Below are 57671 nucleotides of genomic sequence, written 5' to 3'. Positions count from 1 at the left end.
ATGGTGTATTCGTTACCGTTTCTCTTGATTTTGATGTGTTTATTGGTGGATTTAATGTCCTGTCCTACTTTTTTTGTATCTTTCTTTACAGCTTTCCACGTGCCATCTGCCTGTTGCTGCATTTTAATCGTATGACGACTCCCTATCTTATCGCTGTATTTTGCTGTCCAACTGGGAACATTCACATATTTCTTCATCTGCGTCAGCATCCAGTTGTAAATCTTTTCTGCTGGACGTCCTTTTACCGTGTCACGAAACCAGTTCGCGTCCATAGCATATTTTCCCGTTCTACTCTTTAGCCCACTGTCAACGGATGTCCGAAGTCCCTGCTGAAATTCCCAGATGATATTTTGGGTTGCCCAGTACCAATCATCCAAATTGCATCCTTCTACTGGCACATCCTTTTGAGTATGCCCCGGCTGTTTTCCAAACAGCAGCGCAAGACGCATACCTTGCAGTGTACTTTCACTATATGGTCTCATCCATCTTAGTTTTTCTAGCTCCTGCTGTTTTTCTGCACTGTACCCAGTGCCACCTGCATTCAGCCATGCACCATGCTCCAGACAATATCCGGCATAAGTGCTTTTCCCACTATCTACTACAATAGTTTTCTTAGCGGAAGTCGCTCTTGCAAGGCGGTAAACAAATCCGTCCCCTTTTGCATTGGAAAATTTCGCATAGTAGTAACCACCGCCTTTGTTATTCGGATAGTATGGCTTTCCATCAGATCCCTTTAGCGTTCTGCCATCATAAACAGAGGCTTTCGTTGCTGCATAAGTAGTCTGAAATGCCTGCTGTGGCATATATGCTGCCAGCATAATTACTGTCATAAGAAGTACAAACGCTTTTCGCAGAATCGGATGTTTCTTGTTTTCTAACATCTTGCTCCTCCTTTATATAATCTTGAATTTATATATATAAAAACAGCGCATCATGCGATACGCTGTTGGTTTTTCATATATGAAAAGAGCAGCCTTTCAGCTGCCCTTTTACAAACGATATTCAGTTAATACATGAGATAGAAGTGATAACCTCTTCTATTTTCTAGCCCACCATCAGCTTTTCGATAATACAGAAAAAACCAATCTGTTCCAGTCCAACCAGCTTCCGAGTATTCGTCCGCAGGTTCCCAGATAAGGTAGTTGGCTTTCATCTCAGATTCAATTTCCGCTTTAATGCAGCCTTTCAATTGCTTCATCACTGTTGCTTTAGACCAGTAAGGACTGATGTATTTCGGAAAGATTGCAGACCAGGAGCTATTTTCTGGAGTTTTTTTTGCTTCTTTTGCATCTTCATACTTCATTGTATAGGTGCTTCCTTCAGAACCCGTATACGGTTCCAGTTCATCCGTTGCCGGATTGTATTGCATCCGCCTTCCTTCAATGCTCTCGCCATAAGCAATCAGTTCTGGCATCAGTTCTTCCATCGTCCATTCAGGTTCAAACTCCTTCGGCGAAGAGAACAGACCGTACACTTTTTTCCCGGATACAATTTTATAGGCTCGAACCTTATATTCGTAATTGTAATACGTGCGAAAAGACTTTGTCTTATCAGTGTAGTAAGTCTTTGCCGTTGTGTAAATCTTGCTCCACTTGTTCTTGCCAACTAAGGTTCTATATACCTCATACCCTGTTGCGCCGCTTACTGCGTTCCAGCAGGTCTTCGGTGTTCTATCGTATGGTCCCTCCTTATCACTGCCACCAAGCGTTACTTTTGTAATCACTGCTTTATTCGGTCTAGCATAAGTGCTGGTGACAGCAGAATACTTAGTGTAGTATGTGGTTTTTCCAATCTTCTTATATCCTCTGACCTTGTAGTAATAGGTCTTTCCAGTGGTTCTTCCGGTATTGATATAGGAGACAGTTTTTGCGCTGGTCGTAGTTCTCACCAGCTTGTAGCTTCCGTTTTTGGAAGTCGCACGATATACTTTGTATCCGTCAACACCCTCAATCTTACTCCAAGTAGTTTTAATTTTTGTATAGCTGTAGCTTGCAGCTTTAAAATTCTTCGGTGTGATTGCTTTTACTTGCGATGCCGTCAGTTTCACTTCTGTTGGAGCTGGTTCTGCAGGAGCCTGATTGTCTGCTGCGAACGCTGGAACTGCCATCGTCAGTACCAATGTTAAGGTAATAAGCAATGTAATTAACTTTTTCACTTCCATTCTCCTTTTCTTTAAAACAAGTCACTATGGCTTCCAGTTCTAGTGAGATATAAAATCAGTTCATCATTTGAAATTTCATAAATCAGAAGCCAATCCGGGGTTATATGACACTCCCGACAACCTTTGTAGTTTCCAGTAAGATTATGATCCTTATACTTCCTGGCTAATTGTTCTCCTGCAGCAAGGGCATCAACTACATCCCCCAATAGCTTAATATCATATCCTCTTTTTATGGCTTTTTTTAAATCCTTCTTGAAAGTTCCGGTTTGAACGATTTTGTATTTAGTGCTCATTGTCCATTTCCCCTTCTACTTCACGCAGAAGTTCAGCAAAAGAATCATAAGTTTTTTTGTTAGGATCAGCCTTTAATGCTTTTACTTCTTTCATCGCTAAAATGGTATCAGCATTAGGTGTTCTATACTCAACCACACTTTGCATATACCGTACCAAATTTCCTTTTACATTCTCTCCATTCATGGCAACAATTCCTTTGTAGGTGTTATACAGTTCCCTATCCATTGAAAATGAGCAAGTGACCTTTTCTTTCTGATTCATAATTTTTCCTCCTACTCTTTTCACTTAGTTGTCTTTGTTTACTCAGTAGCCTTAGTAAGAGTATATTTGATTTTTGTAAAACTGTCAATACATATGCAGAACTATTTCATTACCTACAGTTTTTACACCGCAGACTTCTCCCCGAAACCAACTTATCTGCTCTCACCAAGTACACTTGCTGACACTTTTTACATCGACAATAGTAAAACGATTTCTTTCCGTTATTTCCAGCAAAGGTCAAGACTTCCCACATGCCAAAGACTTTGCCCTCTAGTGGTATACGTTTCATAAATTTTGTCCCCTTAATTCCAAAATACCAGAAAATCCGGCAAATATGCTGTTATCTCATCCAATATCTCTTGAAACAGGAACAGCATTTCCGTACGTGGCTTGGGATAAAGCATTGCAAGCACCCCAATTGCAAAGAAAATCAGCATGACGACAGTTAATAATTTTCTTCCCCAACTGCTCACTATTTCGATGAAGAACTGCCATGAAGATAATTTTACAATATTAACTGTTTTATCATCCTCTATATTATACTTATCTCGTAATGTTCTTTGTACTTCCTCCTCCTGAAGTTGTTTCTCGTATTCTTCTACAAATCCTTTTTGAAACTTCATCGTCTTTTCTTCCTCCAAAGCCTGTTTTTCTGTACTTTCTCTACTCTTACTTCAGACACAGTTTCTGTCTTTGCTAAAGCATCAGCCATCATTTCGGCAAAATAGAAGTTCTCCTCCGCTGCAAATGGATCAGGAAGCCAGGTTGCAAAATAGGTCACGTCCGACCGGCTGCCCATTCGCGCTTCAACGTCTTGTTGTTCGTCTGTGCTGCAGAAATTAAAAAGATACTTAGTATTCTGGTTATAAACCTGCTGTACTGCGTACTGCAGCTGATCAATTTCATTTGGTTTTGTACCGGCAACTAAAACTTTAATATCCTTCTCCAGCCAGGTAATCTGTTCTCGCGATTTCAGCTCATGAATATCTCCAAAATCATAAATATAAAACAGATACGGCATTCTCAGTGCTTTGGGAACACTGCCAGGATTGTAATACATGTCTAATCCTTCATAAGTAACTTTCCCTTCGGCAACATCATCCACTGCAGCGATATAAGTTGCTGCCAGCTGACGGATGTAATCAGATCCGTTTAATTCAATGTATGCTGTCTTGTAACCTCGGTCATTAAGATATTTTGCAAGACTCAGTGCATGGGTCGTTGTTCCAATCCTTGGCATGATTCCTAAAACTGCAACTGTTGTTTTCCTTTTCTGCATTGCAGATTTCGCCCCCGCTGTTCGATCCACCTCTATACTATCCTGCAGCAGCTGATAGTCAAACTGCTCCGGATATGCTTCAAGATATTCCGGAATGCGATAAAGTTCATTTATCTGAATAAAAGCCATAACTCCGCACCCGGCAAGACTCAGAATCAGTTTTTTATCCACGTTTAAATCTGTAACGATGCAAATCACCTTCACCCGCATTTGCTGTGCTCTCTGGACGAAATGGAGGCTTTTTTCTGTCGAGAGCATTGTATTTATGACCGCAAAATCTGCATCCACGAATTCCAATACTTCCTCTACGATCTCAATATCATCATTTTCCTCCACCACCTCCACTTCATCGAACTTTTTAATTTGATCAGAAATCTGTTCATGACCAGCAGCAAGCACAAGTCTGTATTTCATAAGGCACTTCCTTTCCATATATTAACCAGCTCACGCCTTGACGATCTCCACATCATCATGAGCATTTCGCTCAGTGGTTTCGTTCTGTTCTTTCTTCTTGCTTTTTTTACGCTCTGCAGTCCTGTTTCGGAAGGCACCAAAACGCCAATATTGTACAAAATCTCCTCTTTGATTGTCTCATAAACATCTTTCGGCATAATATAGTAATTGTAATCGCCGATAAAGTTGTGTCCGTTTTTAGAACGAAAATCCTCTACTGAAGATTTAATTTCATAACAGTAAACATCACCTTTTTCAATACCTGATACCGAATTGTTTACTGGTTTAAAAAGCATATAATCCACACGGCTGGCATAACCCATTGCATAATCGAAGGTAACCTCTCTGGCCCAATATATGCGCGGATCATTATGTGGATCAATATATCGCTCTGCAACAGCCGATAAATCTGCAGTTATCTCAGGTCTTTTACTCATGTTCTCTCACCTTCTTCCCAATTACTGCTTCTCACCCATATTGTTCCGCAATATCTGATTTACTGCAGAGTAGCTAACCTGTTCCTCGCTACTGAACTGACTTACAACCTCCTCGCCATACTTAGAACACATCTTTTCATAGTATTTCTCACCTTTTTCTTCACCGAATTGTTCTTTGAAAAAGCTTAGTCCTTGTCGTTCAGCCTGCACTGCAGTCGATTGCTCCGCCACAACATCGCCAACATTTTCGTGCCCTTTATGAATGTCTGAATCTCGGTAATCGGATGCTGCGGCCACAACGCTGTCTGTATTGTTTACTCGCAATTCTTCCTGCGTTGTCTCCGACATATAATCCATCACACTTTGCGGTCGAAGTTCCTCTTGCCGAGAAAGATTTCTATCCCCGCTGTTCCGTTCCTGCGGATCTCCAATCAGATCGTCCATGCTGCCCCCAGCAGCTTCTGTGCGCTGCAGTATGCGAGCAGTTTTTAAAATATCTCGATCATCAAACATCGAACCGCCACCAAGTTCCCGGATTGCATCTGTTCGCTGCACAAAATCGCTGTATTGCGCCAACTCTCCGCTTTCCTTCGCAGTCCTCTCCGATTTTAATTTCGATAACTGATAATTCTGCTCCAAAATTTCTTCAGCTTTTTTATAATCTTCACCAGTGAAATATTCACCTTGGAGCACTCTTCCCTGCATTTGCTGCAGACCGTTATTATCTTCAGACTGCTGCACCTGTTCTGAAGATCTTCCCGTATCATGACCATCCTGCTGCGTCGCATCAGAAGTCTCTCTGGTGCCTGACCTATCTTCCCGGCGTTGCCCTGCATCCATCTGTCTACGATACCGTCGTAACTCTTCTTCAGACAAATACTCATTAGTTCTTCTATTCATCCGATCTTCTCGCCGCTCTCTTTCGTCATCTTCCTCATCATCCATCTCTCGCTCCTGACCACGCCGCAAATCGCTTAGTTTATCTTTTAATCCAGTCAATTCCGAATAAGTTCCATGAGCAATATCTCCAGCAGCACCCACTACCTTTCCACCGGACGTACCCAGGAACAGTTCCGCGATTTCTTTACGTTTAAGTGCAACAATGAGACACATAGATAGCATCATAAACAAAACAGGCAGCAGTCCATAAGTTGCAGTCGCGGTATACAGGAAATTCATAATGATGAACAGGATTGCCATAAAAAACACCAAAATGATTTTTACAGCCGAAGACGACAACAACTTCAGCGCCCATCGTCTCAGCAGGCGTGTACCATAACCAGGAATCAAAGCTAAGACAAAGATGAATGTGCCTAAAATCGCTAAAAATAGTACAAAAAACTGATATCCCAGGATTAACACTGAAAATCCTAAGATAATAATCAGCAGTAAAAGATCAAAAATGAAAAAAATCAAGGCAAGTCCGAAGCGCTCAATCTGCGCTGCCGTATTTCCCTTTGTTAACCCGGGCTTTTCCAGCTCACTGATATAGTCAAGCCTTTCATCAGAATCAACCTCCAATGGCAAAATTGAAGCCTCATGATTCTGTGCCTGTTTCATGCTTCCAAACTCTAAATATTGCCATTGCGAGTGTACCATCACATTAAAAATTAAAACCACAGATTTATCCCCCGCTGTTGCCTCATCTGAATCTTCATCAGTTAGCGTGTCGTAGGGTGCATCCATCACGGTAGATGACAACTCTGTTGTAATACCATTCAACGTACTGAGTACAAACATCGGTCGTGCATAAAAGAAAAGCCCCACTGCAATAATCATTGTTACCGCAAGCAAACCGCTAATTACTTGGGAATGCCGGTTGCGAAGCAGCTGAACCAGAAAATAAAATGCAGCAATAGCAATGAAGTAAGTCGCATAGCTGTCAAAGACAATCTTTCGCATGCTGTTAAAAAACGGCTCAATGAAATCACGAATCAGATTATAGATATCAACACCCAAGGCAAATCGCGTTGCAACAGCCGTAAGGCATCCTATATTTTTGCTCCACCCAAAGATACCATTAGCAAGCATATTAAAAATCACTGCGCCTGGACTAGATAAAATCGAGACATCCTCCATATCCAGATAATAATTATCACGATACTCCAAAAAACTGCCTTTTGCCTTTACTTCATCTAATGCTGCAAAAATACCGTCATCAGCCTTACCATTATCTGTATCTGCAGCATATGCTGCCACTGTATTCAATGCAATAATTAAGACCACGCACAAAATGAATTTCGCATACTTTTTCATGATGCGTCACTCCTCGTTTTTTCTTCGCCAGGTGTTGTATCAAAAGCATCTATAATATCCTGCCAGATTACATCAAAGCGCAGCACTCCGACATGCCCTTCAAGATCCTGAAACAAGCATGTACGGTTTGGCAGCTTCATGACAAGTTCTACATTTTCATCTGTAGCTTCGAGATTTAGAAACTGCAGAGATTTTATAATTTCTTCTCTTGTCTTTGCTTTGAAGCAGAATTTATAGGTAATTGCCTCCCTTAACCCTGGGCTATCTACATCTGACACACTATGACCGATAAAAATGGCGCTGGCATAAAGAGATCTTCCCATTCTAGCTAAAGAGTTCGTCAACTTTTTTCCCATCTGAGTCGTATTCAGCGCCCAGGATTCATCAAACACAATGATATCAAATTCGCTTCGGTTTGCAGCTGCAAATTTCATACAGAAAGAGGCAATCGGAAGCATCAGCACTGTCGACAATCTTTCTTCTTGCGTGTAGTCCTGCTTGGGCGTCTCCGCGTTAGGCATTGTCATATTTTGGATCTGAAGGATATTAATCTTTTTAGTGAATCTCAATCCGTCCTCATCTCCGTATCCAAATAAAAGCTTCGCCATACCAGCGCGACGTAACAATTGAATCTTTCTGGCCAGATTCTTTGCTACCGGCTTCAGCTCATCTTCATCAGGAAAATCTGCCAAGATCTCTGCAAGCAGATTCATACATGGTTTCCCCGCTGTTATTCGAATCTGATCAATTGCTGCCAGAATTGCCGTATATTCCAGATCCTTTGAAGTAATACCAAAATACTCGCATAAAATATTTGTTGCCAGTTCTGCTGCCTGATTGATGTCATCCCGATAAATGATAAACGGATCTAAACTACCCTGTCCTTTATCATCCGGCGATAAGGTAATAGTGGAAATTTGGTCAGCTAAATACGGCAAACAATCTTTCCATCGATCACGATCGCCTTTCGGGTCAACGATTAAAACCTTTGCACCCGCATACAGCACATTGAGATACGCAAGCAAATTGGCGTTAAAGCTCTTGCCTCCGCCCAGGGTTCCCCAGAAAAAGGCTGATGCAGAGTTATTAAGCCTACAGGCACGCGCTAAATCTAGAAATACAAGCTTATCCAAAACGCCTGTCGTACCGATATACGGGCCTAAATTATCCCCTAAAAGCCGTGTTACAGCAAACATAGAACCAGCTACTGTTCTCGGCGGCAGCGGTATGATGTAATCCGTCATATACCTGCCAGCTCCAGGAATGCATTCCATAAAAAGCTTGAACTGATCGGTCATAGGTCTCTCCACCATGAATTGTTTGTCCTCATATCGTTCTCGAACAAATTTGGCATGCGCTTCCATCAAATCTTTGTCATCGCTTGCGATACAAAATGTAACAGACACCTTGCACAGCGGATCTCTTGTACGCCGCAATTCAGCCTCCAGTTGATTCGCTTCGCTGGCTGCAGCCCTAAGTTCATCTGGGATCCGAGCTGACTGTGCCACATGTTCCTGCTGTGATTCGATTTCTTGCTTCTTTCCACCAATTTTTTTGAGAGATTCTCGGTACTCAATCGTCGTAATATGTGCACAAACTTCTGTCGCATAAGGATAATCTTGCAAGAGTAAAAGCCACTCGCCACCTGGAAAGATCATACCATCCGGAACCGATGCCATTGACAAAAATGTCTGGTACGATATCGTCCCATCCGTATTTTCACAAGTGATATACCGATGTTCCTTTGGATTAATCAAAGCCTCGGACAACGTTAAAACATCCGTCTGTAGGGGACGAACTGCCTTCTCTCCATCCTTCAATATAGGCGCTGCAGCAGGCTTCCATGCAGAACCATCTACGTTCTGTCTAACTTTAACACTGCCACTCACGCCTCGTCGGGTCAAACGCCGATACAACCACTGCACCGTCTCCACGGATGCTGGTTCCATGCGGATTCTTCGATTCTGGGATTGATAGTAGTTTACAGCAACCTCTTTATACGCCCGTATGTCGCTCTCTAGGATGTCCTTCTGCTCAACATCGAACAACTCATTGATTGCCTTCATGGGCTTTTTGATCAGCTCTTCAAAATTCCCCCCGCTGATCCTCTGTCGCTCCAACTTTGTAAGCAAATAGATGTTATAGTCATTCGTCGCACCGTTGTCCTTAATCTTTTGCTCCAAATAGTGCATCGTCCCCTTTGCATGCGCGTGTGATGCTGCATATAACGGATCACTGCGATCCATCGCGTCCATCAGCGCCTCTTGATGTTTCCTGATATCCTGCGCAACCGGAATAATCAGAAGCTGAGCTTCTTCCCCGATGTTGGAAATAAACCTTGTCACACGGTTTAAAAGCATGATCTTTTTGTCCTTAGACAGATAGTCATAACTTACACCTAGAATCTGATAGCAAGCCCAACATTCACCGCGTTTGTTAAAAATCAAATTTTCCTCAAAATATTTGATTGGAAACTCGTAATTCACTTCCCCCGCCTCCTCTTTTTCTTTTCAGCGCTGCTACTCTGTAGCCTGGCATCAATCATGTTAATGACTTCCATGCCACGGTAAAGTACGTCTTGAAAACAACCTTCCGCATATTCATGACATGCCTGAAACTTCGATAAATATGCGGGCAAGAGCATGTACTCTAAATAACCCATCGCAAACTTATGCGGAGGCTTACCGTCAAACTTCATTTTTGTAAAAAATTTCATCACTAGAAACGGGAAAGCTCCATACCGAAGCACCCAGGGAATCGTCGTAATAACCGGTATTTTAGATAAAATAACCATGAATACAAGTCCCAATACAAAAAAGAGCAGATCGTTTGCCGCAACTGGAATCCAAAGTTTTAACGAATCAATTGAGTACAGCTTCTTCTCATACTGCCAAACTGTAGCGTAAGAACGCAGCACTATGATACGGTCTTCATCTTTTGCCATCACACACTCCTTATATCATGTTAAACAGCTTTTCCCCAATGCCCTTCAGCGACTCTGGAGAAGCGATCAAGAATAAACATAATGCACCTAAGACGATAAAAAGTACCATCTGCACCCATGCCTTCTTAATCAAAAATCTGACAATCATAAATGCGCAGACAGCCAAAGCGATATACCAAATTTGATCTAATGCCCACTCGCCGAAATTTTTTCCAGTCTGAAGTTCACCACCAGCCGCAAATGCCGGCGCTGTCATACAAAGAATCAGCAGCGCTGCAGCTATGAAGACAACTGCCATTCTCATAATCATATTTTTTCTCTCCATTTTTTTGTTTAAATAATTGATATTCATTTCTCATCCTCCTAAATTCTCGTATCTATTTTCGTAACGTAGAACCGATCCCCATCCTTTTCAGCTGTCAGATACAAATGCTGCGACAGGATCACTCCGCTGTTTGCCACTTTAATTCTCACATCGATCACATAGCTGTCAGTTTCTGCGATATAGACTGCTCTCAAGGTATCAATGCTACCAAATTCCATGCCATCCACAGTATTTGTAATACCGCTTCCCTCCGACACATAATACATCAACTCACCGTCACTGCCTCCATAGTAAACTTTGCAAAAGCTCTCTATGACAGACGTAATCTGATCCTTCTCATGATTGGAAACCTCTGTTCCATTGAGCGTACCTGACGCAATTCCAACATCAGCCACCTCCAGATTCGGTACAATCTGCGGATACTCATCCACAGCGTACTGTCCTCCACTGGATGCTACAGGCACTTTCAAACTGAACTTACTGTATCTTTTTCCAAACTGTATCTCCGTCATTACCGTGACATTGACATGGCTTTCATCAAGCAGCTGCACATCCACTGCATTCACAGCAATAACAGCAATCGTTACTCCTTCTTCTGGAGCATCGATCCGAAGATTCTTTGCTGTATAAGATGCAATTCTGTTCTCATAATCACCACCAAGTTCTCCATCAAAAGTGAGATACTCTCGTACAAATTCTTCGGCAAACGCCATGGATCCGTCTCTTAACTTCTGTTCGGCACTGACAGTTTCCATGTACATCTCCATCGCTTCACGCTGCTTTGATATGGTGTTTCCCATGATGATGTCTGCAGCGCCTTTGATAAAAATCAATCCCAACATGGTCCAGAGCAGTACCTTTCCTGCTGTTCGTAGCTTCGTGGATCTAACTTTAGTTACTTTAATTTTTTTCTGCTTTTTCACTTCTGCCTCCTTTCTAAAAGCCCCTGTATTCATGATCCGCTTCAAAATTCTTCAGGTCCTCATATTCGTCATAATCTTCCTCGGCTTTTTCAAATCGAAATGAATCGCGACTCTTCTCCTCGTTAAGCAGCATCTTCCCCCGCTGATAATTCCCTGGTCTGATGTCTGCGTCTTGAAAATTGTATGCCTGAAACTCCCAAGTATCTGCGCCCACAGAATACATAAATCTACCGAGCGTATCTCCAAGTTCAGCGGCTTTCGTATTACCAAGAACCATTTCAGATGCTTGAGAATCAACCATTCTTCCACTGATTCTGATTGGTAAATTGTTCTTAATTTGTCCAACGATAACCTTTGCATCAGGACGCTGCGTGGCCAAAAGCATATGTATTCCCGCCGCGCGAGAAAGCCTTGCCAAAGATGACATTTCTTTTTCTATTTCATAAAATATAGCCTTGTCAGCTGCCTGCAAACCAGTCTTATCCAGCATCTCTGCAATTTCGTCACATACCAAAACAACCCTGGCTAGCTCATCATTAGGATATCTCCGATTATACTCTGACAGATTCTTAGTTCCCGTTTCCCGGAATAAATCAAGCCGCATCATCATTTCTCGATTCAAATCTTTCAGAAGTTCCAACGCGTCCTGCCGTCTGGCAATGACTTCGCCAAAGCTTTCAAAGGCTGAAAACTCAATGCCACCCTTGAAATCAATCATATACGGTTTAACGCCTTTGCGGATACACTGCCAGAATAAACACCGTAGCGCTACAGACTTGCCCGATCCGGTGACGCCAGCAATCAATGCATGAGGATATTTATCCAAATTGAACTCCACTGGTCCCAGCAAATCCTCGCCTGCAATAATAACGAACTCTTTATCGCTAATGCACTGATCTGCCCATAGAAGATTTGTGCTGAGACCGTCGCTACTGGGAACAATATGCATTTTAATAATCTGCTTTGTATGTGCAGGAATTTCAAACTTTACAATGTTGCAATCAAAAACAGTCTCCAGTTCCGATTTACGACTCCGCCAGTCCGTAATTGTAAGACCAGGAGATCTAAATGACAAAATAACTTTCTTACCATCAACATCCTTACCAATCTGTTCGGGATACTGTCCTTGACGATTGCAGAACCTGATTGATGCAAAGGCCTCCGCAGCATCTGTCGTCTGCCCTTCCATCCTGCTAAAACCATACAATGTCAAAATTGGTATCAACCAAATCAAATGAATTGCCATTGTAAAAACATTAAATTCTCCTTCCGGAAAAATCTTTCCCAAAATGATATCTCGTAAATAGAAAATCACCCCACAAGCCAGGGTAACCAGAATAAATACCAGAATCAAATTTGGCGCTCTAATCATCTTTTTTATCCCATCACCGACACCTCTAATAAAGGTTTCCGCACCGGCTTCTACCTGCCGGTCAAACTTGCTCTGATTCATTGTTACTCACTCCACTCCTTCCCTAAATATGCGCTTGTTGTAGCAGCTTGAGCATGTCCCAGCTGCTTCTGTACTTGTCTCCGAGCTTCTCTTCTTCCAAATCCATTTCCCCGCTGCTGCCGATATCGCATCCGGGAATTAATCCGACGCAGATCATGTGTAGGTATGCCTAGTGCGTTTGCCTTCTTCTTTAAATAAGCAGTCGAATAATCAAACGCCCTGTCATCGCCAGATTTGCCCTCTAACAGCTCTTTTAGATGGGTTTCAAGAAAAACATCCTTTATGGCATCTACGTGCCGGGATTTTCGCCCTTTTCCGCACCTGACGAAAAGCTTAATACCGTCTTCGGTAATCTCAATGTCCGCTGCTCTTAAATCTCCAATCTCCGCAATCCGCAAGCCTGACCGCACCTGCAGACGCAGGGCAACCCTGACCGTTTCATTATTCAACCTGTTGATTTTGCGTAAATACGTCTGCTCTGGCAGAACCGGTTCCCTGCCGATTGGCGCCTGCTTGCACTGCTTGCGTAGATCGAACAGTTCTTGCCCGTAGAGCAGGCTTTTAGGCGCATCAAGTATATCCCGTTCATATTTTTTGACCGCCGCAATATATTTTCCGCCCTGCTGTGTGTTTTTACAAAGCTCCCTGATTACTTCAGCTATGCCTTGATCTGGACGAATTTTCTCATCCAACCGCTCCAGGCAGCCAACATATCCATCAGCAGTCAGACGAGATATCTTTTGTTCTGCGACCAGCTGATACAAATGCTCGCGATAAGCTTCAATATCAAACATCATCCACCTCCGCTATCTGTGCAAAATACCCATAACGTCTATACCATACCACGCAGCTAAAAGCACTGCTAATATAATGGCGACAGCTATCTCTCCAAGACTGCCGGTTTTGATTGGCAATATACTGAGTTTTTTGTTCGATACAGGATAAAGCCACATGATACCTCCGGGGTTGCAGGTATCCAGCAGCAAATGAGACAGCATTCCCGGTAAAAGACCGAAATATAGGCTCCATGCGGCCAAGACAAAATCATTGTTCGGCAAAATATTGATTACCGTTCCAAGCGCCAATGCCAGAATCAAAACAAACAGTGGAGTATGAAAGAAACCTCTGTGCTTTGTCACAGCTGAAACTGCATAAGATGTAATTTTCGCTGCAGCTGATGACCGAGATACTTTAGACCTGGTGTGATCAATATCTGGCAGCAATGAACCGATAACAGCGCCGGACATAATTGCGGCTGCAGCAACCTTGTCTCCAGGATTAAGTATCGCGATTACCGCTGTTCCCGCCAAAGCGCCTCCCAACGAATGTGTTATATATGTCATTTTCTCATCTCCTCTTCTATCGTCATCTTTATCTGATAAACTGATGTCCATGGCAAATATATCTGTTCTCCTCCCATATTGAGTTCAAGACCAATTTCTCCCCACACCACCGCATCACAATTATTCAACACTTCTTTCGGCGAACCATATGGTTGAACAGAAAACAAATGTATCTCTGTTAATCCCTCCTGATGTAAAATCTGCATTTTATATGCTACCTGTCGGTCGCCTTGCTCAAAATAGACTTTCCTGTTTTCTTCTTCCTCTTTTATAATTTGCTTCTTCTTTTTCAACCTTTTCTCATAGAACCAAGCAGCAAATACTGCTATAATTGTACTTAAGAATAAACTAATCATTTTACGGAGGTACTCCTTTCCATGTTTAAAAAAATACTGCCTGATGTCATCAACAATCTAATCAAGCAAGATTTTACTTTTATCAACCGCCTAAAATTCTATTTCAGGACACTATTACTCTTTTTAGTATTCTTATCCTTCTTCGGCAATGACACCTTAGATGCCTTGACCACTCTTGATTCTTTCAGAAATTCGGTCTTCATCTGCTGGATTACAGAAAATGAATCAATTTTACTATCCGTTGAAAAACTATACTTAAACTTTGAGTTTTTCATTCTCATACTACTCATTCTTTCAGATCGAACAGACATATACACTGTTGAATTAACCTGTTTATTTGAGGCGCTCATTTCTTTCCAAATCTATTACTTACTTATTGTGCAGTTGTTTTCAAATCTACATATTACATCGAGGGGGATAGACTATTGGCTTGATCTTTGCCTTAACAGCAATCTAAGTTCCTTTCCACTCCTCTTCTCTTTTGGGGTCAATCTATTTTTCACAGGTATGACGATTTTGGGATACTTTTATCAACGCCATGAATAAAATCAAGACCAGAGGGTAAAGGTGGGATTCCTCCTTTCTCTCTCCGTTTTCTTTTGTATGTAAAAGGTGTCTTGCCCTCTGGTACGAATCGAACTAATTAAGATGAATCTCTCGATCAGAGATCTGAAACTCTGTCTCTCCGATTACAATAGCGTTTTTCTTGATTCTAAATATCTCTGTTGTCCTCGTCCCATCTCCCCAATCGAGCGTTATCTCAGTCACATCGTCATTAACGCTATACTGTGCCCACTGGCTGCTTAATGGTATGGATTCTGACTCCGTATCATCCCAATAGTAGGCCACCATCGTCCCATCTTCGTAAAAAGTATAGGTAATTGGCTTTCCTTCAAGAAATTCATCATAATAGATATACGTGTTTTTAAAGATTCTCTCCAACTTTTTCTCTTGGCTCTGATTAAACAATTCCTCATTGTCATCAATTTGAGATGACTGCTGATCAGACTGCTGCTTATCTGCAGTACCCACTTCACTAGGATCTGCAATATCTGCAGATTGTGTCCCCGCTGTTCGCGGTCCCATGATCAGCAAAGCTGCCGCCAGAACCGCTGCCAACAGTAAAACTACTGCTATAGCGGCCTTTTTTCTTCTCATCACTATTGTTCTCCTACTCTTTTACTCGCAAATATTTCATCGGATCCACCGGCGTGCCATTTACCCGCACTTCAAAATGCAAATGTGGCCCGGTAGAAACACCCGTATTTCCGGATAATGCAATTACATCTCCAGCTTTAACTTTCTGTCCCTGTCTTACTTTGATTATGCTATTATGCCCATAGCAGGTCACAAGTCCATTCCCGTGATCGATTTCTACATACTTGCCATAGCCTCCATGGGGGCCTGCAATCACAACCGTGCCGGATGCGGCTGCAACGACCGTTGACCCTTCTGGCACTCCGATGTCAATACCTGCATGATTCGTGCTGCCGCCAGCATAAGACGCATCTGTTCTGTAGCCGAACTCCGAAGTAACGTATGTAGATGTTGTTGGCCACAACAGATCTCCTCCCGCTCCAGATCCGTAGTAGCCGGCCGCCTCAAAATGCCCGCTGTTGATTTCCCCAGATGCAGAAAACGGCGTGCCATTGGCAGTACCTGAAATCTTGATAGAGTTGTTTGAAACACTTCCCTCTACTTTAATCTTCATACCAATCTTTGAAATTTTAATCAGGGTTCCAAACTTTTCATTGATGATGGAATTATTTTTGCTATCCCGAGCACCCATGATAAACTCAACTACCGTCTTATCCCCTTTAGCATGATACTGATGCTTTACATCTGTTTCTGCATCACTTTTGCAATCACCCAATACTGCAATGATTTCCTTAGTCGTTCCTCCACTGAATGTCAATTTATATTGATCTCCAATATTATCCCGTCCTCCGTAGTATGTTCCCATTGCCACCAGATAAGCATCCCCTTTCCGTCGGAAACCCTCAGCATCTGTTCTGCATAACTGATTCAATTTGAACTGAGGCGATGATGTATCCAGTTTGATTGAGTACAAGCGCTGATCAAACTGCGGCATATACGAAAAGAAATCTGTCCTCGCCGGCGGACCAGGTATGTCCAGCTGAACTTCGGAAGCCTTAGAACTTGCGGTGAATTTTTTGCCGTTGACGGTTCCTTTAATGTCAGCTGCATTAATGCCTCCAGAAATATCCATCGTGATTGAATCGCCATGAATGTCTCCACTAATCGTAATCGGCAACGCCACATTGGCACCATAAGCCGATGACTCATCTAAACCACCGCCCAAGACACCTACGATTAAGACGAATGCCATCATTACCATCAAAAAAAGACCTCCTATTCCGAAGCCTATAATGATTTTTTTCATGATTCAGTTTCTCTTTCTGTCCCATTGTGGGACACTCAATTCCCTTAACTAAGAATCTTCCCAATCTAGAGATTTCAGTAACTCATATTTGCTGCGATCTACTGTTAATACTCGAGCAGATTTTTCATTAATTTTTTGGACATTCGTAAATCGTTCCTTATCACAGATAATCCATTGCAACACCTTGAAGTCCTCTAAAATAGGTTTTATTTTAGAAGAACTAAGGCAACTATGATTTCTTAACATAACTTCTTTTAATTTTCGTTTAAAATCGTCGGCTCTAAAATTGATATATCGTTCTCGATTGCTCAGCGCATATAGTCGTGGCTGAGACATCAGTTCATCAACAACCGATAAAAATATTCTAATTAGTAAAACACCATCCATTTGTAACTCCCTGTCCCATGGTGGGACACCACTTAATCACGGTGAGCAAAATATGATATTTTTATGATTTGCAGGATATTATTGAAATCTGAAATCACTTGTAAATTTGTATCCTGCAGACTGTTAATATCTATTATCTTCGTAAATCGTCTTGCTGTCTCATTTGCTAAATTTTTATCACCATTCAATATTTGTTGGCCTACTTCAGTATGTACCAAACTATCACTGAGTTCTTCCAATTCTTTCAACTTCTTTGTGCATCGTGCCGATTCTTTGGCAAATGCAGAAATCATTCCTATACGCATATTACTTCACCTGAGTCTTACTTTTAACCTATCCAATTGCCGTCTTCATTTCCGTCCCACTGTAGTATACCAAACATCCCCACCTCTATCTTAACTCGTCAGATACACCACAGTTACTACTCCTATAGTCTGAACTACTATATAATACACATTCCGCTCCCAACGTCATATCTCAAAGAACCTCGTTACCAATAAAATCTCTACTTATTTTTTTAAATACTATTACTGGTAACAAAAAAGGCTGCAGAATACCGATAGCTATGCTAAATTACCAACTCCTACCGAAAATAAACTGGTAACAGTTCACCTGTTCATTGCTTTTTTTGGTTACCGGTAGAAATCTGCGCCAAATATGCCTTGATTGCCTCCGTGATGACTCGCTCCAGTTCCGCTGACTCTACCTGGTCAGCCTCCGGAACATCCAGATTTGCAAAAGCTTTTGCTGTCGATTTAAGAACCGGCGTCAGGTTAATCCGATTCATCGGCTTCGTGGGGCTAATCATTTCACAGAGTTCTTCAGCAGAAAGATACTGCTCGTTACAGCGTTCTCTGATTTGCTTAATCAAAGCAAGGCCCGGACATTTCGTTTCCTGTATCGCATCAAAAAGTGCTGATTGCTGCTCCGCACTCAGGGCTGCAATCAATTCGGCGACTGGGATCGTCAATTTCTTGTCATCAACCATTTTCAGAATTTCCGGTATGAGTTTCTTCAGCGCCAGATATCTCTGCAATGTTGTTCTGCTGATGCCCATAATTCTGGCAGCCACTTCATCTGTCCGTTCTGTCCCATCGTGGGACAGTATTGCCGGGTTCTGCTGTGCTTCCATTCTTATCAATGCATATTTAGTGCTGTATGCATCAGCACGCTCACTGGGAAGCTGCTCCTCACGCTGGATATTGGAATCAAGCATCCAATACGTAGCCTTAATATCATTACAATCTTTTAAGACTCGAATTTGCCCCAACTGGCTACTTAGGCTATGATGTCCAAGTTTACGCATTGCATCTCTTCGGTTGTGCCCGGCAATGACTTCATAGTATCCAGTCCGATCTCGATCAACTCTCAGTATAATCGGCGATATCAATCCGTTTTTTTCGATACTTTTGCATAACTCCAACTGTTTAGCTTCAGAAAGTCGATTGAACGGATGTACCTTTACACCGGGAACATTTATCGTTGTATGCCAGTCCAGCATTCTATCAATGTCAATTATAATATCCTGCTCCTGCTTATTAACTTCCTCTTGATGCGCAGAATTATCTGCCGGTATTCCGAACATTTCTTCCAATGGTGTAAAATTAATTTTTCTTTCACCCATCACCGCTCACCACCTTCCTTCTGTTATAGCTTTTATATCGCTGCATAAAACTGCCTATCGACAGAAAAATTCCCTCTGTCCCATCGTGGGACATTTCATCAGTAAGCATTTCAGCATATGCACCCAGTGCTTTCACTATTTTCCCGTCTCTTGTTCTCCTGTCGTAGTAACCATAGTGAATCAGATATCGATCAGTTCCTATTTGCAGGACATCACCAATTTCAATCTGGTTTCCTTCCAAGTTTACATATTGTGTAATACCCATATACTCTGTCAGCCAATTTTGATATGCTTTGGCAGCCGCACCATCCGGATCAAAAGAAGTGATTGCCTCCTGCTCCTTTGATGCCCTCGAACCATTGACCTGCAAGGGAATAACTGTCTCAAATTTGGGTATGGTATTTCCAAAGGCTGCATCAAGCTGCAACACAGTATCTTTTTGACTTCCGCTGCGGCCGTCTACCATCGTAAGCAGGATTCCCGCAATCTGCAGATCTGGATTAATCCGTTTTGCAAGAGATATTGACTTAAACAACTGCTCCATCCCTTTAACTGCAAAAACCTGTGCCTGTACTGGGATTACTACCTCATCAACTGCGACTAGACTGTTAATTGTCAATAACCCCAGCGAAGGTGATGTATCAACGATAATATAATCATATTGATCTCGAATATCGTTAATAATCAGCCGCAAAATCTGTTCTCGCTGGAATGCGTTAATTAACGACATTTCCAGCCCTGATAGAACTATATTTGCCGGAAAAAGGCTTATTCCAGGTTTTAAAACAAATTCAACGGCATTATACTCTGCTGCCTCTCCATTTGCCTTTGCCATAATCAAATCTGTAACTGTATGCGTCAGTTTATCTGGTCTTTCAATACCCATGTTATATGTCAGATTAGCCTGTCCATCCATATCTATCAGCAAAACCTTGAACCCTGCATGATTTAACATATCCCCCAGCGCTGCCGCGGTTGTTGTTTTTCCAACGCCGCCCTTTTGGTTTGCTACAGCAATTACTTTTCCCATGCTTCTTCTTCCTTTCCGTCCCACAGTGGGACATTTCCTCTCCGTCCCATCATGGGACAAAATATAAGTCAAAACTTTCTTTGCAACCCTCCGTTTGCAGGCCTAGTAAATATCAGAATGTTATCTGACTGTTTTATCACAGCAGCTGCTTCCTCCATATGAAAAGCATCTGAAGAAATTATATCTTTAGATATCATTTCATTCGCCTCTTGCAAAGCAGCATCCTCATCTGGTGCATTTATCTCTACAACGGCTGCCATCTTTTGTGTTATCTCGACCTGAAATCTCATATAATTATTCTCCTTTTTGGCATTAAAAAAGAGACATAATGGATATGTCTCTTAGTGAGCGTGTTCTCTTTTTTTCCTCTATTTGTTCTCTACTTTCGTCAAATTGTAAAGAAATTTGACCTTTGAATCCATTGAAAATGCTAAATTCTAAATATAGTAAGTTACTTATATGGCTTCTACACCCCCGTCGAAACCTTTACACCCCCATAAATGTTTATATGGCTATTTTACAACACTTTCACTTTGTTTTCAACAGGAATAAATTGTATTATTTTGAAATATTTATAAAAAAAACCGCCAGTTCTCTATATTTGTCAAAAGAAAGTTCATCCATGGTCTCTCAGAAGAGTATTTTCAATGCATGAAGCAGTATGTAATTTTAAAAACCGTTTTCCTAAATGCGCATATCTCATCGTAGTTTCGTCCCACGGTGGGACGCATATATTTAATTGTAAAACACCTTGGTATACTCCGTTCGCGTATCAGCAATATGGTAAACAAAAACCTCATTCTGAATTCGTCTATATATTGCAATATGCTTCTCACAAATGACCATCCTATAGCCTTGCTCATTCAGCCATTTATCGGGAGTTAATGAGCCAGAGTCAGGAAATGACTCCAGTCTACCGATTATTTTAAGAATGGTTGAAGACACTTTTAAAGCCGTAGATTTTCCAAATTGATAATAGTACCAATCCTCTATACGCTTCAAATCTTCCCAGGCTGTTGGTAGAAGCGTTACTTTACATGTCATTTAATCTTTCCTCCAGCATCGCCTGCGCTTCATCAAGAGAGTATGTCTTTGTGCCGCTCAGACGCTCCTGCTCTGCTTGGAGGATTTTTGCTCTCATCTGTAAGATTTGTTCTCTTCTCTCGAATGCTTCAATATTCATCAAGACCATATCCCCTTCACCATTCTTCGTAATATAGATTGGCTCATTTGTCTCTTTAGCAATATTTGAAACCGCATTATAATCATTTCTCAGAGTAGTTGACGCTTTAATAATCATGCAGGCCACCTCCATATATCATTTTTATGGTATAATTATACCTTTTTTCTGCTTGAATGTAAAGTGACAATCTCAAACTCTGTTTTACTTCTATGTCCCACGGTGGGACGCAGCCTTATCTAATACCTTCAAAAATTTCTTTGCTGTCATATGACTAAGTCTCGATTGATATCTTTTCCCTCATTATAAATTTCAATCCAATACATTTACACCCCCATATTTGTTACTGTATTCATTTTACATTACTTTTGTACTGTTTTCAACCAGTAATTTTTGACACATTGCGCGCTACAGCATCCAGCACAAAGAAAAACAGGAGCCTGGAAAAATTCTTTCCTCAGCTCCTGCAGATTATCATGCGCACATACTAGCAGATGTGCATACGATACCTTAGTTCTCCGCTTGCTCTTTTTTCTTAAAATAAGCGTGATAGAGAATATACCCCGCAATCGGAATTACGACACCGATGACGGAATTCATTGGATCTTCCCAAAGGGTTGTTACCAGTACCACCAGCGACAGCAGAATGGTCACTGCGGGCAGCACGGGATAGCCCCAAACCTTATATGGTCTTTCCATCTGCGGATTTCTCTTTCTAAACACATAGACCGAAGATACACCCAGCGTGTAATAAATCCATGCACAGAAAGCCACAAGGGCAGTCAATTGCTCAAACGTACCAAACAGAATTAATACAGAAGATACAATCATGGTCGCAATCTGTGCATTGACAGGCGTACCAGTTTTCGGATGGACTTTCGCAAAGACATCGAAAAATCGCTTGTCCCTAGCCATTGCATAGTATTCTCTCGGATACGCCAAAATGCAACCATTACAGGAACCAAAGATTGCAATCAGTGCACCGATGGTGACTAAAACTGCGCCTGGCTTGCCAAAGAGTGCTTCTGCAGCCATGGTTCCTGGTGCCTCAGTCGCAACAATTTGATCAATCGGTAAAATTTTCAGTAATGCAAAATTGAACAAAACGTAGACAAGGGTCACACCTAAAACCCCGATTGTTACTGCTTTCGGAAGATCTTTTTGAGGGTTCTTCAGTTCCTCTGCTACGATATAGACCGAGCTCCAACCGTCATATGCCCATAACGCCGCTACAATGGACAGCGCAAAAGCGCTCATTGGATTCAAACCTTCTCCCGGTACAATCTCCATCGGATTATTCATGCTGCCCATCATAAGACCGCATACGATAATAATCGCAATCGGCACCAGCTTTGCAATCATGAAGATTCCCTGCACATTTCCACCTTTTTTCACACCAGACATATTGATCAGTGACAGCATGATGATAATCCCAATCGCCATTGCCTTAATCTGCCACTCCGTCAATGGCACCAGAATACTAAAATAAGTAGAAAATCCTACTGCAAGGGCACTGATCGAACCAGACTGTGAGATAAAAAAGTCCGTAATTCCCATAGAAAATCCGATTCCTGGTCCATAAGCTTTAGAAATATAGTTGTAGGTACCTCCTGCCTGCGGCATGGAAGTACCCAGCTCCGCATAACATAATGCCGCCATCAGCGACATAAAGCCGGCAACAACCCATGCTAAAATGGAAAATCCTGCGGATAATCCTGCTCTGCTCAGCACATATGTACTGACATAAAAAATACCTGAACCAATCATAATTCCACTGACAATCGATACGCTGTGAAATAGTCCCAGTTCCTTTCTCAGTCCTGCTTTTTCTTGTTTTTCAGACATGTTATTCCTCCTTAAACATATGAATATCAACATCTGCCATATGCAGATTGCCAATCAGATACTGTAACAGCTGCGCTGACTTTTGATCCAGTCTCTTAGGATGGGACACCTGAATCTCCACTTTCCCTTTGAGACTGATCTCCTGCAGCAGTTTTTTAATGCAGTAAAAAAGATACGATTCCGACAAATTCTGTGCTGCAAGCCATTCCGAATATTGAGGAAACAACATGGCCAGCCCTGGTTTGAGATAAGTTGGCACTTTCACATCCTCCTCGATGATTGGCTCCAGCATACGATAAATCCCTTCAAAGTCTATTGGCTGTGCAGATGCAGTATAAAGCTGCAGCTCACATAAATCATCTTTCTCTTCTACTATCGTAATGTGTCCCATTTCCACCGGCGCATCTTCAAGAATCTTTCTGTAGAGAGCCCGCGTCTCTTCCATAGGACCAATATTTAACTCTTCACCAAGAATGCGCACACACTCTTTGTACTGGCAGATTGCTTTTGCCCGCTCCTGGTTCTGGCAGTACAGTTCCATCAGCTGCAAATGGACTTCCTCCAGCAGCGGATCCATCAGCAGCAGTTTTTTCAGGCAGGAAATCCCCTGGGCGAACTGTCCATTTTCCCGATACAGAAACGCCAGTTGCTTCGATACATCAATAAATGCCTGATTTACCGATTCCCGCTCCATCATAACCCACTCTTCAAAAGCCACACTTCCACGCACCGATATACCGTCTAAAAAGCTGCCGCCATGTACATTCACTGCATGCTGCAAATGCCGAATTTTCTCCTGCCTGCTGTCACAAACAGACGCTGCTTTCAGCGCTTTGCGAAATTCTGCCACGTCCACGAAAACGCCTAAAGATGCATTAAGACTGCACATGTTCCGCTCCGAAAAAATGATCGATGCCTCCTCTTGTCCACCCCATTCTTCTGCACAGATTTTTCTAATATAAGAAAGGCTCTGCCGCAAATTAGAGCGAGCATTTTCTTCTGGCAGTTCTGGCCAAAAAATTTCACTGAGCAGTTCTTTAGAAACCATCTGCCCTTTCCTGGCCGCCAGATAAAAAATCATCGCAAGCGCTTTGTGATTCAATTTGGCAAGCGCCTCTCGTCCATCGATTTCAATGTGCGGTCTCTGCAAAAGGTAAACTTTTATTTCCATAATACATCCTCCCGCGCATATACAATTTCCCCTTTTTTAATGGTCATTTCCACGCGAAGGGTTTCAATTTCTGCAGGAGAAAGGGTGCACAGATTTTGATCCAGTACGACAAGATCTGCCTGCATACCGATGCCAAGACTTCCAATTCTGTCTTCTGCCATGTTGGCATAGGCACCGTTTGCAGTATAGGTCCGCAGCGCATCATAAAGGGAAAGCTGCTGTACTGCATTGTGATGCAGCAGGCAAGAACCAATTGATTTTAAAGGGTTCAACGGTGTAACTGCATATTCAGAACCACCCGCCACAATACCTCCCTGCGCCACCACAGCGCCGATGGGATTGGTTCCCTTCCATCGATCTCCAAGCAGTGCAGCATATTTACCTTCCGCACCGCCCCACTGCCTGTCATAATTGGCTCGCATAGACAAAATCAGCCCCATAGAAATCGCCCAGGTGATTTGTGCTTCTGTCGGCAGAACAAAAAGTTCCAGCCTGTGACGCAAATTTTTTCTGCCTGCTATTTCAAATGCCGCGGCAAAAGCTGCCAACGCTTGTTCAATCGCCCTTGGTCCGATGCACGACAATGCAATCTGCAGGCCGGCAGTATGGGCTTCCAGCACAAACTGATTTACATCTTCCTGTGAATAATACAGTACCCCTTGGTGCTCACCATCTATATAAGGTTCATACAGTGCCGCCGTCTGAGATCCAATCGAACCGTCCAGATATATATTGCCTCCAATTCGCGGCAGTTTTGCCGCCTGTACCGTTGCCACATCCATGGTCTGCGGAAACAGAAAAATTTCCAGCCTGCTGTGCTCTGCAAACCGCTGCACCATGCGGATATCCTGATTTGAAAAAAAGGCGCCACCTTCCATAGCATTGACCGTTGTAATGCCGCAGCGGAACGCTTTTCGCTCCATATCTGCGAGGGCAAGTCTTCGGATGTCATCCGTTACAAAACAGGTGTATAATTTCCGTCTTGCAAATCCGCTGGCCTCTCCCTGCAAAACCCCTGTGGGCATCCCTTTTTCATCCCGCTGAATGCCAGAAATACTATAGGGAATTTTAAGTAAATTATAAGCAGAAGTATTTAAAATCGTTTTATGGAATTCTGTCTTGCTGACCACAACAGGATGTATGGAAGTAATTTGATCCAAATCCCATCGATTCAATTCCACAGTATCCTCATTATAGCCAATACACCAAATCAGTTCTCCCGCTTCAAATGCCTGCACTTTCTGTTGCAGCTGCTGTAGAAAGGCTTCTCTGGTATCCGCTTTAATTTCCACACAGTACTGCATCAAACCGCCCTGTACCATATGGACATTGCTGTCAATGAATCCAGGTAAAACCGTTCTGCCTTCCAAATCCAGCATCTTCGTACCAAAAAACCGTTTCGGCATCCTGCATGGCTTTTCCCATACCTCCGTAATCGTCTCACCCGTAATCCCAATGGCACAGTACTGCTTATCCGGTCTTTCCATTGAAATAAAATTGCCGTTATATAAAATATAATCTGGATTATTTTTCATAAACAACCTTTCCACCTACGACTGTCATCGCGACCTGTACTTCTGCCAGATCCAGCGGCGCAGTTTCATACAAATCCTGCGCTAGGACAACAAAATCCGCATACTTTCCAACCTCTATCGTTCCCTTGCAGTCCTCTTCAAATGTCGCATATGCAGATCCTGTCGTAAAGGCATGAATGGCATCGTGTACACTGAGTTTCTGTTCCGCATGATAACCACCCTTCGGTGTTTTATCATAGGTACAGCGGGTAACTGCCGCATAAATGCCGTGGAGCGGACTGTATTCCTCTACAGGACTATCCGAACCTGCTGCAATCGTTACGCCCTGCGTTTTAAACCGATTCCAGTTATAGGACATACTTGCCCGCTTTGCTCCGACCCGCTCCTCTACAATGGCGATGTCAGAAGCCAAAAAGATCAGTTCAAGACCGCCGATGATATGGTATTTGGCAAAATCTTCAATAATCCCTTCTGTGGTAATCTGACAATGGTCAATACCAAAGCGCAAATCTTCTTCTGGATGCTTTTCTATAATCTTAATGAATGCATCCAGTACGCTTCGCATGGCTCTATCTCCGATGCCGTCTGAAACTAGCTGCAGACCATGGTCAAAAGCCATTTGCGTTAGTGCTTCCAGTTCCTGCTGACTGATATACATTTCACCCGTATTTTCTTCCATTCCTTCCGGATTATCGCTGTATGGTGCCCGCAAGGCAGCAGTTCTTCCGCCCAACGAGCCGTCTGTAATCGTCTTAAACGGTCCAATCCGAAAATATGGACTTCCGTCCCCTGTGCGATACCCAAGTGCCAGAAAATCAGAAAGCTCTTCTAACGTGGCAAGGTGCAGCATTAGATTAACTCGAATCGGCAGCAGCCCTTCTCTGTCAAGTTCTTCGTATGCCTGCAAAATTTCTGTAAAATGGCCAGCACGAAGCAGTTCAAAATCATCGGTCTGCGCAGAAGTCATTCCCGCTGAAACATAACGATTGCACGCCGCAAGAATACACTTTTTAATGCGCTCTACCCCCAACGTTGGAATCATTCTGTAAATGATTTCCGTTGCCAGTCCAGTCAGCACGCCTGTTGCCACTTCATGGGCGTCTGTCAGAATCATACCGCCCTCAATCTGCTGTGGTTTGTGCAGCAGACCGCCAAGTTCCAGCACGTTGGTGGTTACGACACAAATTTGTGCACAGGTTCTGGTCAATACCAAAAAATATGCGCCGAATTCCTCGTCTAAGTCCTCTCTTGTCGGCATTTTCTTAGTATCAAACTGATTTTGATCCCATCCGCGGCCTTCTACCCACTGGCCGGGTTTAATTCCATTCTCCTTGATATAGCGGCGCAAACGGTCTTTCAATTCATCCAGGCTCCGGCAATCATTTAAATCTGCGACTTCCAGGCTATATCCATAACTCAAAAGGTGCAGATGGCTGTCGTTAAATCCTGGCAGTACCGTCTTTCCTTGCAGATCGATGATCTGGCATGCGGTCCCCGCTGCTTCCTGCACCGCCTCATTAGTACCAACACACGTAATCAGCCCGTCTTCTACCGCAACGGCTTCAAAGCGGTGCTCTGCTGCATCCATGGTGTATCCGTTGGCATTGATAAATACTTTCTTCATATTTGATTCCTTTCTCCACTACGCGCCGCAGTGGGTTTCTACGATAGAAATACTATGGATCTGCTGCGGAGGAACCAGAAGCGGATTTCCATCCAGTACAGTAAAATCACTGAAGTAGCCTGGCGCAATGCGCCCCATCTGTCCTTCCATTTTTACTGTATAGGCAGGCGCCTTTGTATAAAGCGCCAATGCCTCATAAGGCGACAGCCTTTCTTCCGGTAAAAATCCGCCAGTCGGTCTCCCCTGCAAATCCATCCTAGTAACAGCTGCCTGCATCCCGTAAAGCGCATCGCAGCGCTCCACCGGGCAGTCCGAACTGCCACTAATCATCATACCTTTTTCTAACATGGTGCGCCATGCATAAAGCGCATATGCTTGACGAAGATCCAGTTTCTGCTCCGCCACTGCATAATCGGTCGGTACAAACGCCGGCTGAATGTCTGCCAAAATCCCCGCTTGCGCCATTCGGTCTAAAAGAGGCTCCGTCGCAATTTGGCAATGCACCAGTCTAGGGCGGCAATCTGTTCCATACTTGTTTTGGAAAGGCGTGATCACACGTATGGCCTGTTCCATTGCTCTATCACCGATACAGTGACATAACAGCTGCATCCCGCTTTCATAACTTTCCCGAACCAGCAACTCTAACTCTGCATCGCTGAAATTGAGAAGTCCCCGCTGCCTGCGATTTCTGTAAGGTACGGTTAATGCTGCCGTCTCAGCACCCAAAGAGCCATCCAAGATCAGTTTTAATCGTTTCCAGGAGAACCACTGGTCATCAGCAATCTCTACAAGAATCTTTTGCAACTGCCGGAATTCTTCCAGGGAAGATACCTGAATCTGCGCAAACACGCGTACAGGCAGGCGCTGCTGCTTTCGCAGGTTATCATAGGCACGTAAAATTCTCTCTTTCGACGTAAAATCCGAAAACGCTTTCATGTCATCACACTGCACCGCCGTAAAGCCCCTTGCCTTGATTTCCCTTAACGTCTCTTCAATCACCTGTTCAATTTCTTTGACGGAAAGCGCCGGTTTATGCACCAGTACCATGTCAGCAATCGCATCCTCATAAATTCTCCCATCTGGCATACCGTCAGGATATCTGCCGATATTCTGATTGTCCAGATAGGTATTATGGTCAATTCCTGCCAATTCCAAAACTTTGCTGTTTACCGCCGCAATATGAATGCAGACCCGCTTGGCAAAGACATAATGACAGTCTGAAACGCGGTCTAAATCTTCCCGGCTAAGCAGTCGTTTGTCCGGAAAATGTTCTTGATTCCAACGGCTTCCGATGATCCAGCTTCCTGCAGGAATCTGCTGTTCTGCAATGAATGCTCGCATACGCCGCACCACATCTTCTGCAGAAACGGCTTCCGATAAGTCCACACAATACCGCTGATTATACCCATACTCCACCAGATGCATATGACTGTCATGAAACCCGGGTGTTACCACGCGGCCTTGCAAATCAACCCATTCCGTCATTTCATCCTGCCTTGTAAAACCAATGTCCTCCTCGTCCACATCCACTGCCTGAATCACACCATCTTCAACCAGAAAGTTTGCAGCCATGGGATGGTCAGAATCCATCGTAATCATTGTTCCGTTATAATAGAATGTTCTATTCATCGTTCTCTTGTGCTCCTCCTATTTTATGATTGTATCTGAGAAGCGTATTTTTTCTGTATATAAAACGTATTTTTTCCGTTTTTCTGTAAATAACGAAAAAATTCCCCAAAATACGATTGCGGCTACTATTTTCCATTTCAAATCCTCTTAAAACATTGACATTACCCCGCAAGCGCAGTAAAATTTAGAATAGGTATGCAATCATGCCATCACAGAATCGCAAGCCACAAATTAGGGAGGATATTCGTTTTATGTACCATTGTCATATACGATTCTACTGCATCGGCGACCGGCATCGGGTATTGAAACAGCTCAGGGCACTGACCCCTTTTTCACAGTTTTCCCATGCATTTCTCGAAAGTGATCGGGTCGAAAAAGTCTCAGCATCACAAGCTGATGTCATTTTCGCAAGTCTGCCGACAGCAGATTTACAAGCGCAGTTGTCACAGCTGCTGACGTGGAAAAAGCCGGAGGCGCAGCTCATCCTGCTTACGGCAGAGGATACAGACGTGGAAGCGTTCACAGATTGCGTTTCAGCACTGACCGATATCTGGTCGCAATCCGCTTCCGACGCGTTATTAATGTTCCGCATCCAAAAATGGTATCAGGACTACAAAGCGCAGAAAGACGCCTGGCAGACCAGCCAGTACCTAGAAACCACCATCAACAGCACACCGGATTTAATCTGGTATAAGGACAAAGACGGCATTCACAAAAAAGTCAACGACAGTTTCTGTCAAACCGTCAACAAGACCAAAGCGCAGGTGGAAGGTCGCGGTCATGCTTATATCTGGGACGTAGAACATGACGATCCTGCCTGCATCGAATCGGAGCGCATCGTCATGGAAACCAAAGAAACCTGCGTTTCCGAAGAGACAATTCTCAGCAGTGGTGAAACCAAAATTCTAACTACATATAAATCACCATTATACAATCTGGACGGCACTGTTATGGGCACCATGGGCATCGGTATCGACATCACCCAGGAGCGGGCTTACGCCGATGAACTGATTCAGCAGAATCAAACTCTGGAGATGCTGTTTACTACCATGGACTGCGGCATCATGTGCCACAGCCTGGACGGTTCCAGGATTCTCAGCATCAATCAGGCTGCGCTGCGCATTCTAGGCTATCCCGACGAGCAGGCACTCCTTGCAGACGGCTTTGACCTGGTGGCTTCCACTGTTTTCGAAGAAGATAGAAAGCGACTGCGGAAATCCATTCAGTCCCTTAAAAAGGAAGGCGACAACGTCAGTGTCGATTATCGTGTGCAGCATGCAGACGGCGAAATTCTCTATGTAACCGGCAATATCAAACTCATCGAAGAAAATGGTGAACGTTATTATCAGAGATATCTGTTAGACCGTACTGCACAGAGACTGCAAGAAGAGCGAGAGCGCCTGGAAGATCAGCGTCGGCAGATGGAACTGGTGCATGCCCTCAGTATCGAGTATGTGCTGGTCTGCTTCTTCGATTTAGACACTGGCGAAGGCAAAGTCCTGCGTATGGGCGAATGTAAAAATGGCATCATGCCTGCCATCTTTCATGATGCGCTGTCTCTGGAAACCTGCCTCGAACAGTATGCAGCCACAAGCATTCACGAAGAAGATAAAGAAGCGTTCCGAAAAACCGCTTCGAAAGCCCATCTGGAACAGGAACTTTCCGAAAAAGATATGTGCTATATCAACTACCGTACCACCTGCTGCGGCGAAATCCGCTATTTCCAGATGAAAGCAGTACGGGCTGGAGACTGGGACAAGACCCACAGCATCGTACTGGGATTCCGCTGTCTGGATGAGGAAATGCGGGACGAAAGAGAGAAAAAGGCACTGCTGGAAGATGCCCTTTCGCAGGCAAACCGTGCCAACAAAGCCAAGAGCACCTTCCTCTCCAACATGTCCCACGATATCCGTACGCCGATGAACGCAATCATCGGTTTTACAGCACTGGCAATCACCCACATCGACCGTAAAGAGCAGGTGGCAGAATATCTGAAAAAAATCATGACCAGCGGCAATCATCTGCTGAGTCTGATCAACGATGTACTGGATATGAGCCGAATCGAAAGCGGCAAAATTCATCTGGAAGAACAGCCTTGCAGTCTGCCGGAAATCCTTCACGAACTGCACAATATCATCCAGGCGGATATCAATGCCAAACAGCTTGACTTGTATCTGGACGCCATCGACATCCAAAACGAGCAGATCTGCTGTGACCGGCTGCGGCTCAATCAGGTACTCCTAAACCTTCTGAGCAATTCTATCAAATACACCGGTGCAGGCGGCATGGTCAGCTTGAAAGTCATCGAAAAACCAGGTGCTTCGCCGGGCTTTGCTAATTTTGAATTCCACATCAAAGATACGGGAATTGGCATGAAAAAAGAATTTGTCGCCCATATCTTCGAACCGTTCGAACGAGAACGGAATTCTACCAGCAGCGGCATTCAGGGCACCGGACTTGGCATGGCGATCACGAAAAATATCGTCGATATGATGAACGGTACCATTGCAGTACAGAGCGAACACGGCGTCGGCACGGAAGTCATCGTCTGCCTGACACTACGGCTGGATGAAGCCGGAAAAAAAGAACCTGTCGCCATTGCGGAACTCAACGGTCTGCGGGCGCTGGTGGTAGATGACGATTACAACACCTGTGACAGCGTTTCCTGCATGCTGCAGCAGATTGGACTGCGGGCAGAATGGACTATGTCAGGAAAAGAAGCAGTGCTGCGCACCCGTCAGTCAGTTTCAAGAAATGATCATTACTTTGTCTACATCATCGACTGGCTGCTGCCTGACATGAATGGCATTGAAGTCGCCAGGAGAATCCGTCAGGAAACCGGAAAGGAAGTTCCGATTATTGTTCTCACCGCTTATGACTGGTCCGATATTGAAGAAGAGGCAAGAGAAGCCGGCGTTACCGCATTCTGCAGCAAGCCGCTGTTCCTGTCAGAACTCAGAGGCTGTCTCCACTCCATTGTGAAGAAAGAGCAGGCTACCGATGACATTCTTGACTCAAAAGAAATCCTGCGCAGCGGACATATTCTTCTTGTAGAAGATAATGAGCTGAACCAGGAGATTGCAGTAGCTATTTTAGAAGAAGCCGGTCTTACTGCAGAGATTGCTGAAAACGGTCAAATTGCTGTAGAAATGCTAAAATCTTCCCAGCCTGGATATTATCAGCTGGTGCTGATGGATATTCAGATGCCAGTGATGAACGGCTATCAGGCTGCCAAGAAAATACGAAAGCTGGAAAACAGGGAGCTTGCCTCCATTCCAATTATCGCTATGACTGCAAATGCTTTCGAAGAAGATAAGCAAGAGGCATTGCGCTGCGGCATGAACGATCACATCGCAAAACCAATTGATATTGAAACCCTCTTGGAAACACTGGATAATATTTTGATGAGCAAATAAACGTTATCAATATATATGCTAAGAAACCAGCTGGCGCAATCCGCCAGCTGGTTTCTTTTTCCCTATATTTATTTCTCTTCCAACGCTTCGGTACGGTATATGAATCTCACCTGTCCGTCCATGTCGTCAGAAATGCCTGAGAAAGACTGATAAGCTTTGGAAGCGTTTACGGTAGCCTTCATTCGATCGAGTAAGTCTCCGATATTTCCGCCGGCAGCTCCTGCCAGCTTCTGAATTCCCTCTTTATCAAATTCTTTCAGCCCATTGTTCAGTTTTTTAGCGCCGCCGCGAAGCTCCGTTACACCATCTACCAAGGCAGGCATATTTTTATCTAAAGTCCTAATACCTGTATTCAGTGCGTTGACACCGTCGTACAGACTCTTTGTGCCTTTCGTAAGCTGCGCTGCCCCTGTATTCAGCTGCTCAGCGCCGGCCTTTGCAGACGCTACGCCCTGCGTATACTGCAGCAAGCCTAGGTAGAACTGGTTATAACTATCCAGCTGCGCTTTCAGTGCAAGAATTGGCGCAGAACCGGCGTCGGGAGCAGCCGCTGCTGCTCCTTCCAGCACCTGACTGTAATTCTCAATGGTCAATTTTGGAAGCGCTGCCCCTGCTGCTGCAAGCTGTGCGTCTGCTGTTGCGAGCATAGACTCAAATACCTGCTTTGCACCTGCAGTAATAGCTGCACTGTTGCCGTCTAATGTTGTCAATCCATCCTTTAATCCTGTAATACCCCCAGAAAGTTCCTGCACCCCGTTTTGTAAAGTTGTTGCACCAGCCTTCAGGCTTTTTCCGCCTGCAGCCAGCTCATGAACTCCCAGCGCCAGCTGTCCCGATTTATCTAACAGCGTATCCAGTCCGTCGTAAAGCTGTGATGAACCGTTCAGCAGCTGTTTCATAGCATTTGTCAGCTGATTAAGGGCACCTGCCAGTTCATCTGCCGAACCTATCTTTCCTGTATCTAAGTCAGCAAAAATGCTGCTGTCCGCTACGGTTACCGTATTAGTCATTTCAAATTTGTCCACATCAGCGGTCACTTCGACATAATCCGGAAGCTCCAGGTCAGAAGAATCTACATTGAGATTGTCTGCAAGTCCCGGAAGCGCCATGCCTGCCACAACGGTACGTTCCCCGTCGTTAATCACCTTTCCGCTGGAAACTTCCACATTGCTGAAAACATCATTGTCCATAACCATACCGGTCAGTACCGCAAAAGGCACATAGATTTTCTCTGTTCTGCCGCCGACTTTTGCCATCTCATACAGATTGTTTTCATAGTCAAAGCGAATGGTCACTTCGCCGCTTTTTCCGACCAGTTCTTCTGGCTCGATGTCTTTTCCGTCCAGCTTATAGGAAATCTCCATGTTAATCGGCAGTTCTTTTTTTATACTGCCCCTGTAATAGATATCTTTTCCCTCAGCATTCCAAATTTTTCCTGACTTTCCTTCGTTCTTACACTCCTCATCACCTTTCAGATTTTCAATATCTGTCAAAGCTGACTTGTCGTAGAGAGATTGGCTTCCTGTCAGGTTTTTCAACCAGTCGCTGACGATGATTTTCTGCACGGAACCGTCGCTTTCCGCAAGAACGTAAACCGTTTCTTCTTTCTGATTCGCGTCTTCCCCATCATCGGCGTATGCCATAGTCACACCGCTGCCCACAGTAAGAGCAATGCACAAAACCACCACTAAGCATTTTTTTAATTTATTGTTCATAGATTTGACACCTCCGAATTTGTTCTAACTACATGTTTCATTCCCCTGGTCGTTGCACAGACCAATCTATCACAGAGCATAAGCAGCGCCGGCAGCAGGAAGATAACACATATCATGCTGACTACCGCACCTCTTGCCATCAGCATACACATGGAGCTGATGATGTCGATATCCGAGTAAATTGCCACTCCAAAGGTCGCAGCAAAGAGCCCTGTTCCCGATACGAGTATAGATGGGATAGAAGCTGCAAGAGCAGTCGTAACACTTTCTCTCTTATCTTTCCCGGAAAGCCGCTCCGTTTTGTACCTGGTCGTCATCAGAATTGCGTAGTCCACCGTCGCCCCTAGCTGAATGGTACTGATGCAAATCGGCGCAATAAACGGAAGCGACTGTCCCAGGAAGTGAGGAATTCCGAGATTGATAAAAATTGCGAGTTCAATAACCGCAATCAGGATAAACGGAAGGGAAATACTTCCCTCGACCAGCGCAATAATGAGAAAGATTGCAATAATCGATACCGCATTTACCACCTGAAAATCGTGGTTGGTGGTCTCTATCATATCTTTCATGCAAGGAGCCTCTCCGATGAGCATACCCTCTTCGTCGTAGCTTTTCAGCACTTTATTCAGACTGTCAATCTGATCATTCACTTCATCACTGGCAACGTCATATTCCGAATTGACCAGTAGCAGTTCACTTTTATCACTTTCTAAAATTCCCTTGACTCCCTCTGGTAAAATCTCCTCAGGCACCATACTGCCAAGGACTGATTCCATGCCAAGGACATATTTTACACCCTCAACCTTTTCCATTTCCTTCATCATAGCGCGAACTTCTTTAGAAGGCAGATCTGCGTCCACAAGAACCATATGGGTTGAAGCGATATTAAATTCTTCCGAAAGCTTAGAATTTGCAATGACGTATTCCATATCATCCGGCAGACATTTCCCCATGTCATAGTAAACCTCGTCATTGGTTTTGCTGTACCCGTAAATCGCTGGCAGCGCTGCAACAATAAAGACTGCAAGAAGCACCGGAAAGACTTTTGTCACACGTTTTGCCAGTTTTCCCATATCGGGAATAAGCGATTTATGCTTTGTCTTATAAAGGGGTTTATCCAGTACAAGGATTAAGGACGGCAATACAGTCACACAGCCGATAACGCCGAAGATGACACCTTTTGCCATGACGATGCCCAAGTCTTTACCCAGAGTGAAGCTCATGAAGCACAGTGCCGCAAAGCCTGCCACTGTAGTAATAGAGCTTCCAACAACACTTGCCAGGGTCTTTCTGATTGCGACAGCCATGGCCTCCTTGTGGTCGTCATAAAGCGCCCTCTGCTCACTGTAGCTGTGCCACAGGAAGATGGAATAGTCCATGGTAACCGCTAGCTGCAGAACCGCCGAAAGAGCCTTTGTTATATATGAAATTTCTCCAAAAAAATAGTTCGTTCCTAAATTGAGCAGAATCATCATGCCAATCGAGACAAGAAATACGAAAGGCACCAGCCAGCCGTCCAAAAGCAGCACCATGGCTGCCGTTGCAAAAAGCACTGCAAGCCCTACATAAATCGGTTCTTCCTGTTCACACAAATTTTTTAAGTCCGTTACCAACGCCGACATGCCCGATACAAAACACTGCTCGCCGCAGACACTGCGCACATCAGCAATTGCATCAATGGTTGAGTCAGCACTGGTAGCACTGTCAAAGAAGACCGCCATCAGAGTTGCATCTCCCTCATTAAATTCATCGAAGAGTTTATCCGGCACCATCTCCATCGGAATGGAAATATCCGCCAGCGTGGAGTACCACAGGACACTTTCTACATGATCCACCTCTTCAAGCTTTTCACAAAGAACCGCTACATCTTTATCCTCCATATCTTCCACTACAATCAGGGAGAAAGCACCCTTTCCGAAGTCGCTCAAAAGTTCTTCCTGACCAATTACCGTGTCCATATCCTCCGGCAAATAATCCAGCATGTCATAATTGATTCTCGTTCCCAGCATTCCAAACAGGGAAGGAACCATTAAAACAATCGCAACAATTAAAATCGTAATCCGGTGTTTGACCACCGCCCTTGAAAAACGCATTTTCTGTCAGTCCTCCTTTTCCTCGCAATACACGTTTTCTATCATATCCGGCCATTGATGTCTGATAATTTTTACCGCTGTAATAACTGTGCTAAGATTCAAAATCCCCTCCGAAAGCATGCCTATGCCCAGTAGAATCATCAGCAAATCCGTACCCTCACCCGGACGCAGCAGCAGGACAAGTCCAAGAGCCTCTGTAACTGCCGCACTTGCAAAGATCAGCCACCACTTTCCTATGCCAAAAGTTCTCGACTGACCGGCAACCTGTATTTTCAGAAGTCCATCTATCACCATAAATATGCCAAAGGTGATACAGATAAATAACATCAGACTTTCAGGTCGTACCAATATCACACCGCCAAGAATCAGAAGCAGAATGCCCAGTGTCAAATCGTGCTGAAATGCCAGCCGGTACAGGTCCTTTGAAAAGTATCCAACCAGTTTGACTGCGCCAAACAGCAGAAACAGTATGCCGCAGCAGCTGCCCAGCAGCGCTTTAGACAATACCGGTGCTGTAATCAGCAAAATCCCCAGCACGCATAGACCAAGGGAAATAACAATGTATCCGATTTTCGCTGTTTTCATCGGTGCAACTGAACGCATCACTATCCTTCCTTCCATCTCATATCAAACATCCACAGCGCTTTTTCTTTCTGTATTTAACTTACCAGATTTTCTTCTGGTTAAAAATGGGCAAAAGAAAACCCCTGCCTAAAAATTAGGCAACGGGGTCTAATGTGACTAAATTTCTGCTTGATTACATCTCCTGATCATCTCATCGGACAATCCATGACATAGGTGAATCAAATGATGAATTTCTTCAATAGAATCCTCTGGCATACTTCGGGAAAGCCAATCAAGACCAGCTCCAAACAGTTCAAAACGGAAAAAACGAATGGCAATTTCCCGGTCTTCAGCACTGACAAGGCTCTCTCCAAAAACCGTATCCAAATAAGTTCTGACAATATACTCGCAGGATTTCATCAAATACCGCTCAAAGAGGTCTCGATTCATAGAATTGAAAATATGTAAGACCGCTTTTTTGTTATGCAGGGCAAAGTCAAAAGCCTCGCTGATACAGTCCTCCAGGGACTCAATCTTTGGATATTTTTTTACCAGCCCATCAGCCAGTTCCACAATGATTTCTTCCATCAGAGCAGGAATATCCTGGAAGTGATAATAAAAAGAATTTCGATTGATACCGCACTCCTCTACGATACTGCGAACGCTGATTTTATTTAGCGGCTGCTCGCTGAGCAGCTTCATAAAAGACATTTTAATCGCTTGCTTGGTGAAACTTGGCATACTACCACCTCTGCTTCATGGCATGGTCGATTTTACGAGCCGCGTCTTTCTTTGCCATGTCGTCACGCTTATCATAATTTTTCTTGCCGCGCGCTACCGCCAGCTCCATCTTCGCCCGTCCATCTTCGTTGATATATAAATTCAGCGGAACCAAAGTCAGACCTTTCAGCGTTGTATATCCAATCAGCTTTCTGATTTCCTGCTTATGTAAGAGAAGTTTTTTCGGGCGCAAAGGTTCTGTATTAAAACGATTACCCTGCTCATAGGGACTGATGTTCATGCCGTAGACAATCATCTCACCCTTTTCAATTTTTGCATAGCTTTCCTTGATACTGACCTTTCCTGCACGAATGGACTTAATCTCTGTGCCGGTCAGCACGATACCCGCTTCGTAAACCTCTTCTATAAAATAATCATGGCGCGCTTTTTTGTTGTTTGCCACCATCTTCTTCTGTCTTTTTACCATTTTAAAATTACCTTTCCCAGTAAATCCTCTTCATCAACCAGCCCCACAGATTCATGTCTGCTGTCTGTACTGGCTGCTCTATTATCTCCCATCACAAAAATCTTCCCTGCGGGAATCTGTATCTCTTCCATATCGCCGCTGATACCCTGCGTAAACACATATTCTTCGTCCAGCTTCTGATTATTTACATAGACCTGCCCCTCCGTAATCAGAATCCGATCACCCTCTACACCAATAACGCGTTTCAACATGACAGTGTTTTCGCCGGACACCGCATAAATTTTGTTCTTCATCAGAATCACATCGCCCTGCTGCGGTCCTTTTTTCCCCGCAAACGCAAGCCTGCTAACCAGCACCTGATCTCCGTTCTCATAGGCTGGAAGCATGCTGTGGTCCGTAACCTCCGTAATCTGAAAAGCTAGAGATACTAAAAGCCCTGCACCTGTACCTAATATAACGGCGAGCAGAAAGACGACTGATTTTTTCATTTACTGTGTACTCCCAATCATTCCAAATTTACTAAATGGATAAAGTCTGAATACCACCTTTCCTACGATTTTGTCTTTCTCAACAAATCCGACTTCCAAAAAACGGCTGTCAGTGCTGTGCAGTCTGTTATCCCCCATGCAGAAATAATTGCTTTCCGGTACGACAACAGGTCCCACATCCCCGTTAGTAACACCATCTTTAATATAGCGCTCTTTCAGTTCCTCTCCATTTATGTACACTTTTCCTTCTCGAATCTCTACAATATCACCTGGCACGCCGATGACTCTCTTAATGAGTTTTTTCAAAGTTCCTCTGTTATTATCTCTAAGTTTTGACTGAAACACGATAACATCACCTCTTTCAGGCTCCGCCTCCCCTACATAGGCCTGTTTATGAATCAGCAGATAATCTCTATGCTCAAATCCCGGCTCCATAGATCTGCCATAAACCGCTGTAGGGATCACAAACTGCACTACAATCAGCGCCGCCGCACTTGCTGACAGCACCGATTTCAGCCAGTCTATTCGGTTTTCACGTTCTCGCTGTCTCTTTCTTTCTCTTCTGCTTTTTCCCATGATTTCCCTCTCCTGCATATTATTTATCGTACGGATTTTGAATAATCCCAAATTCGCTGAACGGATAGACACGCAGTACTACCTTTCCAATGACGTCGTCTATCTCAATACATCCTACATCTTCGTCCCTGCTGTCAATGCTGACTCTTCGATTATCACCCATGCAGAAAATCTTGCCCTCAGGAATCACCAGACGTTTCACCTCGCCCGAAGTAAAATCTTCTTTTAGATAGTCCTCTTCCAATTTCTTGTCGTTGATATACACCTCTCCATCAATGATATCGATGGTCTCTCCCGGCAGCCCGATAATACGCTTGATGAGCATTTTCTCCTCACCGTTTTCCTGTACCAGTGAAGAATGCACCACAACCACATCCCCGCGCTGCGGCTCACCAAACAGAGTGTAGGACTGCTTGCTCACAAAGAGATAGTCGTCCTCATAAAAATTCGGTTCCATGGAGCTTTGCTTGACAATGGTCGGTTTAACAAATTGTATTACAATTACAGCAATAACTACTGCGAATAAAATATCCTTGATCCACTCTTTCATGTTTTTGTGATTCCCCTCTATTCATCTTGTTCAAAAATATGCTTTTTTATTCTCATAAAGCTTTCCGGAAGTTCCGCCGTGAATTCTTTGCCACTCAGATAAGAAAGGCTATCCGGACAGTTTTCAAATTTCAGCCTGTACGCATGAAGCAACTGACAAGACAGTCCAAATTTTCTGCCTGCTGCTGCATTTATCATTTTGTCTCCGTACTTGGAATCGCCCAGCACAGGATAGCCGGCTGCTGCCAGATGGGCTCTGATTTGGTGCGTTCTGCCTGTAATGATTTCGACCTCCGCCAGAGTGCACTCTCTGCCGCAAAAGGTTCCATACTGCAGCGGCACAGCGATAGTTTCCATTTCTTTGCCGCTCTCTGTTATCGGTACTACAGCAATGCGGTTTTTCTCTTCATTCTTAACCATCCTGTCCATCAGGTGAAGAGGCTTTTCCATTCTTCCTCCGACAATAGTCAGATACATCTTGCGGATTTTATCTTTTTCACGAACCATCTGATTTAGCGTCTGCAGCGACATGGCGTTTTTTCCAAAGAGCACCAGACCAGTTGTATTTCTGTCCAGTCTGTTGACTGGAGCCGGCGTAAAAGTCTTCTCCAGCCTGGGATTGAACTCCTCTTTGTCGATGAGATAATCCACTACCTGGTTCGCCAGATGATTCTTTTTCTCGCTGCTGTCTCCATGAGTTAGAAGACCAAGGGGTTTTACTGCCGCTAAAAGATTGTCATCCTCATAAGCAATACCGAACTGCCTTCGCGTCCGGTTCACCCTTCTGCGCTTTTGGAACTTCTCCATATCCGCATCGCTGATGTACAGCAATATCTCATCGCCAAAATGCAGCACGGTATCTTCTTTTCCTCGCTTTCCGTTGACCTTGACATCCTTTCGAATAGCCTTGTAGATAAAACTCAGCGGCGCATTTTCCAAATATTTTCTAAGGAACTTGTCCAAACGCTGTTCCTGCTCGTTTTTGCCTATTTCAATCCTAATCATACCCTTTATTATACAACATTCCCCGCTCTAAAGCAAAATGTATTTGTTCTTTTGCGAAAAGTATGTTAAATTATATATAGAAAAAGACGAAAGGAGAATCTTGATGAAAAAACTAAAAGATTTTTTCTACGACAAAAACGATATTCTTATTGCACTTGCGATTTTAATTATAGCTGCACTCCTCATCGTGTGGCGCATGGAGATCATCATGGATTATCCGAGGACCCTCGCTGAAGAAACCGGCACCCTTGATACTACGGAACCAGAGGCTGTCGACAGTCCCGAGAATTCCCAGCAGGCCAACGAAATCTGGACAGCCGGCGTACTGACAAAGGACATTACTGTCACGGTCCGGGGCGGCACAGCTACCGAAGCAGTGCAAAGTCTTATCGATGCAGAACTCTTCGCATCTTATGACGAGTATTCGTCAGTCTGCAATGCTGCAGGGTACAAACCTGAGAACATCAAGGCAACAACCTTTACATTCCCTGCTGGCAGTACCCAGACAGACATTGCCAGAATGGTTACACAGTAAACTTTACTTTTTCAAAAGCTCGATGATTCTTGTCAATCGAGCTTTTTGCTGTCCATTCATCATGGGCATTAAGCTCTGTACCGCTGCCATCTGTTTCTCATAAGGAATATTAGCTGCTTCGAGCTGATTCTTGATTTTCATAATTTCTGATACAAGTTCAGCGTCGCTTTTCTGTTCGTAGGATTTAGCCTTAGCCACAGTGGTTTTCTTGTCAGCGGAGATTCCCAGCTGTCCTGCCAAATCTAAAATGGTCTTATCGTCTAATTGCATGAATACACTCCTTTCTACTACACTATATGCACCAAATGCGCCGGTATTTCATAATATGATATAGAAATTACGGAGGTGACATATGGCAAACAACCCTATTCCCATTCTGGCTGTGCTGTTTCTTTTAAAATCCAAAAATACTGGAACCGGTTTCAGACCACCGGTTATGAATACCCTGGAGCTGGAATCCATGCTGGACAATGCTCATTCCATGATACATACCATCGAAAAACTCCGCGGTTTTGCCCAGGTCAGCGGGCAAGGCAGCCTTCCTGATATGAAAAAAATGATGGAAATCGTTGAAAAATTACCGCTTTAGTGTATAATAGACATATACATTTTAAGGAGGTATGACATGGCTTTAGTAACAACAAAAGAAATGTTCGCAAAAGCAATTAACAGTGACTATGCAATTGGTGCTTTCAATGTAAACAATATGGAAATCATTCAGGGTATTGTCGCTGCGGCCCAGATAGAACAGGCACCGCTGATTCTGCAGGTCTCTGCAGGTGCCAGAAAATATGCAAAACCATCTTACTTAACCAAACTGGTGGAGGCTGCCATCGATGATACCGGTGTAGATGTTGCACTGCATCTGGACCACGGTGAAGATTTTGAAATCTGCAAGAAGTGCGTCGACGACGGATTTACTTCTGTTATGATTGACGGCTCCAAATATCCTTTGGAAGAAAACATCGCTCTGACCAAACAGGTGGTAGAATATGCTCATGCACACGGTGTTGTGGTAGAAGCTGAGCTAGGCAAACTGGCAGGAGTGGAGGACAATATCAAGGTTGACGCTCGTTCTGCAACCTTTACAGACCCGGATGAAGCTGCAGAATTCGTAGAAAAGACCGGCGTAGACTCTCTCGCCATCGCCATCGGCACCAGTCACGGCGCATACAAATTCAAGGGAGAACCTTATCTGGATTACGAAAGATTGAAGAAAATTCATTCACTGATTCCAAATACTCCACTGGTGCTTCACGGTGCCTCCTCTGTCCTGAAAGAATTTGTCGATAGATGCAATCAGTATGGAGGAGAAATTCCGGGTGCTCAGGGCGTTCCTGAGGATATGATCCACGAAGCCGTTAAGTACGGTATCTGCAAAGTCAATGTAGACACCGACCTGCGTCTTGCCATGACCGCTGAAATCAGAAGAGTTCTCGCAGAAAATCCAGGAGAATTCGATCCAAGAAAATATCTGGGACCAGGAAGAGACGCTATCACTAGAATGGTACAGCACAAAATCAGAGATATGCTCAACGCATCAGGAAAAATGTAAAATGTAGAAAAAGAGGCTGTCTGAGACAGCCTCTTTTATGCTTTCGGTTCTTTTTCTTCTCTTACTATGCACACCGCTTCTACTCTGCTCTTAACACCAAGCTTTCTAAATAAGTTGTAGACATGCGCCTTTACGGTGCTTTCTGAAATAAACAGAGCTTCGGCAATCTGTGTGTTGGTCTTGCCGCTGTAAATTTCTTCGAGAATTTCAATCTCTCTTTTAGTCAATTCATATTTGTTCTGCACATTGGCAAGCGCCTCAGAAAGTTCCATTACTACCGGCGCCTCAGACGTATAAGAACTTCTGAAATCCCTCTTGTACTGCAGTACCATATTTGCTGCGTTGATTACCAGCCAATAGTAGATGGTTATATTCATAACCACCTCTTTATCACCGTCAATCCAGCCGCTTTCACTGATGAAATAGCTGATATAGTTTACCGTCATAAAAAACGTAATAACGATCTTATAGGCGATAAATCGTTTAGGCGCTTTGCTGCGAACACTGTTTAAAATGCTGCTGATACTGCCCACAATCAGAAGACCAATGAGAGGCACATCAATAATCAGTCTAATCCAGTAAATTTCTCTAAACAGAATGATCGCCGCCATCCAGATAATTCCATAAAAAAACACGTAGACCGACGCAAAACCCGTAAACCGGCTCTCTTCCTCTACGCCGGTAATACTGTTGCTGACCCGGAGCCACAGATATACCAGAACTGCAATGAAACAATCGCCGATACTAATCAGCAAGGAAGTTTCTATGTGTATAATGTTATCACAGTAGTAAATCACAAAGTCATAAACATTCATGAACAGGAGCATGATTACAAAGGGTTTCATGGAAGCAAACTGCTTTTCTTTATCTCCTTTTCCTGCCAGCCACTGTATGGTCAGCCCGCAGGCGCCTATCAGAATTGCAAATATATAAAGAAAGACAATAACATGTCGCATACAAGATCCTCTCTATCCAAAAGCTTACTTTTATTTATTTTACTATGGAATATACCAAAAGACCAGCAAAAATATGCTGGTCTTTAAAAAATTTATTGTCCGATTCTACAGTCTACCGCACAGTATGTTCTTCCAGAAGCTGGTTCTTCATATTCCACAGATTCTGGGATAAATCCACATAATATGTTTGTGGATTTTCAAAACGCAGTGTCTCACTCCAAAGCGTCTCTATTTGCTGTGAGCAATACGTTCTAATCTCTTCGATAGATGGGTTTTCATATACACATTCCCCCTTGTCAAAGAGCTGTACTCTAAGATTTTTTACGTAGAAATTATAAAGTTTTTTCTTTTTCCATACTGCATTTGGATCAAAGATTTCATATCCGTCTACTTCAGGAATTTCTTCACCATCTACAGTTAAAACGTCTGCCAAAGCTTTTCCTGTCTCCTTGTCGAAGAGTCGGAACAGAGACTTAAAGCCAGGATTCGTAATCTTCTCCACATTCTCAGAAATTTTAATCTTAGGAATGATTTTTCCTTCCTGTTCCAAAGCCGCCAGTTTATATACACCGCCAAAGACCGGTTCCGACTTGGCTGTAATCAGTCGTTCACCCACGCCAAAGGAATCAATCTGTGCGCCCTCCATAATGACATCCCTAATGATGTACTCGTCCAGCGAATTAGATACCGTAATAGTACAATCCGTAAGACCGGCTTCGTCCAGCATTTTCCTGGCCTTCTTTGTCAGGTAAGCCACATCGCCGCTGTCGATACGAATGCCCATCTTCTTTGGCTGTGCTTCCTTGAACACCTTGATTGCATTAGGCACGCCGGACTTCAGCACATTATAGGTATCCACCAACAAGGTACAATTTTCTGGATAAATTTCGGCATACTTTTTAAATGCCTCGTATTCGGACGGGAACATCTGGACCCAGCTGTGAGCCATAGTCCCAAGGGCTGTAATGCCAAAATCTCTGTCTGCGATGGCACATGCTGTTCCTGCACAGCCTCCGATATATGCCGCACGAGCGCCGTAGACCGCTGCTGCAGTGCCATGGGCTCTTCTCGTCCCAAACTCCATGACAGGTCTTCCCTGTGCCGCTCTGACGATACGATTTGCCTTGGTTGCAATCAAACTCTGGTGATTAATGATTAAAAGCACCATTGTTTCAATGAACTGCGCCTGAATTACAGGCCCTCTCACCGTCAAAATCGGTTCATGGGGAAAAATTGGTGTTCCCTCCGGTACCGCCCAGACATCACAGGAAAATTTAAAGTCTTTCAGATAATCCAGAAAATCTTCACAAAAAATTCCTTTCTCTCTTAAATAGACAATGTCTTCTTCTGTAAAATGCAAATCTCTCAAATAGTCAATGAGTTGTTCCACTCCCGCCATCACTGCATAGCCGCCGCCATCGGGCACTTTTCTAAAGAACATATCAAAATAAGCGATATCTTCTTCTACATTACCTGACTGAAAATATCCATTTGCCATAGTGATTTCATAGAAATCCGTCAGCATCGTCAGGTTTTCATTTTTCATCATTGGGATAATCTCCTTTAGTATACAATCCAAATCATATCTATGCCTTTCTCTGCCCGCCACAGGCACGTATCGAAAGGTACAATTTAGTATTATACACTATTTCAGAATTTTCTTCAAGAACTCTCCAGTATAAGATTTTTTGCACGCTGCAATCTCCTCCGGAGTTCCTGTAGCAACTATGGTGCCTCCACGGTTTCCACCATCCGGTCCTAAGTCGATTACATGGTCCGCCCTCTTGATGACATCCAAATTATGCTCAATGACAACCACAGTATTGCCTGCGTCCACCAGCTTATCAAGCACTGCAATCAGTTTATCTACATCAGCAAAATGAAGCCCTGTAGTTGGCTCGTCTAAAATATACAGTGTTTTTCCCGTACTCCTCTTGGAAAGTTCCGACGCCAGCTTGATTCTCTGCGCTTCACCGCCGGAAAGCTGGGTTGATGGCTGTCCCAGTTTGACATAATCGAGTCCCACCTCGTTGAGAGTATCCAGCTGTCGTTTGATAGTAGGAAGGTTTTTGAAAAAGTCCAAAGCCTCGGATACGCTCATATCCAGCACGTCAAAAATGCTCTTGCCTTTATATTTCACTTCCAATGTTTCTCTGTTATATCTCTTCCCTTTGCACACTTCGCAAGGTACATAAACATCAGGCAGGAAGTGCATTTCTATCTTGATAATACCGTCACCGCTGCACGCCTCACATCTGCCGCCTTTTACATTGAAGCTGAATCTGCCTTTTTCAAAACCGCGGATTTTGGATTCCGGAAGGCTTGCAAAGAGGTCTCTGATGTGGGTGAACATGCCGGTATATGTCGCCGGATTGGAACGAGGAGTTCTTCCGATTGGAGACTGGTCAATGTTGATGACCTTGTCGATGTGTTCAAGTCCGGTCATATTCTTAAACTTGCCAGCTTCGTCCTTTGTTCTGTTAATCAGCTTTGCCGCGCCTTTATACAGAATCTGGTTGACAAGGCTGCTCTTGCCTGAACCGGAAACCCCAGTGACGCAGACGAATTTCCCAAGGGGTATGTCCACGTTTACTTTCTTTAAGTTGTTTTCTTCAGCACCTTTGATGGTGATACACTTACCGTTTCCTTCCCTTCTTGACTTCGGTACAGCGATGGATTTTTTGCCGGATAGATACTGCCCCGTAATGGAGTCAGGACACGCCATGATATCCTCGACTGTTCCCTGCGCCACCAGTTCACCGCCGTAAACGCCTGCCGCAGGTCCGATATCGATGATGTGATCCGCGGCGTACATAGTATCCTCATCGTGTTCCACGACCAGCAGGGTATTTCCTAAATCAGTCAGCTCCCGCAATGTTGCCAGCAGCTTTTCATTATCTTTTTGATGCAGCCCGATACTAGGCTCATCCAGAATATAAAGCACACCCATAAGGCTGGAACCAATCTGCGTCGCAAGACGGATTCGTTGGGATTCACCGCCGGAAAGGGTCCCCGCTGCCCGTGAAAGGGTCAAGTAATCCAGTCCTACGTTAATCAGGAAATTCAGTCTTTCTTTGATTTCCTTGATAATCTGTCTGCCGATGATTGCTTCCTTTTCGGTCAGCTGCAGCTGATCAATAAATTCGTAAGCTTCACGAATAGAAAGGTCGGAAAGCTCTGCCAGATTCTTTCCTCCTACAGTAACTGCAAGAACCTCCGGTTTCAGCCTCTTTCCTTTACAGTCGGGACAATCCCGCACTGTCATATATTTTGCCATACGCTCTTTCATGAAATCAGAATTAGTTTCACGATAACGCCGCTCTAAGTTGTTGATTACCCCTTCAAAAGGATGATCTCTTTCGGATTTGCTTCCGCTGCTTCTGCTGACATAAGTGTATTTCAGGTGGCGCGTACCTGTGCCATAGAGCAGTTCTTTCTTGAACTTCTCAGGTAGTTCCTCATAAGGGGTATTCAAATCCACACCGTGGTCTCTTGCCAAAGCATCAATCATCTGTCTGTAAAACCCAGAAAATTCCATGGACGCAAAAATATTGCCGAGGGCTCCTTTGATAATGCTCTTGTCCGTCTGGATAATCAACTCCGGATCAATTTTCTGGGTAAATCCCAGCCCGTTGCAGGACGGACACGCCCCGAAGGGACTGTTAAAAGAGAACATTCTCGGTTCCAGTTCCTCAATGCTGACACCGTGTTCCGGACACGCCAGCTTGGTAGAGAAGGTCTTCTCTACAGAATAATCCTTGTCCACAAACTGCACCACAACCAGACCGTCACCCTGATGCATTGCCAATTCAACTGCTTCCGAAATACGGCTTTCCTGTCCGTCTTTGATGATGATACGGTCGACGACAATTTCTATGGTATGCTTGAACTTTTTGTCCAGCTTGATTTCTTCTTCATTAATTAGCCTGATTTCCCCATCGATTCTGACTCTGGTAAATCCCTCTTTGCGAATTCGCTCCAGAATCTTCTCATGCTCGCCCTTACGCTGCCTGACAACCGGCGCCATAATCATCAGTTTGGTGCCTTCCGGGAATTCCATAATCGTATCCACCATCTGATCCACAGACTGACTGGTGATAGGCTGTCCGCAGACCGGGCAGTGCGGCTGTCCGATTCTCGCATAAAGCAGTCTCAGGTAATCGTGGATTTCTGTCACCGTTCCCACTGTGGAGCGGGGATTCTTGCTGGTGGTCTTCTGGTCGATGGAAATCGCAGGTGAAAGCCCTTCAATCAGCTCTACATCCGGTTTATCCATCTGTCCCAGAAACTGTCTCGCATAGGAAGAAAGACTCTCCACATATCGTCTCTGTCCCTCTGCATAAATCGTATCAAATGCCAGCGAAGATTTTCCTGAACCGGAAAGACCGGTCAAAACCACCATCTTATCTCTCGGGATTTTTACATCGATGTGTTTCAGATTATTCTCGTTGGCACCTTTTACAATAATTTCATTTGCCATATATCTAACTCCGTTTCTGTAAAATTATCTCTATGTTACGTCTAGTCTATACCGACGGTTGCGCCGCAAATCACGCCAACCTTATGACAGCCGGCTCTTATATTCAAATATCTGGTCACGCAGCTGCGCCGCACGTTCAAACTGCAAGTTCTGCGCAGCATCCTTCATTTCTTTTTCTAATTCCTTTACGTAATCCTTCAGTTCCTTCTGGGTCATTTCTATCGGCTTCTTGCCCTTATATCTGCCCTCATCCTCTGCTGGTTTGGTTGCCTCAATGACCGCGCGGACTGATTTCTGTACACTCTTCGGCGTAATTCCGTGTTCCTCGTTATACCTCGCCTGAATGCCTCTTCTTCGCTGCGTCTCGTCGATTGCCGCCTTCATAGCTTTGCTGATATAATCTGCATACATAACAACCTTGCCATCTACGTTACGAGCGGCACGGCCGATGGTCTGAATCAGTGAAGTCTCCGTTCTGAGGAAACCTTCCTTGTCGGCATCCAAAATTGCCACCAGCGATACCTCCGGAATATCCAGTCCCTCTCTCAGCAGATTGATGCCAACCAGCACGTCAAACTCTCCGAGGCGTAAATCCCTGATAATCTCAAGGCGTTCCAAAGTATCCACCTCCGAATGAAGGTATCTGACTCTGATTCCAGCATTGGTCAAATAGGTTGTCAGGCTCTCTGCCATCTTCTTGGTCAAAGTGGTGACAAAGGCACGTTCTCCTTTGGCAGCGGTCTGTTTCAGTTCGCCAATCAGGTCGTCAATCTGTCCTTCGGTCTTTCGCACTTCAATCGGCGGGTCCAAAAGACCTGTCGGTCTGATAATCTGCTCTGCTGTAATGCCGCCAGCCTTTTCTCTCTCATACGATGCTGGCGTGGCGCTGACATACACTGCCTGATTGACAAGTCCCTGCCATTCTTCAAACTGCAGCGGTCTGTTATCCAGCGCTGACGGCAGTCTGAATCCGTACTCTACTAACGATGATTTCCGCGATCGATCCCCTGCATACATGGCACGAAGCTGCGGCAGCATGACATGAGACTCGTCTATCATCAGCAGAAAATCATCGGGAAAATAGTCTATCAAAGTATACGGTCTGGTGCCCGGCGCAAGGCCATTGATATGACGGGAATAGTTTTCGATTCCCTTGCAGGTGCCGATTTCTCTGAGCATTTCCATATCGTATCTGGTTCTCTGCTCAATTCTCTGCGCTTCCAGCAGTTTACCCCGATCCTTAAACCAGCGCACTCTCTGATCCAGCTCATCCTCTATGGTGACCAGCGCCCGCTCCATATTCTCCTTGGAGGTAACATAGTGGGATGCCGGGTAAATTGCGATGTGGTTCCTAAGTCCCAGAATTTCTCCTGTCAGCGGATTCATCTCTTTAATACTCTCCACCTCGTCACCGAAGAGTTCTATGCGAACTGCCTTATCGGACCCTGCCGGAAAGATATCGATGATATCTCCCCGCACGCGGAAGGTGCCTCTCTCAAATTCCAAATCGTTTCGGACATACTGGATGTCTATCAGTTTGCGCAAAATTTCATTGCGGGGCTTCTCCATCCCCGGCCGCAATGAAATCATCTGATTTTCATAATCAAAAGGGCTTCCCAGTCCATAAATGCAGGAAACAGATGCCACGATGATGACATCGCGCCGCTCGGCCAAAGCTGCTGTTGCCGAGTGGCGCAGCTTTTCTATTTCGTCGTTGATATCGGAATCCTTCTCAATATAGGTATCGGTAGACGGCACATACGCCTCCGGCTGATAGTAATCGTAGTAGGACACAAAATACTCTACCGCGTTCTCTGGAAAAAACTCCTTAAACTCACCGTGAAGCTGAGCTGCCAGCGTCTTGTTATGAGAAATAACAAGGGTCGGCTTCTGTACCTTTTCTATGATGTTCGCCATGGTAAAGGTCTTTCCGGAACCGGTGACGCCCATGAGTGTCTGGTGCTTCTTTCCGTCCAGAATCCCGCTGACCAGCTTATCTATTGCCTGTGGCTGGTCACCCATAGCATTATATTCTGATACTAATTTGAATTGACTCATGAAAGTTCCTCCCCTATGAATCAGTCTTTGTCTTGAATATCTTTGGAACTACTGTAAAAAACAGCAATTCAATCTGTTTACCCAAAAGAGTTCCTTCTTAATCTTAATCTAATAAAAAATTCTTTGCAAGAATGAGTTTATTATACCATAAACTCATCGCCTTTGCAAACAAATGTTCGTTTTTCTTTCAATTTGCTCTAAAGGAAGCCATCTCAAAGTGGAACGTAAAAATCCGCACCATAAGACCTTATTGGTTCATAAATGGTGCGGATACCGTTTAAGGAAAATGGTGCAGTCATGCATCCCTTTTTTGTATTTAAATATATGTTAGTCGTTAGGTCTGTTATAGAACCAGCCGCCAATTTGTTCCGTCTTAATCACGTTAACAAACGCGCCCGGATCAGCATCCATAATCGCTGCAAGAACTTTGTTTACCTCTTCACTGGAAACCACAGAATACAGCATATTCCGTTCTGTTCCCTGATAACACCCAATTCCCTTAAAATGGGTTGCGTCATGGTTGGTAATCGCCTTGATCCTACCGTAAATTACATTGGGCTGCTCCGTGATAATCAGCAGCGTATGCTTCTGATATCTTTTGTACAGCATCTGTATAACCTGCGTAGAGCAAAACTGAAAAATAATTGAGTACAATGCTTTATCAAAACCGAAAAGAATGCCTGCCGCAACAAGAATACACACATTGCCCATAAAGATATAGTTCCACGCGTCAATGCCTTTCTTCTGAGAGAAGTAAATGGATATGAAATCGGTACCACCTGCACTGGCCCCCACGTAAAGCGCCAGACTGATTGCTACACCGTTTAGAATGCCTCCGAAAATGCAGATCAGAAGTACATCATAAGTAATTGTCACAGCTGACAGAATATCCGTCATGAAACTGCTCAATACAATCACATAAACGGAATAAAATGTAAATCGTTTTCCCAGATACTTAATACCTATATAAATAGGAACCAAATTCAGCGGAATATACAGTACCGTATACGGAATGGACAGTCCCAGAAATGTATCCGCAATCTGCTGAAGCAGAATCGTAATTCCCGCAAAGCCTCCAGGAAACAATCCCCCGGTTCGAACAAAGCTTCTCAGATTAAAAGCGTAAAGGAGTGCCCCTGCCGTACAGAAAAGAATTCTTCGTAATTCTTTTTTTGTTCTCTGTTTTTTTGTCAGTTCCATGCAGTTTACTCCTCCTCTGGCAGTTTGCTTACATCAATCCACGCTTCTGACTTGGAAAACCCGAAAATCTCATCGCAAGTCAGTTCGATGGCACTGTTTGCACTGCCGCAGGCAGGAAACACCGTCTCAAATCGTTTCATAGACACATCACAAAAAATCCGCACTTTGGGATTTTCGACAGCAAAAGCACAAACGCCGCCAACGGCATGTCCTGTATAGAATTCCACTTCTTCAGCAGACAGCATTTTTGCCTTAAATCCAAAATAGTCCTTAAACTTCCGGTTATCTACCTTCGAATCTCCCGCCATCTGAATCAGAATACAGCCGTCTTCACTTTTGAAAGACAGCGTTTTACAAATTCTTGCGCCCGAAACACCTACCGCATGAGCCGCCAATTCCACAGTTGCACTAGAAACGTCAAACTCCTGAATTCTATCTTCTAGTCCATATTGCCCAAAATATTCTCTCACTTTCTCTATTGCCACAAGTATACCTCCTATAAAAAGCTTTCTAATTAGTATACGTGAAATCTATCTAAATCTCAATAGTTACCAATCAGAAAATTTCTGTTTCCCATATCAAACCTTCTTGTCCTAAAGTCATATTACATGTAATATATGCCAGATTGTGCATTTTTGTGTCACCGAACCAAAAAACCTTTCTTTTTTGGTGGTGTTTTTTCAATTATCAGATTTTTCTTTGTTCAGATGTGTATACATGTTGACTTTTTACCCATCTTTCACATATAATGAAGCTGTATAAGTTATTTTTATGCATTTATTTTATCCTAATTAGGAGGTAGTTCAATGGACAACAAGAACAACAAAGGCTTTAACAGTAACTTTGGATTCCTGATGGCTTCCATCGGATCGGCTGTAGGTCTGGGTAACCTTTGGTCCTTCCCGTTTAAGATGGGTAACATGGGTGGATTTGTATTCCTGCTCTGTTATCTGTTCTTCCTGGTAGTCGTAGGTTATCCGCTGCTGATGGGTGAATTTGCCATCGGTCGTAAAACAGGCAAAGCTGCAATTGAGGGCTTTGAAAACACAAACAAGAGTTTCAAGATTTTTGGTATCATTGAAACAATCGTACCTTATTTCCTGGTTGCATTCTACTGCACATTCGGCGGATACATCACCAAATATCTGGTTGCATCCATCGGCTGGTTAGTGGGTGCCGGCGATCTTGGTACCGCTAATGCCGGTGAATACTTCAGCGGTTTCATTTCCAGCGGTATGCCGGCAATTCTCTACATGGTAGCTTTCTGGGCACTGACTGTACTTATCGTTTATCTGGGTACATCCGGTATTGAGAAATTCTGTAAGGTAGCCATTCCTGCCCTGATTGTATGCATGATTATCATCATTATCAGAGCAGTTACTCTGCCAGGCGCAGGCGAAGGTCTCGCTTTCATCTTCAAGCCTGATATGAGCGCATTTAAAGGCACTGGCTGGATTGGTGTTCTGGGCGCTGCAGGAAATCAGTGCTTCTTCTCACTGTCACTGGCATCCGGTTGTCTGATTGCATATGGTGCTAAACTGAACAAGAGTGAAAACCTAGAAAAGAACGCAGCAATCGTAGCTGTTGCAGATACTCTGGTTGCGGTTATGGCTGGCGTCTGCATCTTCCCTGCAGTATTCGCATACGGTCTGGAACCGGGTGCAGGTCCTGGGCTTCTGTTCTCCACTATGGTAACTGTATTCCAGAACATGGGCGCAATCGGTCCTATCTTCAGCGTAATCTTCTTCCTGCTGGTATTCTTCGCAGCACTGTCTTCCTCCATCGGTATGATGGAAGGCGGTATCCAGGCTATGGTAGACGCACAGGAAAGAAAAGGCAAGATGGGCGGAAGAGCAAAATGCGTTGCCCTGACTGCAGTAATTGCTCTTGCTGGTAACTTAATCGTAACCGGTGATGGTCTTGGTTCTTCCGGTTGGTGGAATCCGCTGGCTGCACTCCTTGGGCCTGAAGCTGATAAGGTATGGCTGGACTTCTTCGATTTGTTTGCAGAAGGTCTGCTGATGCCAATCGGTGCTACCGGTATGGCAGTCATGCTTGGCTGGACCAGACTGAGATTCCTCGACGAGGAAGTTTCAGAAGGTTCCGACTTCAAAACAAAAGGTTTCGTACATTTCTGTCTAAAATGGCTGGATCCAATCATCTGCGGTATTTTGATTATCGTATCTCTAGACGGATTCTTCGACTTCACAGATTTATTCTAATAAGACCACATACATATGCACGATTTGCATAAACGACGCAGAAACCGGGATTCTTCTCAATCCCGGTTTCTGCTTTCTTTCGTCTATTTTCATACATTAAAAGGAATCCAATTTTATTCAGTTTTTTATGTCATATAACAAATTTCCAAAAGGCTTTATGTTATGATTGACAACTTCACTACAGCCAGATATAATGGTAGGACAAACTATATATTTGCAATTATCAATTAGGAGGACTTTATCTCATGACACAACAACAAGGTAAAGGTCAATGGGCGAGCAATTTCGGCTTTCTAATGGCCGCAATCGGCTCCGCTGTTGGTCTTGGCAACTTATGGGGATTCCCGTACAAGATGGGAATCAGTGGAGGATTTGCTTTCCTCATCCTGTATCTAATCTTAGTCGTACTGGTAGGCTACGTAATCTGCCTTGGTGAGCTTTCTCTGGGAAGAAACTCCGGCAAAGGTGTTGTCGGCGCTTACGAAGCATTAAGTAAAAAATATGCGTTTATCGGATGGTTCGGATGGATTTCTCCGCTGCTGATTCTGGGCTTTTACTGCATGCTGGGCGGCTACTGTCTGAAATACGCGATTGCCAATATCGGAGATCTCTTTGGTGCAGGCTTTGGCGTTGGATCCACAGATAGCGGTGAATTTTTCGGTACATTTTCCACCGATATGGTGCAAAGTTCTGTTTACACCATTATCTTCGTCGCGCTGACTATCTTTATCGTTCGCGGCGGCGTTTCCAGCGGTATTGAGAAGTTTACCAAAGTGGCTATGCCGGCGCTATTCGTATGTCTGCTCATTGTTATCGCAAGAAGCGTTACCATGCCGGGCGCAGCTGCAGGTCTGGAATTTATGTTTAAACCAAACTGGGACGTATTCCAGGGCGCAGGCTTTATCAATGTTCTTGCCGCAGCAGGCGGTCAGATGTTCTTCTCCCTGTCGCTGGGCATGGGCATCACTGTTACTTACGGTTCTTATATGACAAAGGACGCCAGTCTGGAACGCAGCGCACTGATTATTCCACTTGCAGATACGATCATCGCCATCATGGCAGGACTTGCCATCATGCCAGCAGTATTCGCTTCCGGTCTTGATCCTAAAGGCGGTCCTGGTCTGCTCTTTGTAACACTGCAGACTGTATTCTCTGCAATGGGAGGAATTGGTCCAATCTTCGGATTCATCTTCTACGGTCTGGTATTCATCGCAGCTATCACCTCTTCCATCGCTCTGCTGGAAGCTGTCAGCTCCACCGTCATGGACAAGCGCGCAGAAAAAGGCAAACCGATTGACAGAAAACTGGTTGTAACTATTATGGGTATTATCGTAGGTCTGGAAGGCGTTTTCGTAGCGCTGGATGGACTTGGCGGCAATGGATTCCCGCAGATTTTTGGTCAGAGCACCTGGCTTGATTCCTTCGACTTAGTATCCGAGGGTATTCTCATGCCGCTGGGCGCATGCTACATGGCAATCATCCTGCCGACAGAACTGGTAGACAAAGAAGTGACCCTGAACGGCAACAAGTTCAGAACCCAGAAATTCTTCGATTTCTGCATCAAATTCGCAGCGCCGCTGCTGATGGTTCTGGTTCTTCTGGGACAAATCGATACCTTCTTTAAAATGGGTATTTTCTCATAATATAGACCACAAAGATGCCGCATGGTTGAAAACCGACGCGGCATTTTTTTAATTAAGATATTTATAGTTGTACAATCAGTCGATACATCAGTTCCAGTCTTTTTTCGATGGTGTCCAGTTCCAAATACTCTCCGCTGCTGTGCATATCGTTACCCACAGGTCCGCATCCACAAAGAGTCGGCACACCCAAACTTGCGATGTGATTAGCATCTGATACACCGCCGGTATCTATCCAGCAAATACTCTGCCCCAAACCGGACGCTGCCTGGTTCATCTTCTGCATTAGCTCTTCTGTCACGTTTGATGGATTCATCGGCATAATTACATTTTTAAAGACTGGTTCCGCTTTCACGCCGTTTACATCTGGATTCTGTTTTAAATAAGACACCTTCTCCCGAATCTTTTCAAGCGCATGGGAATCCTTAAAACGAATATCAAATACAACTTCCGCCCTTTCCGCTACTACATTAGACGCTGTTCCGCCAGCTGCCACACCAGCCGTAATAGAAGTGCCTGCAGAAAAATCCTGCAGCGCCGTCAGTTCTGTAATCCAGCGTGCCATTTCCACAAGGGCATTGGCCCCTTTTTCCGGCGCAACCCCGGCATGGGCAGCAATCCCCTGAAAGGACACTTCCAAATCTGCGCCGCCTTTCCTGCTTCTGACAAATCCGTTATTTTGTCTTCCCGGCTCAAAGACAAAGGCGTACCGGGTATGCCTTGCCAGTTTCTGCAGCCAGGATTTGGAGCGTCCAGAACCGATTTCCTCATCACTGTTAAAAGCAAGGCAAATTCTAAGTTCTGGTCTTACCGCTCTCAGCTGTTTCGCAAGATGAATTGCCAGAACCAGTCCAGCCTTCATATCTGCTGCGCCCGGTCCGTATGCCAGATTACCTTCTTCCCTGTACGGTCTTTCTGCTGCAGTTCCTTTCGGAAATACTGTGTCCATGTGACCGACAAACATCACATCAAAATCCTTCTCCGCATGTGTCCTTGCCTCAATGCGTGTATCCTCATCGAAGGTTTCCACCAGATAGCCTTCATCTCTCAATCGGTTCGCGAGCATTCTGCCTATCACGGCAATATCCTGCAAATCTTCACTGCTGCTGTCTAAATTTACGATTTCCGCAAGTTCTTTACGGAATTGTTCTATATTCCACATGCTCTTGCTCCTTTCTTTTTTCTAAAATTATTATATACTCTTTTGGGAAGGTGAACAACATGAAACTCAACCAGCTATATTATTCCGGATGTACATTACAAAAGCAGACTGATTGCCCACTTCTGCCTGCAATCAATCCGCTTTTTATAAAGAAGGTGTTTTGGATTATTCTTCGGAAAGTTTCTTATAATTTTCGTATTTTTCACGAGCGTCTTGTTCTGTCATTTCAAAGAGCTTATCCGCTTTCTGCGGAAATTCCTTCGCCAGGGAAGAATATCTGTTCTGACCCATGATAAAGTCTTTGAACGGTTTGCTAGGCGCCTTGGAATCCAGAATAAACGGATTTCTGCCCTTTTTCTTTAACTCAGGATTGTATCTGTAGAGATGCCAGTAGCCAGATTCTACAGCGTCCTTGATGTTCTCCTGAGATTTGCCCATGCCTTTCTTGATGCCGTGGTTGATACAAGGCGCATAAGCGATAATCAGAGATGGTCCATCGTAAGCTTCAGCTTCAGCGATTGCTTTCATGAACTGGGCTTTGTCAGCGCCCATGCCTACCTGCGCTACGTATACATAGCCGTAGGACATTGCCATCATGCCGAGGTCTTTCTTCTTGATTCTTTTACCAGAGGCTGCAAATTTTGCAATTGCTGCTGCCGGTGTCGCCTTGGATGCCTGACCGCCAGTGTTGGAGTAAACCTCTGTATCGAATACCAGTACGTTGATATTTTCGCCGGAAGCCAGTACGTGATCCAGACCGCCGTAGCCGATATCGTAAGCCCAGCCGTCACCGCCGATAGCCCAGATAGATTTCTTTACGAGGTAATCCTTGTATCTTAAAATTCTGTCACAAAGCTGTTTCAGCACTTCGTCGGTAGTCTTCATATTCTCTATTGCATCCAGAACCTTCTGGCTGGCTGCAATAGATTCTTCGCCGTGGTCCTTGTATTCTAACCAGTCTTTGAAAGCGTCTTTCATTTCGTCATCGATATCCAGCTCGAGAAGCGCTTTCATGTTGCTTTCAATCTTGTCGCGGATCTGTTTGGTTGCCAGAACCATACCGTATCCAAATTCTGCATTATCTTCAAACAGGGAGTTTGCCCACGCAGGTCCGTGTCCCTTTTCATCCGTGCAGTATGGTATGGACGGCGCAGATGCGCCCCAGATGGAGGAACAGCCTGTCGCATTGGCAATCATCATTCTGTCGCCGAAGAGCTGTGTGATAACCTTCAGATAAGGCGTTTCACCGCAGCCTGCACATGCGCCGGAAAACTCGAAGTAAGGCTGGAAGAACTGACTGCCTTTTACGCTGGTCTTTTCAACTGGCAGGTCTTTT

Annotated in this window: 54 protein-coding genes (2 of these 54 cut by a window edge); 6 read left to right on the top strand and 48 right to left on the bottom strand. The window is 44.2% G+C overall.

Annotated elements, in window-relative coordinates:
- The 30 genes from V1225_RS05160 to V1225_RS05015 all read right to left on the bottom strand — a co-directional run.
- On the bottom strand, nt 1-881 hold the 5' end (the start) of the coding sequence (locus V1225_RS05160; protein WP_338547715.1) for a VaFE repeat-containing surface-anchored protein. The gene continues 6070 nt to the left of window position 1, outside the view; only the first 881 of its 6951 coding nucleotides appear in the window; it begins with the start codon at nt 879-881; its stop codon lies beyond the left edge, outside the window.
- Nucleotides 882-1006: 125 nt separating this feature from the next.
- Nucleotides 1007-2155, bottom strand: coding sequence for a hypothetical protein (locus V1225_RS05155; protein ID WP_338547714.1), 1149 nt, complete (start codon nt 2153-2155; stop codon nt 1007-1009).
- Nucleotides 2156-2172: 17 nt separating this feature from the next.
- Nucleotides 2173-2454: a type II toxin-antitoxin system YafQ family toxin gene (locus V1225_RS05150; protein WP_161908411.1), complete on the bottom strand. Its 282-nt coding sequence runs from the start codon at nt 2452-2454 to the stop codon at nt 2173-2175.
- The gene (locus V1225_RS05145; protein ID WP_161908410.1) at nt 2444-2716 is read right to left on the bottom strand and encodes a hypothetical protein; all 273 of its coding nucleotides are present in this window, start codon (nt 2714-2716) and stop codon (nt 2444-2446) included. The genes V1225_RS05150 and V1225_RS05145 overlap by 11 nt, the downstream gene beginning before the upstream one ends.
- A 302-nt stretch (nt 2717-3018) precedes the next feature.
- A complete protein-coding gene (locus V1225_RS05140) occupies nt 3019-3339 on the bottom strand; it encodes a hypothetical protein (RefSeq protein ID WP_161908409.1) in 321 nt (106 codons plus the stop codon).
- Nucleotides 3336-4409 (bottom strand): hypothetical protein, encoded by a 1074-nt coding sequence (locus V1225_RS05135; protein ID WP_338547713.1) that lies wholly within the window; start codon nt 4407-4409, stop codon nt 3336-3338. Before V1225_RS05135 ends, V1225_RS05140 begins: the two co-directional genes overlap by 4 nt.
- Entirely contained in the window at nt 4406-4885 is a 480-nt protein-coding gene (locus V1225_RS05130; protein ID WP_161908407.1) for a hypothetical protein, read from the bottom strand. The genes V1225_RS05135 and V1225_RS05130 overlap by 4 nt, the downstream gene beginning before the upstream one ends.
- Before the next feature lie 21 nt (nt 4886-4906).
- Nucleotides 4907-7141, bottom strand: coding sequence for a CD3337/EF1877 family mobilome membrane protein (locus V1225_RS05125; RefSeq protein ID WP_338547711.1), 2235 nt, complete (start codon nt 7139-7141; stop codon nt 4907-4909).
- Entirely contained in the window at nt 7138-9627 is a 2490-nt protein-coding gene (locus V1225_RS05120; RefSeq protein ID WP_338547710.1) for an ATP-binding protein, read from the bottom strand. Before V1225_RS05120 ends, V1225_RS05125 begins: the two co-directional genes overlap by 4 nt.
- A complete protein-coding gene (locus V1225_RS05115) occupies nt 9624-10085 on the bottom strand; it encodes a TcpE family conjugal transfer membrane protein (RefSeq protein WP_338547709.1) in 462 nt (153 codons plus the stop codon). The genes V1225_RS05120 and V1225_RS05115 overlap by 4 nt, the downstream gene beginning before the upstream one ends.
- Before the next feature lie 10 nt (nt 10086-10095).
- Nucleotides 10096-10437 carry a TcpD family membrane protein gene (locus V1225_RS05110; protein ID WP_161908403.1) on the bottom strand — a complete coding sequence of 114 codons (342 nt, stop codon included), beginning with the start codon at nt 10435-10437 and terminating at the stop codon, nt 10096-10098.
- Nucleotides 10438-10448: 11 nt separating this feature from the next.
- Complete coding sequence (locus V1225_RS05105) at nt 10449-11333, bottom strand: conjugal transfer protein (RefSeq protein ID WP_338547708.1); 885 nt, start codon at nt 11331-11333, stop codon at nt 10449-10451.
- A 13-nt stretch (nt 11334-11346) separates the two neighbouring features.
- A complete protein-coding gene (locus V1225_RS05100) occupies nt 11347-12786 on the bottom strand; it encodes an FtsK/SpoIIIE domain-containing protein (protein WP_338547706.1) in 1440 nt (479 codons plus the stop codon).
- Between the two features lie 2 nt (nt 12787-12788).
- Nucleotides 12789-13580, bottom strand: a complete 792-nt coding sequence (locus V1225_RS05095) for a hypothetical protein (RefSeq protein ID WP_338547705.1) — start codon at nt 13578-13580, stop codon at nt 12789-12791.
- Between the two features lie 12 nt (nt 13581-13592).
- Nucleotides 13593-14129 carry a metal-dependent hydrolase gene (locus V1225_RS05090; RefSeq protein WP_338547704.1) on the bottom strand — a complete coding sequence of 179 codons (537 nt, stop codon included), beginning with the start codon at nt 14127-14129 and terminating at the stop codon, nt 13593-13595.
- A complete protein-coding gene (locus V1225_RS05085) occupies nt 14126-14485 on the bottom strand; it encodes a hypothetical protein (RefSeq protein ID WP_338547703.1) in 360 nt (119 codons plus the stop codon). Before V1225_RS05085 ends, V1225_RS05090 begins: the two co-directional genes overlap by 4 nt.
- Before the next feature lie 639 nt (nt 14486-15124).
- Nucleotides 15125-15643 carry a hypothetical protein gene (locus V1225_RS05080; protein ID WP_338547702.1) on the bottom strand — a complete coding sequence of 173 codons (519 nt, stop codon included), beginning with the start codon at nt 15641-15643 and terminating at the stop codon, nt 15125-15127.
- 13 nt (nt 15644-15656) lie between these two features.
- Nucleotides 15657-16844 (bottom strand): M23 family metallopeptidase, encoded by a 1188-nt coding sequence (locus tag V1225_RS05075; RefSeq protein WP_338548157.1) that lies wholly within the window; start codon nt 16842-16844, stop codon nt 15657-15659.
- Nucleotides 16845-16937: 93 nt separating this feature from the next.
- Nucleotides 16938-17276, bottom strand: coding sequence for a hypothetical protein (locus V1225_RS05070; RefSeq protein WP_160202074.1), 339 nt, complete (start codon nt 17274-17276; stop codon nt 16938-16940).
- Between the two features lie 32 nt (nt 17277-17308).
- Nucleotides 17309-17581, bottom strand: a complete 273-nt coding sequence (locus V1225_RS05065; protein WP_338547701.1) for a hypothetical protein — start codon at nt 17579-17581, stop codon at nt 17309-17311.
- Between the two features lie 311 nt (nt 17582-17892).
- The gene (locus V1225_RS05060; protein WP_338547700.1) at nt 17893-18900 is read right to left on the bottom strand and encodes a ParB/RepB/Spo0J family partition protein; all 1008 of its coding nucleotides are present in this window, start codon (nt 18898-18900) and stop codon (nt 17893-17895) included.
- Complete coding sequence (locus tag V1225_RS05055) at nt 18893-19930, bottom strand: AAA family ATPase (protein ID WP_338547699.1); 1038 nt, start codon at nt 19928-19930, stop codon at nt 18893-18895. The genes V1225_RS05060 and V1225_RS05055 overlap by 8 nt, the downstream gene beginning before the upstream one ends.
- Nucleotides 19931-19998: 68 nt before the next feature.
- Nucleotides 19999-20220, bottom strand: a complete 222-nt coding sequence (locus tag V1225_RS05050; RefSeq protein WP_338547698.1) for a hypothetical protein — start codon at nt 20218-20220, stop codon at nt 19999-20001.
- A 445-nt stretch (nt 20221-20665) separates the two neighbouring features.
- Entirely contained in the window at nt 20666-20974 is a 309-nt protein-coding gene (locus V1225_RS05045) for a type II toxin-antitoxin system RelE/ParE family toxin (protein WP_160202067.1), read from the bottom strand.
- Entirely contained in the window at nt 20964-21230 is a 267-nt protein-coding gene (locus tag V1225_RS05040) for a type II toxin-antitoxin system prevent-host-death family antitoxin (RefSeq protein WP_160202066.1), read from the bottom strand. Before V1225_RS05040 ends, V1225_RS05045 begins: the two co-directional genes overlap by 11 nt.
- Before the next feature lie 390 nt (nt 21231-21620).
- The gene (locus V1225_RS05035) at nt 21621-22955 is read right to left on the bottom strand and encodes an amino acid permease (RefSeq protein WP_160202065.1); all 1335 of its coding nucleotides are present in this window, start codon (nt 22953-22955) and stop codon (nt 21621-21623) included.
- 1 nt (nt 22956) lies between these two features.
- On the bottom strand, nt 22957-24126 hold the full coding sequence (locus V1225_RS05030; RefSeq protein WP_160202064.1) for a BTAD domain-containing putative transcriptional regulator: 1170 nt from the start codon (nt 24124-24126) through the stop codon (nt 22957-22959).
- On the bottom strand, nt 24117-25661 hold the full coding sequence (locus tag V1225_RS05025) for an amidohydrolase family protein (protein WP_161908390.1): 1545 nt from the start codon (nt 25659-25661) through the stop codon (nt 24117-24119). Before V1225_RS05025 ends, V1225_RS05030 begins: the two co-directional genes overlap by 10 nt.
- Nucleotides 25651-27285 carry an amidohydrolase gene (locus V1225_RS05020; RefSeq protein WP_338547697.1) on the bottom strand — a complete coding sequence of 545 codons (1635 nt, stop codon included), beginning with the start codon at nt 27283-27285 and terminating at the stop codon, nt 25651-25653. Before V1225_RS05020 ends, V1225_RS05025 begins: the two co-directional genes overlap by 11 nt.
- A gap of 18 nt (nt 27286-27303) precedes the next feature.
- Nucleotides 27304-28914, bottom strand: a complete 1611-nt coding sequence (locus V1225_RS05015; RefSeq protein WP_338547696.1) for an amidohydrolase — start codon at nt 28912-28914, stop codon at nt 27304-27306.
- A 251-nt stretch (nt 28915-29165) separates the two neighbouring features.
- Here V1225_RS05015 and V1225_RS05010 point away from each other — a divergent pair, with 251 nt between their 5' ends.
- Nucleotides 29166-32330 (top strand): response regulator, encoded by a 3165-nt coding sequence (locus tag V1225_RS05010; RefSeq protein WP_338547695.1) that lies wholly within the window; start codon nt 29166-29168, stop codon nt 32328-32330.
- A gap of 68 nt (nt 32331-32398) precedes the next feature.
- On the opposite strand, the gene V1225_RS05005 is transcribed toward V1225_RS05010, so the two are convergent.
- The 9 genes from V1225_RS05005 to V1225_RS04965 form a co-directional block, all read right to left on the bottom strand.
- Nucleotides 32399-34045, bottom strand: coding sequence for a hypothetical protein (locus V1225_RS05005; protein ID WP_161908387.1), 1647 nt, complete (start codon nt 34043-34045; stop codon nt 32399-32401).
- A complete protein-coding gene (locus V1225_RS05000; RefSeq protein ID WP_160202058.1) occupies nt 34042-36138 on the bottom strand; it encodes an MMPL family transporter in 2097 nt (698 codons plus the stop codon). Before V1225_RS05000 ends, V1225_RS05005 begins: the two co-directional genes overlap by 4 nt.
- A gap of 6 nt (nt 36139-36144) precedes the next feature.
- Nucleotides 36145-36741: a DUF308 domain-containing protein gene (locus V1225_RS04995; protein ID WP_160202057.1), complete on the bottom strand. Its 597-nt coding sequence runs from the start codon at nt 36739-36741 to the stop codon at nt 36145-36147.
- Nucleotides 36742-36879: 138 nt separating this feature from the next.
- Nucleotides 36880-37443: a TetR/AcrR family transcriptional regulator C-terminal domain-containing protein gene (locus V1225_RS04990; protein WP_160202056.1), complete on the bottom strand. Its 564-nt coding sequence runs from the start codon at nt 37441-37443 to the stop codon at nt 36880-36882.
- 1 nt (nt 37444) lies between these two features.
- Nucleotides 37445-37909: an SsrA-binding protein SmpB gene (gene smpB, locus V1225_RS04985; protein WP_160202055.1), complete on the bottom strand. Its 465-nt coding sequence runs from the start codon at nt 37907-37909 to the stop codon at nt 37445-37447.
- A complete protein-coding gene (lepB, locus tag V1225_RS04980; protein ID WP_160202054.1) occupies nt 37903-38397 on the bottom strand; it encodes a signal peptidase I in 495 nt (164 codons plus the stop codon). Before lepB (V1225_RS04980) ends, smpB begins: the two co-directional genes overlap by 7 nt.
- Entirely contained in the window at nt 38398-38973 is a 576-nt protein-coding gene (lepB, locus tag V1225_RS04975) for a signal peptidase I (RefSeq protein WP_160202053.1), read from the bottom strand.
- Between the two features lie 19 nt (nt 38974-38992).
- Nucleotides 38993-39523, bottom strand: a complete 531-nt coding sequence (gene lepB / locus V1225_RS04970) for a signal peptidase I (RefSeq protein WP_243151058.1) — start codon at nt 39521-39523, stop codon at nt 38993-38995.
- A 17-nt stretch (nt 39524-39540) separates the two neighbouring features.
- On the bottom strand, nt 39541-40527 hold the full coding sequence (locus V1225_RS04965) for an RluA family pseudouridine synthase (RefSeq protein ID WP_160202051.1): 987 nt from the start codon (nt 40525-40527) through the stop codon (nt 39541-39543).
- A gap of 103 nt (nt 40528-40630) precedes the next feature.
- Here V1225_RS04965 and V1225_RS04960 point away from each other — a divergent pair, with 103 nt between their 5' ends.
- Complete coding sequence (locus V1225_RS04960) at nt 40631-41062, top strand: hypothetical protein (protein ID WP_160202050.1); 432 nt, start codon at nt 40631-40633, stop codon at nt 41060-41062.
- Nucleotides 41063-41065: 3 nt separating this feature from the next.
- Here V1225_RS04960 and V1225_RS04955 read toward each other — a convergent pair whose 3' ends face one another.
- Nucleotides 41066-41332 carry a hypothetical protein gene (locus V1225_RS04955; protein WP_160202049.1) on the bottom strand — a complete coding sequence of 89 codons (267 nt, stop codon included), beginning with the start codon at nt 41330-41332 and terminating at the stop codon, nt 41066-41068.
- An 82-nt stretch (nt 41333-41414) separates the two neighbouring features.
- Here V1225_RS04955 and V1225_RS04950 point away from each other — a divergent pair, with 82 nt between their 5' ends.
- Entirely contained in the window at nt 41415-41651 is a 237-nt protein-coding gene (locus V1225_RS04950) for a hypothetical protein (protein ID WP_160202048.1), read from the top strand.
- Nucleotides 41652-41687: 36 nt separating this feature from the next.
- Complete coding sequence (fba, locus tag V1225_RS04945; RefSeq protein ID WP_160202047.1) at nt 41688-42617, top strand: class II fructose-1,6-bisphosphate aldolase; 930 nt, start codon at nt 41688-41690, stop codon at nt 42615-42617.
- 35 nt (nt 42618-42652) lie between these two features.
- Here the strand turns inward: fba and V1225_RS04940 are convergent, their stop codons facing one another.
- The 6 genes from V1225_RS04940 to V1225_RS04915 all read right to left on the bottom strand — a co-directional run bounded on the left by V1225_RS04940 (nt 42653) and on the right by V1225_RS04915 (nt 51796).
- Nucleotides 42653-43573, bottom strand: a complete 921-nt coding sequence (locus V1225_RS04940; protein ID WP_275557582.1) for a response regulator transcription factor — start codon at nt 43571-43573, stop codon at nt 42653-42655.
- 112 nt (nt 43574-43685) lie between these two features.
- Complete coding sequence (locus tag V1225_RS04935) at nt 43686-45122, bottom strand: nicotinate phosphoribosyltransferase (RefSeq protein ID WP_330588304.1); 1437 nt, start codon at nt 45120-45122, stop codon at nt 43686-43688.
- A gap of 96 nt (nt 45123-45218) precedes the next feature.
- On the bottom strand, nt 45219-48053 hold the full coding sequence (gene uvrA / locus V1225_RS04930; RefSeq protein ID WP_161908384.1) for an excinuclease ABC subunit UvrA: 2835 nt from the start codon (nt 48051-48053) through the stop codon (nt 45219-45221).
- Between the two features lie 81 nt (nt 48054-48134).
- Nucleotides 48135-50111 carry an excinuclease ABC subunit UvrB gene (gene uvrB, locus V1225_RS04925; RefSeq protein ID WP_251613441.1) on the bottom strand — a complete coding sequence of 659 codons (1977 nt, stop codon included), beginning with the start codon at nt 50109-50111 and terminating at the stop codon, nt 48135-48137.
- A gap of 327 nt (nt 50112-50438) precedes the next feature.
- Nucleotides 50439-51311 (bottom strand): YitT family protein, encoded by an 873-nt coding sequence (locus V1225_RS04920; RefSeq protein ID WP_160202044.1) that lies wholly within the window; start codon nt 51309-51311, stop codon nt 50439-50441.
- Nucleotides 51312-51316: 5 nt separating this feature from the next.
- Nucleotides 51317-51796, bottom strand: a complete 480-nt coding sequence (locus V1225_RS04915) for a YbaK/EbsC family protein (protein ID WP_160202043.1) — start codon at nt 51794-51796, stop codon at nt 51317-51319.
- A gap of 321 nt (nt 51797-52117) precedes the next feature.
- Here V1225_RS04915 and V1225_RS04910 point away from each other — a divergent pair, with 321 nt between their 5' ends.
- Nucleotides 52118-53533 (top strand): sodium-dependent transporter, encoded by a 1416-nt coding sequence (locus tag V1225_RS04910; RefSeq protein WP_160202042.1) that lies wholly within the window; start codon nt 52118-52120, stop codon nt 53531-53533.
- 245 nt (nt 53534-53778) lie between these two features.
- Entirely contained in the window at nt 53779-55176 is a 1398-nt protein-coding gene (locus tag V1225_RS04905; protein ID WP_160202041.1) for a sodium-dependent transporter, read from the top strand.
- 61 nt (nt 55177-55237) lie between these two features.
- Here V1225_RS04905 and V1225_RS04900 read toward each other — a convergent pair whose 3' ends face one another.
- Together V1225_RS04900 and nifJ are read right to left on the bottom strand one after the other, a co-directional pair.
- Complete coding sequence (locus V1225_RS04900; protein WP_338547694.1) at nt 55238-56335, bottom strand: M20 family metallopeptidase; 1098 nt, start codon at nt 56333-56335, stop codon at nt 55238-55240.
- A gap of 165 nt (nt 56336-56500) precedes the next feature.
- Nucleotides 56501-57671, bottom strand: partial view of a pyruvate:ferredoxin (flavodoxin) oxidoreductase gene (gene nifJ / locus V1225_RS04895; RefSeq protein WP_338547693.1) — the 3' end only. Its footprint extends 2357 nt past the window's final position; only the last 1171 of its 3528 coding nucleotides appear in the window; the start codon falls outside the window, past its right edge; its stop codon occupies nt 56501-56503.

Source organism: Emergencia sp. JLR.KK010 (assembly GCF_037018265.1).
GTDB classification, from domain to species: Bacteria; Bacillota; Clostridia; order Peptostreptococcales; family Anaerovoracaceae; genus Senimuribacter; species Senimuribacter intestinalis.
This window is presented reverse-complemented; position numbering and strand designations above follow the sequence as displayed.

Coding starts and splice junctions, on each gene's coding strand:
- V1225_RS05150 (WP_161908411.1), bottom strand. CDS start 2,454: ATGAGCACTAAATACAAAATCGTTCAAACCGGAACTTTCAAGAAGGAT.
- V1225_RS05145 (WP_161908410.1), bottom strand. CDS start 2,716: ATGAATCAGAAAGAAAAGGTCACTTGCTCATTTTCAATGGATAGGGAA.
- V1225_RS05140 (WP_161908409.1), bottom strand. CDS start 3,339: ATGAAGTTTCAAAAAGGATTTGTAGAAGAATACGAGAAACAACTTCAG.
- V1225_RS05135 (WP_338547713.1), bottom strand. CDS start 4,409: ATGAAATACAGACTTGTGCTTGCTGCTGGTCATGAACAGATTTCTGAT.
- V1225_RS05130 (WP_161908407.1), bottom strand. CDS start 4,885: ATGAGTAAAAGACCTGAGATAACTGCAGATTTATCGGCTGTTGCAGAG.
- V1225_RS05125 (WP_338547711.1), bottom strand. CDS start 7,141: ATGAAAAAGTATGCGAAATTCATTTTGTGCGTGGTCTTAATTATTGCA.
- V1225_RS05115 (WP_338547709.1), bottom strand. CDS start 10,085: ATGGCAAAAGATGAAGACCGTATCATAGTGCTGCGTTCTTACGCTACA.
- V1225_RS05110 (WP_161908403.1), bottom strand. CDS start 10,437: ATGAATATCAATTATTTAAACAAAAAAATGGAGAGAAAAAATATGATT.
- V1225_RS05100 (WP_338547706.1), bottom strand. CDS start 12,786: ATGAATCAGAGCAAGTTTGACCGGCAGGTAGAAGCCGGTGCGGAAACC.
- V1225_RS05095 (WP_338547705.1), bottom strand. CDS start 13,580: ATGTTTGATATTGAAGCTTATCGCGAGCATTTGTATCAGCTGGTCGCA.
- V1225_RS05090 (WP_338547704.1), bottom strand. CDS start 14,129: ATGACATATATAACACATTCGTTGGGAGGCGCTTTGGCGGGAACAGCG.
- V1225_RS05085 (WP_338547703.1), bottom strand. CDS start 14,485: ATGATTAGTTTATTCTTAAGTACAATTATAGCAGTATTTGCTGCTTGG.
- V1225_RS05080 (WP_338547702.1), bottom strand. CDS start 15,643: ATGAGAAGAAAAAAGGCCGCTATAGCAGTAGTTTTACTGTTGGCAGCG.
- V1225_RS05075 (WP_338548157.1), bottom strand. CDS start 16,844: ATGGTAATGATGGCATTCGTCTTAATCGTAGGTGTCTTGGGCGGTGGT.
- V1225_RS05070 (WP_160202074.1), bottom strand. CDS start 17,276: ATGGATGGTGTTTTACTAATTAGAATATTTTTATCGGTTGTTGATGAA.
- V1225_RS05065 (WP_338547701.1), bottom strand. CDS start 17,581: ATGCGTATAGGAATGATTTCTGCATTTGCCAAAGAATCGGCACGATGC.
- V1225_RS05060 (WP_338547700.1), bottom strand. CDS start 18,900: ATGGGTGAAAGAAAAATTAATTTTACACCATTGGAAGAAATGTTCGGA.
- V1225_RS05055 (WP_338547699.1), bottom strand. CDS start 19,930: ATGGGAAAAGTAATTGCTGTAGCAAACCAAAAGGGCGGCGTTGGAAAA.
- V1225_RS05050 (WP_338547698.1), bottom strand. CDS start 20,220: ATGAGATTTCAGGTCGAGATAACACAAAAGATGGCAGCCGTTGTAGAG.
- V1225_RS05045 (WP_160202067.1), bottom strand. CDS start 20,974: ATGACATGTAAAGTAACGCTTCTACCAACAGCCTGGGAAGATTTGAAG.
- V1225_RS05040 (WP_160202066.1), bottom strand. CDS start 21,230: ATGATTATTAAAGCGTCAACTACTCTGAGAAATGATTATAATGCGGTT.
- V1225_RS05035 (WP_160202065.1), bottom strand. CDS start 22,955: ATGTCTGAAAAACAAGAAAAAGCAGGACTGAGAAAGGAACTGGGACTA.
- V1225_RS05030 (WP_160202064.1), bottom strand. CDS start 24,126: ATGGAAATAAAAGTTTACCTTTTGCAGAGACCGCACATTGAAATCGAT.
- V1225_RS05025 (WP_161908390.1), bottom strand. CDS start 25,661: ATGAAAAATAATCCAGATTATATTTTATATAACGGCAATTTTATTTCA.
- V1225_RS05020 (WP_338547697.1), bottom strand. CDS start 27,285: ATGAAGAAAGTATTTATCAATGCCAACGGATACACCATGGATGCAGCA.
- V1225_RS05015 (WP_338547696.1), bottom strand. CDS start 28,914: ATGAATAGAACATTCTATTATAACGGAACAATGATTACGATGGATTCT.
- V1225_RS05010 (WP_338547695.1), top strand. CDS start 29,166: ATGTACCATTGTCATATACGATTCTACTGCATCGGCGACCGGCATCGG.
- V1225_RS05005 (WP_161908387.1), bottom strand. CDS start 34,045: ATGAACAATAAATTAAAAAAATGCTTAGTGGTGGTTTTGTGCATTGCT.
- V1225_RS05000 (WP_160202058.1), bottom strand. CDS start 36,138: ATGCGTTTTTCAAGGGCGGTGGTCAAACACCGGATTACGATTTTAATT.
- V1225_RS04995 (WP_160202057.1), bottom strand. CDS start 36,741: ATGCGTTCAGTTGCACCGATGAAAACAGCGAAAATCGGATACATTGTT.
- V1225_RS04990 (WP_160202056.1), bottom strand. CDS start 37,443: ATGCCAAGTTTCACCAAGCAAGCGATTAAAATGTCTTTTATGAAGCTG.
- smpB (WP_160202055.1), bottom strand. CDS start 37,909: ATGGTAAAAAGACAGAAGAAGATGGTGGCAAACAACAAAAAAGCGCGC.
- lepB (WP_160202054.1), bottom strand. CDS start 38,397: ATGAAAAAATCAGTCGTCTTTCTGCTCGCCGTTATATTAGGTACAGGT.
- lepB (WP_160202053.1), bottom strand. CDS start 38,973: ATGGGAAAAAGCAGAAGAGAAAGAAAGAGACAGCGAGAACGTGAAAAC.
- lepB (WP_243151058.1), bottom strand. CDS start 39,523: ATGAAAGAGTGGATCAAGGATATTTTATTCGCAGTAGTTATTGCTGTA.
- V1225_RS04965 (WP_160202051.1), bottom strand. CDS start 40,527: ATGATTAGGATTGAAATAGGCAAAAACGAGCAGGAACAGCGTTTGGAC.
- V1225_RS04960 (WP_160202050.1), top strand. CDS start 40,631: ATGAAAAAACTAAAAGATTTTTTCTACGACAAAAACGATATTCTTATT.
- V1225_RS04955 (WP_160202049.1), bottom strand. CDS start 41,332: ATGCAATTAGACGATAAGACCATTTTAGATTTGGCAGGACAGCTGGGA.
- V1225_RS04950 (WP_160202048.1), top strand. CDS start 41,415: ATGGCAAACAACCCTATTCCCATTCTGGCTGTGCTGTTTCTTTTAAAA.
- fba (WP_160202047.1), top strand. CDS start 41,688: ATGGCTTTAGTAACAACAAAAGAAATGTTCGCAAAAGCAATTAACAGT.
- V1225_RS04940 (WP_275557582.1), bottom strand. CDS start 43,573: ATGCGACATGTTATTGTCTTTCTTTATATATTTGCAATTCTGATAGGC.
- V1225_RS04935 (WP_330588304.1), bottom strand. CDS start 45,122: ATGATGAAAAATGAAAACCTGACGATGCTGACGGATTTCTATGAAATC.
- uvrA (WP_161908384.1), bottom strand. CDS start 48,053: ATGGCAAATGAAATTATTGTAAAAGGTGCCAACGAGAATAATCTGAAA.
- uvrB (WP_251613441.1), bottom strand. CDS start 50,111: ATGAGTCAATTCAAATTAGTATCAGAATATAATGCTATGGGTGACCAG.
- V1225_RS04920 (WP_160202044.1), bottom strand. CDS start 51,311: ATGGAACTGACAAAAAAACAGAGAACAAAAAAAGAATTACGAAGAATT.
- V1225_RS04910 (WP_160202042.1), top strand. CDS start 52,118: ATGGACAACAAGAACAACAAAGGCTTTAACAGTAACTTTGGATTCCTG.
- V1225_RS04905 (WP_160202041.1), top strand. CDS start 53,779: ATGACACAACAACAAGGTAAAGGTCAATGGGCGAGCAATTTCGGCTTT.
- V1225_RS04900 (WP_338547694.1), bottom strand. CDS start 56,335: ATGTGGAATATAGAACAATTCCGTAAAGAACTTGCGGAAATCGTAAAT.